Source organism: Pectobacterium sp. PL64 (genome assembly GCF_022477975.1).
Lineage (GTDB): Bacteria > Pseudomonadota > Gammaproteobacteria > Enterobacterales > Enterobacteriaceae > Pectobacterium > Pectobacterium jejuense.
In genome coordinates this window covers 3,224,488-3,282,158 of the sequence record NZ_CP092070.1, presented here as the reverse complement: position 1 = coordinate 3,282,158, position 57,671 = coordinate 3,224,488, and the positions used below count along the sequence as shown (strand labels likewise).

General features: G+C 50.0%; 47 protein-coding genes, 6 tRNA genes, 3 rRNA genes, 3 pseudogenes and 1 other annotated feature (1 of these 60 running past the window's edge). Of the genes and pseudogenes, 44 read left to right on the top strand and 15 right to left on the bottom strand.

All coding sequences use genetic code 11. The features are described from left to right. The 6 genes and pseudogenes from HP572_RS14775 to HP572_RS14750 all read left to right on the top strand — a co-directional run. Window positions 1-677 carry the 3' portion of a DUF4123 domain-containing protein gene (locus HP572_RS14775; protein ID WP_240583607.1) on the top strand. 280 nt of this gene lie to the left of the window's left edge, so 677 of the gene's 957 nt are visible here — the last part of the coding sequence; its start codon lies off the left edge, out of view; it ends in the stop codon at window positions 675-677. Beyond that, on the top strand, window positions 674-1,591 hold the full coding sequence (locus HP572_RS14770; protein WP_240583606.1) for a DUF4123 domain-containing protein: 918 nt from the start codon (window positions 674-676) through the stop codon (window positions 1,589-1,591). Before HP572_RS14775 ends, HP572_RS14770 begins: the two co-directional genes overlap by 4 nt. 20 nt (window positions 1,592-1,611) lie before the next feature. Then, window positions 1,612-6,858 carry an RHS repeat-associated core domain-containing protein gene (locus HP572_RS14765; protein WP_240583605.1) on the top strand — a complete coding sequence of 1,749 codons (5,247 nt, stop codon included), beginning with the start codon at window positions 1,612-1,614 and terminating at the stop codon, window positions 6,856-6,858. 13 nt (window positions 6,859-6,871) lie between these two features. Next, window positions 6,872-7,345, top strand: coding sequence for a hypothetical protein (locus HP572_RS14760; protein WP_240583604.1), 474 nt, complete (start codon window positions 6,872-6,874; stop codon window positions 7,343-7,345). After that, window positions 7,341-8,268 (top strand): annotated as a pseudogene (locus tag HP572_RS14755) (RHS repeat-associated core domain-containing protein); the annotation flags it as partial. The gene HP572_RS14760 and the pseudogene HP572_RS14755, both read left to right, overlap by 5 nt. A gap of 8 nt (window positions 8,269-8,276) precedes the next feature. Beyond that, a complete protein-coding gene (locus HP572_RS14750; RefSeq protein WP_240583603.1) occupies window positions 8,277-8,648 on the top strand; it encodes a hypothetical protein in 372 nt (123 codons plus the stop codon). A 59-nt stretch (window positions 8,649-8,707) separates the two neighbouring features. On the opposite strand, the pseudogene HP572_RS23010 reads toward HP572_RS14750, so the two are convergent. Further along, window positions 8,708-8,863, bottom strand: a pseudogene (locus HP572_RS23010) (SymE family type I addiction module toxin). 26 nt (window positions 8,864-8,889) lie between these two features. On the opposite strand from HP572_RS23010, the pseudogene HP572_RS14740 reads away from it, so the two are divergent. The 4 genes and pseudogenes from HP572_RS14740 to HP572_RS14725 all read left to right on the top strand — a co-directional run. Continuing rightward, window positions 8,890-9,696: pseudogene (locus tag HP572_RS14740) on the top strand (hypothetical protein); the annotation flags it as partial. 511 nt (window positions 9,697-10,207) lie between these two features. Then, window positions 10,208-11,167, top strand: coding sequence for an L-tyrosine isonitrile synthase (pvcA, locus tag HP572_RS14735; RefSeq protein ID WP_371745278.1), 960 nt, complete (start codon window positions 10,208-10,210; stop codon window positions 11,165-11,167). A 67-nt stretch (window positions 11,168-11,234) separates the two neighbouring features. After that, on the top strand, window positions 11,235-11,411 hold the full coding sequence (locus HP572_RS14730) for a hypothetical protein (protein WP_240583601.1): 177 nt from the start codon (window positions 11,235-11,237) through the stop codon (window positions 11,409-11,411). A 351-nt stretch (window positions 11,412-11,762) separates the two neighbouring features. Continuing rightward, on the top strand, window positions 11,763-12,185 hold the full coding sequence (locus HP572_RS14725; RefSeq protein ID WP_240583600.1) for a bacteriocin immunity protein: 423 nt from the start codon (window positions 11,763-11,765) through the stop codon (window positions 12,183-12,185). 98 nt (window positions 12,186-12,283) lie between these two features. Here the strand turns inward: HP572_RS14725 and grxB are convergent, their stop codons facing one another. Further along, window positions 12,284-12,919, bottom strand: a complete 636-nt coding sequence (gene grxB, locus HP572_RS14720; RefSeq protein WP_240583599.1) for a glutaredoxin 2 — start codon at window positions 12,917-12,919, stop codon at window positions 12,284-12,286. 215 nt (window positions 12,920-13,134) lie between these two features. Between grxB and HP572_RS14715 the strand changes: the two genes are divergently transcribed. Both HP572_RS14715 and HP572_RS14710 read left to right on the top strand, forming a co-directional pair. After that, on the top strand, window positions 13,135-14,016 hold the full coding sequence (locus tag HP572_RS14715) for a LysR family transcriptional regulator (RefSeq protein ID WP_174869621.1): 882 nt from the start codon (window positions 13,135-13,137) through the stop codon (window positions 14,014-14,016). 121 nt (window positions 14,017-14,137) lie between these two features. Continuing rightward, window positions 14,138-15,352: an MFS transporter gene (locus HP572_RS14710; protein WP_240583598.1), complete on the top strand. Its 1,215-nt coding sequence runs from the start codon at window positions 14,138-14,140 to the stop codon at window positions 15,350-15,352. 245 nt (window positions 15,353-15,597) lie between these two features. Here the strand turns inward: HP572_RS14710 and HP572_RS14705 are convergent, their stop codons facing one another. The 3 genes from HP572_RS14705 to HP572_RS14695 all read right to left on the bottom strand — a co-directional run bounded on the left by HP572_RS14705 (window position 15,598) and on the right by HP572_RS14695 (window position 18,609). Continuing rightward, window positions 15,598-17,196: a sensor domain-containing diguanylate cyclase gene (locus HP572_RS14705; RefSeq protein ID WP_240583597.1), complete on the bottom strand. Its 1,599-nt coding sequence runs from the start codon at window positions 17,194-17,196 to the stop codon at window positions 15,598-15,600. A 168-nt stretch (window positions 17,197-17,364) separates the two neighbouring features. Then, complete coding sequence (locus HP572_RS14700; RefSeq protein ID WP_240583596.1) at window positions 17,365-18,039, bottom strand: MarC family NAAT transporter; 675 nt, start codon at window positions 18,037-18,039, stop codon at window positions 17,365-17,367. A gap of 81 nt (window positions 18,040-18,120) precedes the next feature. Continuing rightward, a complete protein-coding gene (locus HP572_RS14695; RefSeq protein ID WP_240583595.1) occupies window positions 18,121-18,609 on the bottom strand; it encodes an SRPBCC family protein in 489 nt (162 codons plus the stop codon). Between the two features lie 479 nt (window positions 18,610-19,088). On the opposite strand from HP572_RS14695, the gene HP572_RS14690 reads away from it, so the two are divergent. The 14 genes from HP572_RS14690 to luxS all read left to right on the top strand — a co-directional run bounded on the left by HP572_RS14690 (window position 19,089) and on the right by luxS (window position 29,582). After that, window positions 19,089-19,424 carry a hypothetical protein gene (locus tag HP572_RS14690; protein ID WP_039536292.1) on the top strand — a complete coding sequence of 112 codons (336 nt, stop codon included), beginning with the start codon at window positions 19,089-19,091 and terminating at the stop codon, window positions 19,422-19,424. Between the two features lie 234 nt (window positions 19,425-19,658). Further along, window positions 19,659-20,153: a nicotinamide-nucleotide amidase gene (gene pncC / locus HP572_RS14685; protein WP_240583594.1), complete on the top strand. Its 495-nt coding sequence runs from the start codon at window positions 19,659-19,661 to the stop codon at window positions 20,151-20,153. Between the two features lie 107 nt (window positions 20,154-20,260). Then, window positions 20,261-21,334 (top strand): recombinase RecA, encoded by a 1,074-nt coding sequence (gene recA, locus HP572_RS14680; protein WP_240583593.1) that lies wholly within the window; start codon window positions 20,261-20,263, stop codon window positions 21,332-21,334. 45 nt (window positions 21,335-21,379) lie between these two features. Beyond that, window positions 21,380-21,874 (top strand): recombination regulator RecX, encoded by a 495-nt coding sequence (recX, locus tag HP572_RS14675; protein ID WP_205554827.1) that lies wholly within the window; start codon window positions 21,380-21,382, stop codon window positions 21,872-21,874. A 138-nt stretch (window positions 21,875-22,012) separates the two neighbouring features. Next, window positions 22,013-24,640, top strand: coding sequence for an alanine--tRNA ligase (gene alaS / locus HP572_RS14670; RefSeq protein WP_240583592.1), 2,628 nt, complete (start codon window positions 22,013-22,015; stop codon window positions 24,638-24,640). A gap of 323 nt (window positions 24,641-24,963) precedes the next feature. Beyond that, a complete protein-coding gene (gene csrA, locus HP572_RS14665) occupies window positions 24,964-25,149 on the top strand; it encodes a carbon storage regulator CsrA (protein ID WP_005972168.1) in 186 nt (61 codons plus the stop codon). A 294-nt stretch (window positions 25,150-25,443) separates the two neighbouring features. Beyond that, window positions 25,444-25,536, top strand: a tRNA-Ser gene (locus tag HP572_RS14660). Window positions 25,537-25,544: 8 nt separating this feature from the next. Further along, window positions 25,545-25,621: transfer RNA gene (locus HP572_RS14655), tRNA-Arg, on the top strand. Between the two features lie 69 nt (window positions 25,622-25,690). Then, window positions 25,691-25,767: transfer RNA gene (locus HP572_RS14650), tRNA-Arg, on the top strand. Between the two features lie 52 nt (window positions 25,768-25,819). Next, window positions 25,820-25,896, top strand: a tRNA-Arg gene (locus tag HP572_RS14645). Window positions 25,897-26,285: 389 nt separating this feature from the next. After that, window positions 26,286-26,852: a fructose-1-phosphate/6-phosphogluconate phosphatase gene (gene yqaB, locus HP572_RS14640; RefSeq protein ID WP_205554831.1), complete on the top strand. Its 567-nt coding sequence runs from the start codon at window positions 26,286-26,288 to the stop codon at window positions 26,850-26,852. Beyond that, window positions 26,849-27,277, top strand: a complete 429-nt coding sequence (locus HP572_RS14635; protein ID WP_039288358.1) for a YqaA family protein — start codon at window positions 26,849-26,851, stop codon at window positions 27,275-27,277. The genes yqaB and HP572_RS14635 overlap by 4 nt, the downstream gene beginning before the upstream one ends. Window positions 27,278-27,359: 82 nt before the next feature. Next, window positions 27,360-28,913, top strand: coding sequence for a glutamate--cysteine ligase (gshA, locus tag HP572_RS14630; RefSeq protein WP_240583591.1), 1,554 nt, complete (start codon window positions 27,360-27,362; stop codon window positions 28,911-28,913). A gap of 153 nt (window positions 28,914-29,066) precedes the next feature. Further along, the gene (gene luxS / locus HP572_RS14625) at window positions 29,067-29,582 is read left to right on the top strand and encodes an S-ribosylhomocysteine lyase (protein WP_014916315.1); all 516 of its coding nucleotides are present in this window, start codon (window positions 29,067-29,069) and stop codon (window positions 29,580-29,582) included. 70 nt (window positions 29,583-29,652) lie between these two features. On the opposite strand, the gene HP572_RS14620 is transcribed toward luxS, so the two are convergent. Continuing rightward, a complete protein-coding gene (locus HP572_RS14620; RefSeq protein WP_010286006.1) occupies window positions 29,653-30,447 on the bottom strand; it encodes an inner membrane protein YpjD in 795 nt (264 codons plus the stop codon). A 170-nt stretch (window positions 30,448-30,617) separates the two neighbouring features. Between HP572_RS14620 and ffh the strand changes: the two genes are divergently transcribed. From ffh to rplS, 5 genes are all read left to right on the top strand, one after another. Then, window positions 30,618-31,979 (top strand): signal recognition particle protein, encoded by a 1,362-nt coding sequence (gene ffh, locus HP572_RS14615; RefSeq protein WP_095700327.1) that lies wholly within the window; start codon window positions 30,618-30,620, stop codon window positions 31,977-31,979. 157 nt (window positions 31,980-32,136) lie between these two features. Then, window positions 32,137-32,385 (top strand): 30S ribosomal protein S16, encoded by a 249-nt coding sequence (gene rpsP, locus HP572_RS14610; RefSeq protein ID WP_010285998.1) that lies wholly within the window; start codon window positions 32,137-32,139, stop codon window positions 32,383-32,385. An 18-nt stretch (window positions 32,386-32,403) separates the two neighbouring features. Then, window positions 32,404-32,952 carry a ribosome maturation factor RimM gene (gene rimM, locus HP572_RS14605; protein ID WP_010285997.1) on the top strand — a complete coding sequence of 183 codons (549 nt, stop codon included), beginning with the start codon at window positions 32,404-32,406 and terminating at the stop codon, window positions 32,950-32,952. A 38-nt stretch (window positions 32,953-32,990) separates the two neighbouring features. Then, window positions 32,991-33,746, top strand: coding sequence for a tRNA (guanosine(37)-N1)-methyltransferase TrmD (trmD, locus tag HP572_RS14600; RefSeq protein WP_010285995.1), 756 nt, complete (start codon window positions 32,991-32,993; stop codon window positions 33,744-33,746). 62 nt (window positions 33,747-33,808) lie between these two features. Further along, complete coding sequence (gene rplS / locus HP572_RS14595) at window positions 33,809-34,156, top strand: 50S ribosomal protein L19 (protein WP_010285987.1); 348 nt, start codon at window positions 33,809-33,811, stop codon at window positions 34,154-34,156. 261 nt (window positions 34,157-34,417) lie between these two features. Here the strand turns inward: rplS and HP572_RS14590 are convergent, their stop codons facing one another. The 3 genes from HP572_RS14590 to btsR all read right to left on the bottom strand — a co-directional run bounded on the left by HP572_RS14590 (window position 34,418) and on the right by btsR (window position 36,729). Continuing rightward, window positions 34,418-35,356 carry a cyclopropane-fatty-acyl-phospholipid synthase family protein gene (locus HP572_RS14590; RefSeq protein ID WP_240583590.1) on the bottom strand — a complete coding sequence of 313 codons (939 nt, stop codon included), beginning with the start codon at window positions 35,354-35,356 and terminating at the stop codon, window positions 34,418-34,420. 262 nt (window positions 35,357-35,618) lie between these two features. After that, entirely contained in the window at window positions 35,619-35,930 is a 312-nt protein-coding gene (locus tag HP572_RS14585; RefSeq protein ID WP_371745277.1) for a DUF2799 domain-containing protein, read from the bottom strand. Between the two features lie 82 nt (window positions 35,931-36,012). Next, window positions 36,013-36,729 carry a two-component system response regulator BtsR gene (gene btsR, locus HP572_RS14580; protein ID WP_010285977.1) on the bottom strand — a complete coding sequence of 239 codons (717 nt, stop codon included), beginning with the start codon at window positions 36,727-36,729 and terminating at the stop codon, window positions 36,013-36,015. Between the two features lie 249 nt (window positions 36,730-36,978). On the opposite strand from btsR, the gene HP572_RS14575 reads away from it, so the two are divergent. After that, window positions 36,979-38,052 (top strand): 3-deoxy-7-phosphoheptulonate synthase, encoded by a 1,074-nt coding sequence (locus HP572_RS14575; protein ID WP_240583589.1) that lies wholly within the window; start codon window positions 36,979-36,981, stop codon window positions 38,050-38,052. A gap of 6 nt (window positions 38,053-38,058) precedes the next feature. Further along, entirely contained in the window at window positions 38,059-39,180 is a 1,122-nt protein-coding gene (gene tyrA / locus HP572_RS14570; protein ID WP_010285975.1) for a bifunctional chorismate mutase/prephenate dehydrogenase, read from the top strand. Window positions 39,181-39,261: 81 nt separating this feature from the next. Here the strand turns inward: tyrA and pheA are convergent, their stop codons facing one another. The 3 genes from pheA to bamD all read right to left on the bottom strand — a co-directional run bounded on the left by pheA (window position 39,262) and on the right by bamD (window position 42,166). Further along, entirely contained in the window at window positions 39,262-40,422 is a 1,161-nt protein-coding gene (pheA, locus tag HP572_RS14565) for a bifunctional chorismate mutase/prephenate dehydratase (protein ID WP_014916307.1), read from the bottom strand. A gap of 28 nt (window positions 40,423-40,450) precedes the next feature. Next, window positions 40,451-40,576, bottom strand: a sequence feature (Phe leader region). 194 nt (window positions 40,577-40,770) lie between these two features. Next, window positions 40,771-41,109, bottom strand: coding sequence for a ribosome-associated translation inhibitor RaiA (gene raiA, locus HP572_RS14560; RefSeq protein ID WP_240583588.1), 339 nt, complete (start codon window positions 41,107-41,109; stop codon window positions 40,771-40,773). 322 nt (window positions 41,110-41,431) lie between these two features. Continuing rightward, window positions 41,432-42,166 (bottom strand): outer membrane protein assembly factor BamD, encoded by a 735-nt coding sequence (gene bamD, locus HP572_RS14555; RefSeq protein ID WP_240583587.1) that lies wholly within the window; start codon window positions 42,164-42,166, stop codon window positions 41,432-41,434. A gap of 134 nt (window positions 42,167-42,300) precedes the next feature. On the opposite strand from bamD, the gene rluD reads away from it, so the two are divergent. The 9 genes from rluD to HP572_RS14510 all read left to right on the top strand — a co-directional run bounded on the left by rluD (window position 42,301) and on the right by HP572_RS14510 (window position 53,311). Next, the gene (rluD, locus tag HP572_RS14550; protein WP_240583586.1) at window positions 42,301-43,278 is read left to right on the top strand and encodes a 23S rRNA pseudouridine(1911/1915/1917) synthase RluD; all 978 of its coding nucleotides are present in this window, start codon (window positions 42,301-42,303) and stop codon (window positions 43,276-43,278) included. Between the two features lie 43 nt (window positions 43,279-43,321). Continuing rightward, on the top strand, window positions 43,322-44,047 hold the full coding sequence (gene yfiH, locus HP572_RS14545) for a purine nucleoside phosphorylase YfiH (protein WP_240583585.1): 726 nt from the start codon (window positions 43,322-43,324) through the stop codon (window positions 44,045-44,047). A gap of 133 nt (window positions 44,048-44,180) precedes the next feature. Further along, complete coding sequence (clpB, locus tag HP572_RS14540) at window positions 44,181-46,772, top strand: ATP-dependent chaperone ClpB (RefSeq protein ID WP_240583584.1); 2,592 nt, start codon at window positions 44,181-44,183, stop codon at window positions 46,770-46,772. Window positions 46,773-47,060: 288 nt separating this feature from the next. Next, a 16S ribosomal RNA gene (locus HP572_RS14535) occupies window positions 47,061-48,600 on the top strand. Between the two features lie 140 nt (window positions 48,601-48,740). Beyond that, window positions 48,741-48,816: transfer RNA gene (locus HP572_RS14530), tRNA-Glu, on the top strand. Between the two features lie 233 nt (window positions 48,817-49,049). Continuing rightward, a 23S ribosomal RNA gene (locus HP572_RS14525) occupies window positions 49,050-51,955 on the top strand. 122 nt (window positions 51,956-52,077) lie between these two features. Continuing rightward, window positions 52,078-52,193 (top strand): 5S ribosomal RNA (rrf, locus tag HP572_RS14520). Together the 16S, 23S and 5S rRNA genes with 2 tRNA genes alongside form the textbook arrangement of a ribosomal RNA operon. 52 nt (window positions 52,194-52,245) lie before the next feature. Beyond that, a tRNA-Asp gene (locus HP572_RS14515) sits at window positions 52,246-52,322 on the top strand. A gap of 200 nt (window positions 52,323-52,522) precedes the next feature. After that, on the top strand, window positions 52,523-53,311 hold the full coding sequence (locus HP572_RS14510) for an endonuclease/exonuclease/phosphatase family protein (protein WP_240583583.1): 789 nt from the start codon (window positions 52,523-52,525) through the stop codon (window positions 53,309-53,311). Between the two features lie 70 nt (window positions 53,312-53,381). Here HP572_RS14510 and mltD read toward each other — a convergent pair whose 3' ends face one another. Beyond that, window positions 53,382-54,755 carry a murein transglycosylase D gene (gene mltD, locus HP572_RS14505; RefSeq protein ID WP_039281742.1) on the bottom strand — a complete coding sequence of 458 codons (1,374 nt, stop codon included), beginning with the start codon at window positions 54,753-54,755 and terminating at the stop codon, window positions 53,382-53,384. A 70-nt stretch (window positions 54,756-54,825) separates the two neighbouring features. Continuing rightward, window positions 54,826-55,581, bottom strand: coding sequence for a hydroxyacylglutathione hydrolase (gene gloB, locus HP572_RS14500; protein WP_240583582.1), 756 nt, complete (start codon window positions 55,579-55,581; stop codon window positions 54,826-54,828). 43 nt (window positions 55,582-55,624) lie between these two features. Here gloB and HP572_RS14495 point away from each other — a divergent pair, with 43 nt between their 5' ends. Next, entirely contained in the window at window positions 55,625-56,335 is a 711-nt protein-coding gene (locus tag HP572_RS14495; protein ID WP_039551498.1) for a class I SAM-dependent methyltransferase, read from the top strand. Between the two features lie 19 nt (window positions 56,336-56,354). Here HP572_RS14495 and rnhA read toward each other — a convergent pair whose 3' ends face one another. Then, window positions 56,355-56,921, bottom strand: coding sequence for a ribonuclease HI (gene rnhA / locus HP572_RS14490; protein ID WP_240583581.1), 567 nt, complete (start codon window positions 56,919-56,921; stop codon window positions 56,355-56,357). Here rnhA and dnaQ point away from each other — a divergent pair. Then, window positions 56,875-57,612, top strand: a complete 738-nt coding sequence (gene dnaQ, locus HP572_RS14485) for a DNA polymerase III subunit epsilon (RefSeq protein ID WP_240583580.1) — start codon at window positions 56,875-56,877, stop codon at window positions 57,610-57,612. The genes rnhA and dnaQ overlap by 47 nt on opposite strands. The last annotated feature ends 59 nt before the right edge of the window (window positions 57,613-57,671 follow it).

Genomic DNA, 57,671 nt, shown 5'->3' with positions numbered 1-57,671 from the left:
TGCATGGTGAACTGACATTGCGGCAGGTGGCTGATTTTTGGCAGCAGCGCATTTCCTGTCTCTGGCCTGATGGCACTAGAGCGCTATTTCGTAGCTATGCACCAGACGTTTTATTGGCCTGGTGGTCCACTCTGGATCTTGCTGCGCAAACGGATTTTCTCGGCCCGCTGAATAATCTGTATTTGCCCATCGTGAATAGCGAACGTGGGGAATATCAGCTATTAGCACAGCGGGATGCTAATAAAGAAAACAAGAGCGACATTAATCAAACGTACCACATTATTTTAACGCACTATCAATATTACCTTCTCGCTAATGACAACCGCTTACACCGATTAGCGAATGAACTGTTTCTTTTTGTCAGCGCTCAGTGTGTTTTTCCATTGGATATCGAAATAGTAAAAACACGCTTTATTAGCAGTATTGCGTTAGCAGGGAAATATTATCCCAAAGCCAGCGAAGCGGAGTGTGAAGCCTGGTCCGCTCATCGCTGGGTGCTCGGCAGCGAATTCTATTTACACCCGATCTTTATTCATCTGACTGAACGTTATTCGATTGCCGACAGTATTCGGATTTTTAAATCTGAGCCTGAACGTATTGAGAGTGTACAGCTTAATTACCATCGCCCCGGTTGGATGCGGGGAGAGTTACCTGACATACCGGAGGTCACGCTGTGAGTGTATCGCAACCTTTCCTTGAACTGCTGCCGGAAGATGACGCCGTCTGGCAAACGCGTATTGCTCAGGGCGGCTGTTTTGTTATCGCCGAAGCGTCGATGAACGATGCCGTGCCGTGGCTGGCCGAACGCTGGGGGGGCAGCCTGGAACAGACGCGTTTGTACTGGGGAGAAGCGGGGCGCGTTCATGCCTCGGTATCGCCCTATTGCATCCCGCTTAATGTCGCCAACTGGTCGCAGGTGAAAGAACACATCATCACTCAACCGGGCTGGGGAATGGGGCTACAGCTGGAATGGTTTATGCAGGCGTATTCGCCGCTCGATCAATTGCTTGAGGTGACGAAACATCTGCGACAGTGGAGCCTGGTGACTTCACCTTCCGGGGAGAATGCCATCCTGCGCGTAGGCGACTGGCAGGTGGTGAATCAGCTGTTATCCGCCAGTTCCGCACAAGAAGCCTGTGCACTCTATGGCCCAATAGCCAGCTTCTGCGACATTTCCCCTGATGGCGCGGTACGTGCCTTAAATCTCACCGCCCGTGAACCGCACTCCATTCCAGACATCCTGCCGCGCCAGCTGAGTGATGAGCAATGGCAAGCCATCATGGTGCCTTACGGACATCACAATCTGGCGCGCTATATGGAACATCTGCGTGCTTACCATGCTGACTGGCAAAACGCGCCTGCTGATGAACTACAGGCGTTTACCCATCAGCAGGCGGAACAGGCGAGGAACAGCGGCTTTAACAACGATCGGGATATCGTGCGCTGGCTAGCACTGGCGACAGAACTCTCGCCGGAATTCATGCATCAGCCCTGGGCAAAAAACATTCTGGTACAGCCTGAATACATTGGCACGCAAAGCCGTATGGATCGCCTGTATCAGGCAGCGATTGACCACCTGGACGAAGCATAAAATAAAAAGGACGTCATTTCATGAGTCAGGATAAAAGCAGCGCGTTAGCTGCCAGCGGGGATGCCGCAAAGCGTAATTTCACCACGGATAATAAAATTTCAGGGGGATGTACAACCTGTGGCTGTGAAATACTTGTTTATTACCATTACGATTCTGGCGACCCAATACCGAACGCTCCTTTTCAATTAACCGATAGCCGAGACCACAAGATAGAAGGCAAAACCGACGATAACGGAATGTTTTTTATCCATGATATGGGGTGTGGCACGTTTGAGCTGTTGATGGGGGAAGGCAGTGATACGTTCGATCCTAAAAAAACGGTACAAAATAACCCTGTTTTAATGTCTAACCCAGCCTACGCGAGTTTTGCTGGAGAATACTTTGCCCTGTTCGTCATCCTGAGAGAGCAAGGGCTGGTGGAATATGGGTCTGTCCAGCAGTCAGTGAGAATGCCGCTGAGCACGATACCGGATCAATATAAACCGGCGTTGAAACGCTTTTGGGAATTGGAAAGGCAACTCTATAGAAGTGATGGCGAGCTCCAAAGAGAAATCCGCCGGATTCAGCATCAACAGGCGGCGGAGGTAGGTAGTAAGGCATCCAGTATTGATAACGCCGTTTTGCTGTTCTGTGAGGTGATTCTGGGCTGTATTCCCGTGGTCGGGCAGGCAATGGACGTGTATTTCCTCGGAAAGTGGTGCTGGGATAGCTATGAAGCCCCTGAATTGCTGGGTGACACGATGCACCAAATTGATGGGGTGCTGTGTGTAATCGGTTTTGTTCCCGGTGTTGGGGATGCACTGAAAATCAGTGGTAATGCTATTACAAAAGCCATGCGGCAGTTGAAAAGCGGCAAAGGCAACAAAGAGCAGAATATTAAGGAAGCCACGCAGATTATTCGGGGGTTGGGGAACGGTAATATTGTCAATTGGCTCAATAGCATACGTTCTGATATCAGGCAGTATGCTGCTGAGGGGAAAGCGCTGCTGGAAACGATGAAAAAGGCGCTGGATCTGCTGGTGAAGGGCGTTTCTGGTGAGCGTAGCTGGATCGTTACGCTGATGGCTGACAGTTTCCGCGCAATGGTAGATGTCCTTGATAAGTTAATCACTTTGTTTACCAGCGTGACGATATTGATTGAATCAGAGATTGCTGAGTTTATTCCCCAAATCATGACACAAATTATTGCGAGTTCACGGCCAAAAGGGAGTACTGGACTGTCGGCAATGGATGTGCAAAAGGGGGAGTCAGGTGATTATCGCTCGGATGATGAAGTTGCTAAAGATAAGGCACTCTCAGGGGAATCTGGCGTATCGAGCGGTATTGCGGCAACGGTGCTGGCATCAATGGCGGTTCTTGCCGGACGTGGTGGCGGGCATAACAAAGGCAAACTCGGTGTCTCTGAGACAGGGAAAGGCGCTGGTGGGAAAAGCAATTCTACCGGAGCGACACACGCTTCTCAGACTTCCCATACATCCTCTGAACAACCTCATTCCACGTCATCGGAAACATCGCCGAGCCCTCAACCTCGTCCACAAAGTGAATCCAGCAGCAATAAACAACCACAACAAAAACCAGATGAAGTAAAAAGTAAAGACACGCAGCAGGATAAGGAAACGGTTCAACTACCTGAAGGAACGCAGCCTATAACGCCCGGTGCCAGGCATGAACATAAATCGGATACTGCTGCCCAGGAAAAAGCAAAGACAGAAAACGGGGAGACGAAAACTGACCCGAAGAAAGGTGAGCAAAACGGCGATCCGGTCGATATGGCAACCGGTGCGGTGGTGGAGCAGCGCACCGATCTTCAGGTAAGTAGCCCACTACCCCTGTCACTGCAACGCTACTATCGCTCCACGGGAAAACGTCACCCCGGTTTGCTGGGGACACTGTGGCGCACTAACTGGGATATCAGCCTGACGCTTAACAACGGGGTGGCTACGCTAACGGATGGCGAATTCAATCAGGCATTCTTCGCCCTGCCCAATGAGGGGGAGATCAGTCGCTCATCGTCAAACCCACAATGGAGGTTGACCCGGCAGCAGGGTGAACTGGTGCTCCAGCATGTCGGTGGCCTGCGCTATCGGTTTGAATATGCGCTAGGTCTCCAGCTTTGTTTGACGTCGATTGACGATGCTGCGGGCCATCGAGTGACTTTCGAGTGGGTGTTGGGTGAACTGCGTTGGGTGGCGCTGGCGGACGGGCGTTTGATTCACATCACATCGGAACACCAAAGGATCACGACACTCACGCTATGTACCCCGCAGCGTCAGCCATTAAAAACGCTGGCCAGCTATACCTATGACGACCGTGGGCATTTATTGAGCGTGCGGGCGGATGAGGGGCGCAATTTTGATTACCTCTACTCGCCGGAAGGTTGGCTGCTGCGCTGGTCGGATTTAGGTTCGACCTGGGTTGAGCACGACTACGATAAAAAAGGCCGCGCCATCCGGGATAGAACCTCGGAAGGCTACTGGCCGGGTCACTTTGAATACGATGATGAGACCCTGACCAGCCATTACCACAGCGGGTTTGGCGGGGTATTCAGCTACGTGCGCGATGAGCGTAATAATATTCTGTCAAAACGTACGCCTGATGGCGGTGAGACCCAGCTCGAGTGGGTGGATAACCAACTGGTGGCGGAGACTGACCCGCTAGGTGGTCGAACGGCATATCAGCGCAATGACTGGGGGCAGGTAACCGAGGTTACCCTGCCTGACGGCGCGACGCATCAATACGCGTACGACGATAACGGGCAGTTGCTGGCTTATATCGATCCGCTGGGCAGCGAATGGCATTACCAGCGTAATGCTGCCGGACAGGTTGTTGAAGTGAATGACCCGGAAGGGCGCGAGTGGCTGTACCGTTACGGTGAAATGGGGCAGCTGTCGACGGTGATAGGCCCGGACGGCGTGCTGCAGCGTTATCAGTATAACCGCCGTGGTTTGCTGAGCAGCCTTGAGCGGGATAATGCACCGTCGGTGATGTTCCGGTATGACGACCTTGACCGCCTGACGGAGCGACATATCGGGCATGAGGCTGGCGTGCAGGTGCGGCGCTGGGAGTATGACGGCGTGCGCGAGTCACCGTCGAAAGTGGTGTATGAAGACGGCAGCGAGACGCGGTTTGGTTACGACGTGGAGGGTAACCTGACGGCGGTGACGGATGCGCTGGGTCAGCGCTACCAGTTCCGCTACGGGGCGTTCGATAACCTGCTGGAGGCGACGGACCCGCTGGGGGCGACGGTGCGCTACCACTACAATGCGGAAGCGGAGTTCGCCGGGGTGACGAACAGTCAGGGGCGGGACTGGACGTACGGCTTTGACGCCAGCGGGCGGCTGAGTGAGGAGCGGCATTACGACGGGCGGGTATACCGCTATCAGTACGATGTGGCAGACCGTCTGGTGCAGCGCACCGCGCCGGACGGCAGTGCACTGCATTACGAGCACGATGCGGCAGGGCGGATAACGCGCATCACCGCACAGAAAGCGGACGGGGAAACCGACGGCATTACCGAACTGACGTATGACGTGGCCGGCCGGCTGACCAAAGCCGCCAGCCCGGATGCTGTGGTGGAATACGCCTATAACCGGGTGGGGCAGGTCACATCGGAAACGGTGAACGGCGAGGCGGTGCAGAGCGGTTACGACGCGGGCGGTCAGCGTGCGGTGGTTGAAGGGATTCTGGCCCCGCTGCAACTGGCGTGGCAGTCGGGTCGGCTGTCATCGCTGGGTATCGGTTCACACCAGCCTCTGCAGTTCAGCCACACGGCGGCGGGCGAAGAGCAGCGGCGCACTAACGGCAGCGGGTTTGCATTACGCCACGAGTGGAGTCCGACGGGGCTGCTGCAGCGTCAGGCGCTGGAAGGGGCGGATGGCCGGGTGAATGACGTGCTGGAGCGACGCTATCAGTACGATGTGCTGGACCGTCTGACGGGTATCAGCGACAGCCACTGGGGTGAACAGGCGTTCCGGCTGAACGGGGCAGGCCAGGTGACGGCAGAGCGCCGTGATGAGGGACGGCGGCGTCAGGCACGGCTGTTTGGTTACGACAGCGAACAGAACCTGTGCGAGGTGTCGCAGATAGCGCCGGGTCTGGGTGAGACGCTGAAGGTGCAGGACGCGGTGGTGCAGGCGTCGGCGCGCTACGATGCAGCGGGTCGGGTCATCGAGCGGGGGCATACGCAGTACCGGTATGACGACTGCGGGCGTCTGGCGATGAAGCGGGAAACGCGGCCGGGATTCAGGCCAAAGGAAACGTATTTCGACTGGGACGTGCAGGACCGGTTGGTACGAGTGAGTCTGCCGGATGGGGCGCGCTGGCGCTATCGTTACGATACGTTTGGTCGCAGAGTCAGTAAGGTGCGTGAGGGACAACTCCCCTCAGCGCAGGCGGTAGCGCGGGTAGCCTACCGATGGGACGGTGACCAGCTTATCGGTCAGCAGCAGTACCGGGCAGACGGTTCAGCGGCGCGGGAAGTGCAGTGGGTGTACGAGCCGGGAAGCTTCCGGCCGCTGGCGCAGGTGGAGGCGCAGGGCGACAGCACGCAGCTGCACTACATCGTGACTGACCTGACGGGAACGGCCAGAGAGCTGTGCAGCGAGGAAGGAGAAGTCCGCTGGCGCGGGGAACAGGGGCTGTGGGATGCCCACCGCGAAGAGCGACGGCCTATCCCGCTGCGGCGCTACCTGGGGGATGCGGCAAACGAGGAAGTGTACTGCGAGCTGCGCTATCAGGGGCAGCTGTACGATGCGGAAACGGGGCTTTACTACAACCGGCATCGTTACTATGATGCGGAGAGCGGGCAGTATCTGTCGCCGGACCCGATAGGGCTGGGTGGGGGAATAAGGCCGCAAGCCTACGTTCATAATCCGCTGGAGTGGGTAGATCCTCTGGGGTTGGAAAAGAAAGATAAGTTATATATCCCTCGGGATAAAGATGGAAATTTAATTCCCCTTGATAAACAAAAGGTTAATGGCCAAGATATTCCTCTGCCTCACCCTCAGGCAGAAGGCCGGGCTCACACTGTATTAGGCGGAACTGTTAGCTCTATATCTGGGGAGGAATATAGGCAGTCAGCTACTTTCCCAGCACAAACATGGCCACTAGCTGATGGACAACCAGTTCCTTTGAGTGAGGTTCATTGGTCTGATCATGGTCAACCGCACCATCATACAAACCCTCATCAGCATATATTTAATTATGAGGGAAAAGACGGATGGAAGAGGGGAAATCAATCATTTTTTGATCCCACTAAGGGAAATTGATATAGGTGATTTTATGGATGTTTCATTTGAAATTTTTTTGCCAAAGAATATAGACCTTAAAGTGTTAGGTTGGAAGGAAGTTTATATTGAATGGGGAGGTCAGGAGTACTCCCATGACCCTAAATTATATAAATGGAATGATTTAATCTCATTTGAGTTTAATAAGGGGATTCAATGTTATGAAAGATTGCTAGGTAAACATATCTGCCTGGATGATTATTTTTCATATACTTTAAAAGGGAGTTTAATTTCTGAATTGGAATGGTGTGTCAACAAAAACACAGATGAAAAAAACAATCTAATGAGTTTGTTTGTTAATGATTTTTTGAATGAAATAAAATATTGGACAGTGCTAACATTAGTTGATGGCGATCAATTTGATGAGGTATATGAAATTGATAGTAATACAGACGCATTCTCGATTATAAAAAAAAGCTTAGATTGGAATGACCCAAAAGGAATCGCATTGATAAAAAAAGATAGATAACCGAATTCGGCTGAACGGGGCGGGTCAGGTGACGGCAGAGCGTCGTGATGAAGGACGGCGGCGTCAGGCATGGCTGTTTGGCTACGACAGCGAACAGAACCTGTTTGAGGTGTCGCAGATAGCACCGGGTCTGGGTGAGACTCTGAAAGTGCAGGATGCGGTGGTGCAGGCATCGGCGCGATACGATGCGGCAGGCAGGTGGTGGAGCGGGGCCATACGCAATACCGGTATGACGACTGCGGGCGTCTGGCGAGGAAGGGGAAGTCCACTGGCGCGGGGAACAGGGGTTGTGGGGCGCCCACCGTGAAGAGCGACGACCTATCCCGCTACGACGCTACCTGGGGGATGCGGCAAACGAGGAAGTGTACTGCGAGCTGCGCTACCAGGGACAACTGTACGATGCGGAAACGGGGCTTTACTACAACCGACATCGTTACTATGATGCGGAGAGCGGGCAGTACCTATCGCCGGACCCGATAGGGCTGGGTGGGGGGATAAGGCCACAGGGGTATGTGCATAACCCACTGGAGTGGATCGATCCGCTGGGGTTGACGGAAAAAGAGGGCGGGGAGGATTATGAGTATTCTTTTGGCTCCCTTCGGCATTCTTTAAGAAGGCATTCTCCCCATGTTGGTCCTCCTCGGCAGGAACCTTATGCCTCAATGAAGCCAAAAAGACAGAAAGGGTCTTTGTTCCCATCAGAATGGGGAAATAGGGATATTGCAAGCGCAGCTAAAGAAGTTGCGAATAATCCTTTGAATAAAATAGCCTCTAATAGAGAAGGTTTTTTTGGAAACGTATTTGAAGGTACGGCAACGAGAAATGGTGTGACTCAAAAAATACGGGTTATTACTGATCATGCTGATCCTCATATCGGTGGAACAGGATCGGGAATTATTACTTCCAGTATTCCAATAAAATAGGATTCAGCATGAAATATATTACATGTCAGAATTGTTATTCTAGTTACGAATCAGAAGAAACACGTTGCCCAGACTGTAATACGTCACAGGGAAAAAAAGATGATGGGGTGATTTTTTTCACAGATGATGTTCGGAGTGAGATATCTCGGCTTGGTGGTATTGTTTATGACATCATTCCACTTTTATTTGAAAGATATATAATTCCATGTGAATGGGGAGTGATATTTTTTGATAATAAAAATCAGTTATCGTGGAATTATCTTTGCGGGATAATTGACTCTGTAGAAGTGAATGAATATGTTGAAGTTATTCATGGTAATGATAAAGACTATCTATCTGTTGACAAAGGTAATCTAATTAAAAGAGAGACATTAAAATAAATAAAATCCGGAAGCGATCTCCCGATCCTTCCGGCTTTTTTTTATGATCTGGTCAGTCGCTACAAATTAATCTGCGTCTCAATAATAATCCTCCTCCGCTCTACCGTGACGGTGACGGGCATCCCGGTGATAAAGCCCGACTCTTCCAGTCAGCGGCCTTTAAGGTTGATGGCGGAGGGCGGGTTGGGCTTGCCGTTATGCGAAGCGTATCCCACGGTGTAGTAACGTTCTGTTCTGGTAGGTTTATTCTCAGGACGGTAGCGAGACGCGGTTTGATTACGACGTAGAAGGTAACCTGACGGCGGTGACGGATGCGCTGGGGCAGCGCTACCAGTTCCGCTACGGGGCGTTCGATAACCTGCTGGAGGCGACGGACCCACTGGGGGCGACGGTACGCTACCACTACAATGCTGAGGCGGAGTTCGCCGGGGTGACGAACAGTCAGGGGCGGGACTGGACGTACGGCTTTGACGCCAGCGGTCGGCTGAGCGAGGAGCGGCATTACGACGGGCGGGTGTACCGCTATCAGTACGATGTGGCAGACCGTCTGGTGCAGCGCTCCGCACCGGACGGTAGCGCACTGCATTACGAGCATGATGCGGCAGGGCGGATAACGCGCATCACCGCACAGAAAGCGGACGGGGAAACCGACGGCATTACCGAACTGGCGTATGACGTGGCCGGCCGGCTGACTAAAGCGGCCAGCCCGGATGCAGTGGTGGAATACGTCTATAACCGGGCGGGTCAGGTCACATCGGAAACGGTGAACGGCGAGGCGGTGCAGAGCGGTTACGATGCGGGCGGTCAGCGTGCGGTGGTGGAAGGGATTCTGGCGCCGCTGCAGCTGGCGTGGCAGTCGGGTCGGCTGTCATCGCTGGGTATCGGTTCACACCAGCCGCTGCAGTTCAGCCACACGGCGGCGGGCGAAGAGCAGCGGCGCAGTAACGGCAGCGGGTTTGCATTACGCCATGAGTGGAGTCCGGCGGGGCTGCTGCAGCATCAGGCGCTGGAGGGCGCGGATGGCCGGGTGAATGACGTGCTGGAACGTCTAATTTAGTTATGTAAATAGCTAGCAGCGATTAAGTGAATTGAAAGGTGAATAATATGAAAATAATAGTGATTGATGGTGATAAGTAAAAATATCCCCCAAACCACTCAACCCATCACAAGACCATTACGCCAACATCCCCTCGTTTTACCTAAGCCGTCCTCCCATCAGGTAATGCCTTAATCGCCAGCAACAGACTCGTTTTCCCGTTCTGTTCTGCCTGCGCCCTTCAGAATCTACTATCTATCCACTTATCCTATCGGTACTGCTGCCGTTGTTAGCAGCATCTCCATCGTCACTTATCCTCGTCTTCAATAATTACTTTCTTAATTCTTATTATGTTTATTTATGATTTGAGTTAATTATTAGCGGCGTAAATAAAAAAACTGAATATGTCATTCAGTTTTTTTATTGTATTAGCGTAATGATTTTATTCTATTGTTTCTACTCCACTGCTAGGCAGTTTATTCCATTTTTTAAATTAATGTAAAGTAATGAGGTTGTTTTGTATATGATGAATAACGAATTAGTTTCATCGCTAATATTAAGTGAGTTAATTCAATACCGGCGTAGATTTACCCAGTTGACGAAATCAATTAGTGAAGAAGAGTCTCAGGTGACTCAGGTTCAATTACCCAGAATTCGTGCTTTTGTTGAAGAGGAACGTCGAATTGAACTCATTCTGCCTGCGTTTCCGTTTAAATCTCCTAGCCCTTATAAGGTGTTGGGAAGAACGCCAGATATGGCGGAGCGGTTGTCCTTGACCTTCCTGAATTCGTTATGTCAGCGTATTCAGCTTTATTATCCACCCGGTGCGCATATCCGTATTTGTTCTGATGGGCATGTATTTGGCGATCTGATTGGGACCAGCGACGAAACGATTAATATTTATCAGGATGAGATTGAAAATTTACTGCATGAACTCGGTGCCGTTCATCTCAGTGTTTTTAATCTTAAAGATGTAGAAAATATGGCGGCGCTCACCGCTGACTATGATCGCCTTCGCCAGCAGCTGGTTGAGAATTACGCTGACTCAGAAGAGGAAGTGAAAGCGCAGCTCATACAGAGCGAAGAAGGTTTGCAGCTTTACCGCTCAATGACCCGTTTCCTCTATGAAGATAGCCTGAGGCCTGACTATACCGGCTCTAATGCGGCATTACAGAAAGATGCCAAAAAACGCGCGTGTAGCGTTATTCAACGCAGTTGGGCATGGGGCAACCTGCTTGCTGAACAATTCCCAGACGCCATTCGGTTGTCTATTCACCCGCAGCCTTCGGACAGTCTGAAGCTGGGTATTCATATGATGCCCACCAAGGACGATTGGTTGACGCCCTGGCATGGAGTTGCCGCCAATGTTAATGGGCAGTTTGTGTTAATGAAGAATATAGATGCACAGCAACTGGACGGTGAAATCGTGGAAATCCGCGGTATGCCTAGCCATTATTTAGTTAAACAGCCGGATCTGGCATAAGCGTACTGTTCTCGCCTTATCGTTCACCGAGGCATCAATATTGTCATCTTATAAAGGAATATACACGATGGAAAATAGCATGGACCGTTGCATTAAACCGCCTTCCACTTTTGATGCGTTGCTGACGGCTGTTGAAACAGAGCAGGGCATCGCCACACTGCCTAACGACACGCTACGTGGGCTAGCCCGAGAGCATCATCTTCTGGTATTGCGTGGGGTTTCTTCCGGTTTTTCTGAGCAATGAAGCATTGACCAGGTATGTCGGTCATCGGGGAAATCATGCGTGATAACAAGCTACCGACCGAATAAGTGCGTTTCTTTAACCAGCCTGTACTGGAACACCATAATGTTAGGCCGGAAACGCAAAGCGTATGAGTAAGAGAACGATCACTTTGTTTAACGGCGCATTGCCAGTAAGATGTTGTTAAGTTTATATTTTTTTCCACTAGAATGATTTGATGTGGCCGTTTCATACGTAATAACGTGCTGAAATCCGCCACGCGTTATGGGGTAAAGCGTGCCCCATAACGCTATTGCGAATTGTGTTTTTAAAATAGAATACGTGCACGGATGTTCTATCGCAGGGTTGCAGTAAATGAAACTATTTTTGGCCGTGATTTTTTCAGTATCGATGATTCCCCAGACCGGTTTTTCGGCAACAAAAACGGATGCGCTGACGGTGCTGAAGCATTTGGATGTGACTACTTTCCTCAGTTCTTTTGGACCGAAACATTTCCCTAAGGGGACGCTGCTGAAAGATACCGGTGATTATGTGTTTAGCCAGGAAAAAGACTGGGCAGGAGCAACAGACACAGATGGCAGTTGGACGTATTCACTGCGTATTATCTCGGAAAATGAAAAGGAGATAATTGCCTGTTTCGTGGATGATGCACAGATTGGGAGTTACTTTTCGACAAGTCCTTTCCTGATAAAGAAAACGAAAAATACTCAGGCGTATTCAGTGATCGAGCTTGAACACGACGTAGAAGGATGTGAACTTTATCCCAAGGATCAATAATCCTGATTGATATCGATAAACGGACGACGTTATCCGAACGTTGCTAAAAATAAGGAGCCGCTATAAGCCGCTCCTTTGTTGTTTCTATTCTTACTGTTTTACAGCGCCTTATCGGTCAACAAGTCGACCTTGCTGGCTGTTGAGACACGCTCAAGGTACGCGCGAACGTTAGGGCCAAACTGTACGCCTTTCACGATCGTGAGCGACAGTAAGATTGGGAACAGAATAAAGTCGGTGGTGGAAATGGTGCTGACATTTGCCAGACGCGGCTCCAACTCCTTGAGTTTCTGCTCCACTTCCGCAATCAGTTCTGGCGTTTTTGCGATCAGAGCATCCAGATCGCCGAAGGCTTTTTCTTCGCGCAGGATATAGGCGTGACGCGCCTCTGGCGTGGAAAGCTCTTTGAAATCGGCTTTCGTAAAACGCGGAATCGCAAGGTTAAACACCGCGCTGGAAACGGACTTACACCAGGCTTCAATCTCAGCATCAACTGGTTTGTCGGCGATTAACGGCGCTTGCTTGCTGTCGACATAGTGGACGATGTCCATGCTTTCCGGCATGAAGCTGCCATCTTCTTTCTGCAGGATCGGCACCACTTTGCGACCCACCATGCGCGTTGGTGTGTCGATGTCGCCTTCCATGATGACGGATTGCTCAACAGGCAGATTTTTCAGGCCAAAAATCATTCTGGCTCTGACACAGAATGGGCAGTGTTCGTAAATGAAAAGTTTCATGCATCGCCTCGTAAGATTTTGAAAAAGGCAGCAAAAATTTGCCAGCCTTGTCATGACAAGTCATGCCATCAGAGTAATACCTGATGCGGTTGGCGGTAAAGCGAATGTGCCTGAAGATGGCGATGGCAGCGAAAAGAAGGGCGCGGTTTGGATCCGCCTTATCCTCGCAGGATTCCTGTATGATGCAGTGAAACCCCTTTTGCGGAAGAGAAATCATGGATCGCCTGAGCGCATTGGAAACATTTATCTGTGTTTTTGAAACGGGGTCGTTTTCCGCCGCGTCTCGCAGGCTCGGTATTGGGCAGCCTGCGGTGTCCAAAGCGATTATGCAGCTTGAAAATCAGCTGGCAACGCCGTTGCTGCTCCGCTCTACCCGAGGCCTGACGCCGACAGAAGCCGGGCAGAACTTTTATGAGCAAATCGCCCCCGCGTTAAAGGTACTGGGGGATGCTCAAGAGCATGTGGTTAGCGGGAGCGCGGCGCTGTCTGGGCGGCTACGCATCGGTGCACCCGTGACTTTCGCCAGACAGCTCATCATACCGCGGCTCCATGAATTCATGGCCGAGCATCCCCAGCTCAATATCGATGTCATTCTGGACGATCGCCCGATCGATCTGATTGCTGAAGGCATTGATGTGGCACTGCGTTTGGGCGACATGAAGGATTCAAGCCTGATTGCCCAGCGGTTGGCATCGTGTTCTATGCGCCTGCTGGCGACTCCTGACTATTTTGTACGTCATGGTGTGCCCGCTTCTCCTGACGTTCTGGCTGCGTATCCTGCCGTCATCTATTTGCAGGGAGAGAGAACCGATCGCTGGATTTTCTCTCAGGGTGGAACACAGACCACGGTATTCCCCAATGGGCGTATCCGAGTTTCTGCGGCGGAAGGCGTGCGTGCAGCGGTGCTATCCGGTGTAGGACTGATTGTGGCGTCGGAATGGATGTTTGCGCCAGAGCTTGAAAGCGGGCAGGTCGTCACCGCGCTGGATTCATGGTCTCTGGGTAAAATGGATCTGTGGGCTGTCTACCCCGGAGGCCGCATGACATCAGCCCGCGCCAGAATTTTTACCGATTTCGTCCAGCATCTTTTCTCCTGAAATATTCCTATTCGGAATAGCTGATATCCATTTTACCTCTCTACTGGGAATGAATAGGGCGCTTTATGCTCTGCTCATCACCTGCCGACTTCCGGCAGGAAACACACAGACAGGTATGATGATGAGTACATTATCCAGCGAAGCCGATATCCGAACGCAGCAGGCTCCCGGCAAAGTATTGATTTTCTCAATGGCAGCAGCCAGTGGTATTTCTGTTGCCAATATCTATTACAACCAACCGATGCTGGGCGTGATCGGCGAAAGCTTTACGTCGAGCGTGGCAACTTCGCTGATTCCAACCGTGACGCAGTTAGGCTATGCCTTGGGGCTGCTACTGCTGGTTCCACTCGGCGATAAGTTTGACCGCCGCCGGTTGATCGTATGGCAATTTTTGATGCTGGCGTTGGCTTCTGCGTTTGCGGCCTTGTCGACATCGGCTGTCGCGTTATTAGGTGCTTCGCTGCTCATCGGTTTTGGGGCGACCGCCGCACAGCAGATTGTTCCGGCTGCGGCGGCACTTTCCAATGCGAAACAGCGTGGTGCGATTGTCGGAACGGTGATGAGCGGACTATTAAGCGGCATTCTGCTTAGCCGTACGATTGCGGGACTGGTGGCGGAAAGCGCAGGCTGGCGGGCGATGTTCTGGCTGAGCGTGCCGCTGGCGCTGGCGGGCGCGTGGGCAATGGGAAGAATGTTACCGGCTTCACCATCGAATCAAACCGTTCGTTACCGTGAGCTGATGCGTTCGCTGGTGACGTTGTGGCAGGGTGAACGCGCATTGCGTAAAGCCACGCTGATTCAGGCGCTGCTGTTTGCATCGTTCAGCGCGTTCTGGAGCGTGCTTGCGCTGTATCTGGAAAGTGGACGTTTCCAAATGGGCGCTGCCGCTGCGGGCCTGTTCGGCGTGATTGGCGTCGCGGGAATTTTTGCGGCTCCGCTGGCGGGAAGGCTGGCCGATAGCGTCGGCAGCCGCCCGGTGGTGATTGCCGGCGTGCTGCTGACGCTGCTCTCATGGGCAATATTCATCGGTTTCGATTCTGTTATTGGCTTGATTATCGGTGTTGTCCTGCTCGATCTCGGCGTACAAAGTGCGTTAATTGCCAATCAACATGTGATTTACGGGCTCGGTGAAGCGGTCAGAGGCCGGATCAATACCGTATTCATGGGCGGTATGTTTATGGGGGGCGCGGCTGGCTCCACGGTTGCTATGGCTGCATGGCATCAGGGAGGATGGCTGATGGTCGGAGCGCTCGCCAGCGTTCTGGCAATGATGGCGCTGCTGGTTGCGCTGATGAAAACCCAAAAGCGCCATTGCAACCGGGGGAAAGCAGGCTGAAATAGCCAGACAGGGTGGCTGGGAAGTCTCACCAATGTTGTTTTACAACCGGTAGATTAACCTTACTTGCTGATGACAATACTATACATTTGGCTTGCTATAGTCCTTCCATCCCTTGTCAGTACCTCACATCCCTGTGAGTGTTGTGTTAGTTAACCATCCCTGTCATTAGAATGACCTTAGCCCGCCTTGTGCGGGTTTTTTTTTGCCTGCTTTCCCGCTCGCGGGATTCGTGTTGAGCGTGTCTATTCCGTGTCATGATTAACTGAATGATCGGAAGCGACTTTGATAACGACTCGGTTTCTGCCTTCATGCTTGGCCTGATAGAGGGCATCATCCGCGATTTTCAAGACGCTATCGATCTGCTCCATTCCCGGAATAAAACAGGTGACGCCGAGTGAAATCGTGATGTTTTCAGGAATCGGCAGCGGCATTTTTTCCACTTTTTTACGCAGCCGTTCAGCAATATCAGCGGCCTGCGTCATGTCCGTATCGGGCAGAAGTGCGAGGAACTCCTCTCCGCCTGTGCGGCAAATCAGATCGGATTCGCGTGAACCCTGCTTTATGCTTTTCGCCAACAGCCTGATGACGTCATCGCCGATATTGTGTCCGTAGGTATCATTCACGCGTTTGAAGTGGTCGATATCAATCACGATGGCGGCAACCTGATTGCTCTTTGAGAGAATGAGTTCAATGTTTTCATAGATGCCACGGCGATTGAGTAATCCGGTGAGTGGATCGGTATGGGCCTGCAAACTCAGTTTGCCGATTCGCTTGTGCAACAGCAGAGTACCGAAAAGAATGACGCGTTTTAGCTGCTCAACCTCAAAATACCAGGAGGGGACTTTCTTGATTTTTTCAATCACACCGGACTCCTCCATTTTACTGGCAGAAACCGCCAGCAGGCGCAGAGGATTGGCGATATAGAAGGCCAGTAGGGTGAGTGCGATAAGCGTTAATGTCATCACCGGTGCGCCTTCATATAAAACGGAACGCATCACGCTGCTGAGCAAATCGATAACGGTTTGAGAAGGGTGCAAAGTAATGATGATCCAGCCGGATGAATTGACCGTATCGAAACCCGCCAAAGACGGCGTACCTTGCATATCGGGCATGGCAGCGGTGCCACTCTTCTTGTTGTGAAGCGCGTTTTTAATTCTCTCGTCGCTGACGGGCTTGCCTACCCACTGCTTATCCTGGTGATAGAGAACAATCCCGCTTTTATCGATTACGTAAACGCTAGAGTAATCATTATAAAAATGGGTGTTCATGAATTCGTTTAAGACGCTTTGATTTTTTAAATAAATGGTTCCGCCGATGTAACCGAGATAATTTCCCTGTTTGTCTTTTATCGGGGAGGAAACCAGCACGATCAGATTGCCCGTAACCGAAATATAAGGCTGGCTGATTAACGGTTTTTGTTCCACGAGCGCGAGCTTGCTGGCATCAGAGGTCAGCGTGCTGCCTTTCAGGTTCAGCGAGGTTGGGTAAACCGCATGTATCTTATTCTGGGTATCCGCAACGAAAATAGAGTTAAAACTCTGGCTCATGCGGTATGTCTGCTCACTTTTTTCCAGTAGCGTCGCATCGTCATTAAAACTGTCTGCTATCGATATCGCGCTGTAAGCCAGCTCCTGCTGTGCTGAAGATAAAAAACTTTCTGTGGTCGCCGCTAACTTGGAAGAATAGTTAAGGTTTGAACTCAGTATCTGATCGGTAATGAGCTTTTTTTGTACATTATAAACAGCAACATAGGCATTGGTCAGCGTGATGATCATGCTGATAATGGCGAGGGATAAAATGAGTGAACGCAAATTGATTGGGAATCGTTTTTTTATTTTCATTGTTGGCCGCACCTATTTTCCGCTAGGTAAGCAAAATAATGCTTTCTTTTTGTTATGTAGCACGGGCGGGGGCATCGCTTGCGACCAATGAATAAACCCGCCATTCAAAGTTATAGACGCTAATTGGGCTATCTGGCAACGTATTGATATCTCTCCAGCATCTTCAACTTAATGCAGGGAATGTACGATCTCCAGTGTACCGTTAATGATGAACTGTACGCCCATGCAAACCAGCAGAAATCCCATCAGCCGTGAAATGGCCTCAATGCCGCTTTTCCCGATCAGACGCATAATCAGGCCAGAGCTTTTCAGACTGAGCCAGACGATCAGGCTGATCAACATAAACGTGAGTATGGGGGCAACGGTAATCACCCATGGCGTGATATCGACACCGCTCTTGATCTGTGAGGCAGAACTAATGATGAGGGCAATGGTTCCTGGCCCCGCGGTGCTGGGCATCGCCAATGGAACGAAGGCGATATTGACCTCATTGGCGGAGAAACTGTCGTTGATTTCTTCTTTTTTGCTTTTGACTTCAGGCGCATGTTCTGGCTTCTGCTGAGGAAAAAGCATGCGAAAACCGATAAAGGCGACGATGAGCCCGCCAGCAATGCGCAACCCAGGAATGGAAATTCCGAAGGTATTCATTACGACCTGACCCGCGTAGTACGCGACGGTCATAATGATGAAGACGTAGAGCGAGGCCTGAAAGATCTGACGATTTCGTTCCCCTTGGCTCATGTTGCCGGACATCGCTAAAAATACCGCTACCGTTGTCAGTGGGTTCGCGAGTGGCAGGATTAACACCAGACCAAGACCAATGGTTTGAATCAATTCCAGCATTCTACGTTCCTTTTATTGGGGCGTTTCGTCAGTTCAGGAAAACGGTCACTGATGACCTGTTGCTATGATGTCTGGCGCGGCTTAGGCCAGTTCATCCTCCGCTAATTTTTTGAAACGATAGAGTGTTTTCGTCAGCATATCGCGAGAAAACATATCAAACATTTGGCCGATCTTCTTCCCGATCAAGCCCCCCGGTGGGTTGTAGCGAATCGTCAGCGTTACGGTTGTACCCGCTTCCGATGTGGCCGGCTGAAAAGAAAGGCGGCCTTCATTCGGGACCCGTGCCCCTTCTAGCGAACGCCAGTGGATATACTCCCCCGGTTTTTCATCAATAATACGAGCCCGCCATTCAATGAGCGCGCCAATCGGTGTGTTAATCCGCCAGTTAGAGTCGGTATAGTTCAGTATCTCGATACTGGCGAAATGGCCCATCAGGATCGGCAACGTTTCCGGTTTGCGCCAGAGATCAAACAAGCGTTCTGCCGGGCGATTGATCGTAATGCTGCTGCTGATTTCATTGGCATAACTGCCGTTTTTCGCTGCGGTTCTTCTTAAGAAAGAGGGAAACACCCGTCATACTCCCTAATGGATTATTACCCCTTTATGGGCATATTTAGGCCATTCTGACCGATCTCGACCAACGAAGCAAAGTGGAGACGGTGGCGATAGTGTTGGTGCAGGCTATCACAGCAATAGTCAGAATTTTTACACAGCTAATGTTGCGTTAATGTTGGTTCGGTACTGTAAGAGTCAGACAGAAGCCGAATGAAGTGCCGCAAAACACCAGGGTTTTTACATAACGATAATAGCAGTACCCCGCCCACTATTTTTAGTGGGCTTTTTTTATTTGTACTTCCCTGTTTAGATATTTTATTGCTATGTAAATTGATATTTATCAATTTATTGTTAATGGCTTTGTACCTATTAAGATGTAATGAATGTGTATCCCTATATTCTGTTATTAAATGGCGCGCTGGTTGTGTGGTAATTTACTTTATAGACATGTCGTGATACGTTTATAACCAGCTTTTATGCTGGTAGGAATAAATATGAGTAACCCATTTGTTGCTAGGTGGAGTCGTAATGGCAACCTGCTTTGCCACGGCCACTGGTTAATATCTTATAAAGAAAATGATTTCACGTTACCGGAGAAATATAAAGAAAATCATATGGGAACGATGGGGATCTACTCTATCATCGATCCTGATGATGAAATGTACCGGGACGGACTCGATGAAGATGATTGGATTCTGGAAAATATCGACTGGCTGGCCGATAGCTTTGAAGAAAATAATGTCCCTATCGAAGAATGTTATTTCAGATATTTCTTTCAGGCGATAAATAAGCAGGACTGGCGATGCACCAGTTGTGCAGGTTGTATGTAAATCGCTCCATCATTATTAATTACTCTTATTTCCTCTGTATTCCTGTCAGCCGACGATCTAGTAGAGTCGTGCTATTTTCTCCCTGGTTAATCGGTAGCGTTTTATTCGATCTCCCTCGTTTTTCATCTCTTTTCATCTTCTTTGCTATGCGCTTCGCATACCGTGCAGCGGAGCGTCTTTTTCAGGGAAAAGTGTTACCCTGACCCAACAATCCTTGATTAAGATGAGGCGGCAATGACGGAAGCTGACATTCTGCGGTTAAGTGCTTTGGTGGGCGAGAAACTGAAGGCGCGTGGTGCCACGCTGACGTGTGCAGAGTCCTGCACCGGAGGCTGGCTGGCTAAGTCTATTACGGATATCGCGGGTAGTTCTGGCTGGTTTGACTACGGCTTTGTGACATACAGCAATCTGGCCAAGCAGCGTCTGGTGAATGTGAGCGCAGAGACACTGGAACAGCATGGTGCGGTGAGTGAAGCCGTCGTCAATGAGATGGCCGCAGGGGCTTTGCAGGCTGCCGATGCAGATTTTGCCATATCGGTAAGCGGCGTCGCCGGGCCAGACGGGGGAACCGAAGAGAAGCCCGTCGGCACGGTATGGTTTGGCTTCACAGACAAACAGGGTGGGGCATTCGCCCAGACAATGCGGTTCAGCGGAGACAGAAACGCGGTGCGTCTGCAATCGGTCCATTTTGCGCTGCAAACGTTGCTCGACACGTTTCTGAAAAAATAACCTTGATGCTGTATGCGTATACAGTATAATGTCAGTAATTATTCGGCAATTCATGATTAAGCAGCCGCGTAGAGACAGCAGCTTTACGCCGCATGACAGGAGCAGAAATGGCTATTGATGAGAACAAACAAAAAGCACTTGCGGCAGCACTGGGTCAAATCGAAAAGCAATTCGGTAAAGGTTCTATCATGCGGTTGGGCGAGGATCGCTCAATGGATGTTGAAACCATTTCTACGGGCTCTTTGTCCCTGGATATCGCTTTGGGTGCCGGTGGTTTACCGATGGGGCGTATCGTTGAGATTTATGGCCCAGAATCTTCCGGTAAAACAACGCTGACCTTACAGGTTATTGCTGCCGCTCAGCGCGAAGGCAAAACGTGTGCGTTTATCGATGCTGAGCATGCGCTGGATCCGATTTATGCGAAAAAGCTGGGTGTAGATATCGATAACCTGCTGTGTTCTCAGCCGGATACTGGCGAGCAAGCGTTGGAGATCTGTGATGCACTAACGCGCTCTGGCGCTGTTGACGTTATCATCGTCGACTCCGTTGCGGCACTGACGCCGAAAGCAGAAATTGAAGGTGAAATCGGCGACTCCCACATGGGGTTGGCTGCACGTATGATGAGCCAGGCTATGCGTAAACTGGCGGGTAACCTGAAGCAAGCCAATACGCTGCTGATCTTCATTAACCAGATTCGTATGAAAATCGGTGTGATGTTCGGTAACCCTGAAACCACGACCGGTGGTAACGCACTGAAGTTTTACGCCTCTGTTCGTCTGGATATTCGTCGTACTGGCGCAATCAAGGAAGGCGAAGAAGTTGTCGGCAGCGAAACCCGCGTGAAAGTCGTGAAGAATAAAGTGGCAGCACCGTTCAAACAGGCTGAATTCCAAATTCTGTACGGCGAAGGCATCAATATCCACGGTGAGCTGGTCGATCTGGGTGTGAAACACAAACTGATCGAAAAAGCCGGTGCCTGGTATAGCTATAACGGCGACAAGATTGGTCAGGGTAAAGCGAATGCCTGTAATTACCTGAAAGAGAACCCGGCGATTGCTGCGGAACTGGATAAGAAATTGCGTGAAATGCTGCTGCACAAAGGCAATGAGCTGACGCCAGCCGCTGCTGGAAATAGCCATGACGAAGATGAATTCGCCGGTGAAGGCAACGAAGAGTTTTAATCGTGGCTGAATGGATTGTGACAGGGCACTTCAGCGGATAGATGGATGAATAAACCATTACGCTATGCGATGAATGTGCTTTCTGTTCGCGATTATAGTGAAACTGAAATACGCCGCAAATGTGCGGCGTATTTATATAAGTCAGAAAGCGCAAACGCAGAAGATGAAGCTGATGAAGCCACAGCCCAAGCTGCGGCGGAAGATGTGGAAGCGGCTATTGCGTACTGCAAGGAACACGGTTGGCTGGATGACGAGCGCTATGCTCGCCGCTATATCAGCAGCCGGAGCCGCAAAGGCTATGGTGCCCAGCGGATCAAAATGGAGCTAAGCCAGAAAGGAATTGATAAGACAACGTTAGCCACAGCATTAAACGAGAGTGATATCGATTGGTGTGCGTTGGCGAAATCAGTTGTGGAACGAAAATTCGGGCATCCTCTGTCCGATGAATGGAAAGACAAAGTTAAACATCAGCGATATCTGCTCTATCGTGGCTTCTTTCATGAAGAAATCCAGTCAATTTATACGAATTTTTCAGATTGAACGCACACGGGATTTTACTTCCCATCGAAGAAAATTTATCTTATTCCCACTTTTTTGTTCGTGAGTTGCTCGGTAACGTCAGCATGCTGGACTAACCTTGCCCGCGATCTGTTCTTCTAGCTTGATTCCAGGACAATTATGAGCAAGAGCACCGCTGAGATCCGTCAAGCGTTTCTCGATTTTTTCCACAGTAAGGGACACCAGGTTGTTGATAGCAGCTCTCTGGTGCCGAACAACGATCCGACATTGTTATTCACCAATGCGGGTATGAACCAGTTCAAAGATGTGTTCCTCGGTCTGGATAAACGTAGCTATGTCCGAGCGACGACCTCGCAGCGCTGCGTACGTGCCGGTGGTAAACATAATGACCTGGAAAACGTAGGTTATACCGCACGCCACCACACCTTCTTTGAAATGCTGGGTAACTTCAGCTTCGGTGACTATTTCAAGCATGATGCGATTCGCTATGCGTGGGAGTTGCTGACGTCTCCTCAGTGGTTCAATCTGCCGAAAGAAAAACTGTGGGTAACGGTATACGCAACAGATGATGAAGCCTATGACATTTGGGCTGATGAAGTTGGCGTGCCGCGCGAAAGAATTATTCGTATTGGTGATAACAAAGGCGGGCCTTACGCCTCTGATAATTTCTGGCAGATGGGCGAAACGGGGCCATGTGGTCCGTGTACCGAGATTTTCTACGATCACGGTGAGCACATCGCAGGTGGCCCACCGGGAAGCCCTGATGAAGACGGCGATCGCTATATCGAAATCTGGAACCTGGTGTTCATGCAGTTCAACCGTCAGGTTGACGGCACAATGCTGCCACTGCCAAAACCGTCCGTCGATACCGGCATGGGGTTAGAACGCGTTTCTGCCGTTTTGCAGCACGTCAATTCAAACTATGACATTGATTTGTTCAAAACGCTGATTGAGGCGGTAGCGAAAGCCGTCGGGACGACGGATTTAACCAATAAGTCGCTGCGTGTTATTGCCGACCATATCCGCTCTTGTGCGTTCCTGATTGCTGATGGCGTGATGCCATCTAATGAAAACCGTGGTTATGTTCTGCGCCGTATCATCCGTCGCGCTGCGCGCCACGGTAATATGCTGGGCGCTACGGACGCCTTCTTCTACAAACTGGTTGCGCCGCTGATTCACGTCATGGGGCCAGCGGCTGAAGAATTGAAAAAACAGCAGTCTGTAGTTGAGCAAGCGCTGAAGACAGAAGAAGAGCAGTTTGCCCGCACGCTGGAACGCGGCTTGTCTCTGCTGGACGAAGAAATTAAAAACCTGAAAGGGGATACGCTGGATGGTGAAACTGCCTTCCGTCTGTATGACACCTATGGTTTCCCTGTCGACCTTACTGCAGATGTGTGCCGCGAGCGCGGCCTGAAAGTCGATGAAGAAGGCTTTGAAGCTGCGATGACGGCACAGCGTCAGCGTGCGCGTGAAGCTAGCGGATTTGGCGTAGATTACAACAGCCTCATCCGTGTGGATGAAAACACGCCATTCTGCGGCTATGAAAAAACGCAGCAGCAAGCGAAGGTTATTGCGATTTATCACAATGGAAACGCAGTTGATCAGATTGCGGCAGGTGATGAAGCAGTTGTGATTCTGAACGAAACGCCATTCTATGGTGAATCCGGTGGTCAGGTTGGCGACCAGGGTGAACTGAAAAATGCGGGCATCAGCTTTGCCGTTCAGGATACTCAGAAATACGGTCAGGCAATTGGCCACGTCGGTAAACTGACTCAGGGTACGCTGCGTGTTAACGACAGTGTCGATGCAAACGTTGATAGCCAACGCCGCGATCGCATTCGTCTGAACCACTCTGCTACGCACCTGCTGCATGCTGCGCTGCGTCAGGTTCTGGGCGATCACGTCGCGCAGAAAGGCTCTCTGGTTAACGATAGCTATCTGCGTTTTGACTTCTCACATACGGAAGCGATGCAACCTGAGCAGATTCGTCAGGTTGAAGATATCGTCAACGCGCAAATCCGCCGTAACCTTACCGTGCAGACGGATGTCATGGCGCTGGACGATGCGAGAGCGAAGGGCGCGATGGCGCTGTTCGGCGAGAAGTACGACGACCATGTCCGTGTTCTGACAATGGGGGATTTCTCCATTGAGCTTTGTGGGGGCACGCACGCAAGCCGTACGGGCGATATCGGCCTGTTCCAGATCATTTCTGAGTCAGGTACTGCTGCCGGCGTGCGTCGTATTGAAGCGACCACAGGTGAGAATGCGTTGTCTGCGCTGCATCGCCAGAGCGACGTTTTGCAAGACATTGCGCAACTGCTGAAAGGGGATAGTCACAACCTGACGGATAAGGTACGCTCTGTTCTGGATCGTGCCCGCGCGTTGGAGAAAGAGCTTCAGCAGTTGAAGGCTCAACAAGCGGCGCAGGAAAGCTCGTCGCTGTCTGGCAAAGCAAAAGAGGTTAACGGTGTGAAGTTGCTGGTTACGCAACTGGACAACGTAGATCCTAAGCTGCTGCGCACGATGGTTGATGACCTGAAGAATCAGCTTGGATCTGCGGTTATCGTTCTTGGAACGGCGGCAGAAGGCCGGGTTAGCCTGATTTCTGGTGTAACGAAAGATCTGACTGACCGTGTAAAAGCCGGTGAACTGATTGGGTTTGTTGCCCAGCAGGTTGGCGGTAAAGGCGGTGGTCGCCCAGATATGGCTCAGGCGGGTGGCTCAGACGTCTCTGCACTGCCTGCTGCGCTGGCAAGCGTTGAATCTTGGGTTGCTGCTAAGCTGTAAAACGACAGATAACGTTTGATTCGCGTTATCCGACAAAACGCCATAACTTTCTGGTTGTGGCGTTTTTGTCTGCGAAAAAGGATCCGGCAAGCAGGATAGAAAGTGTGTTACCTTCAGATATTCTGATGCTTTACATGCTCAGTCCTGTTGTTGTGATAACAAAGCACAAGCTACTGATATCGACTAAACTAACAAGTAGTGACAAACCGGAGTGTGATGGTGTGGTTATACCATCGTCTAGGTTTACGTTTTCACGGCACATGATGGATAATGGCGGGGAGACAGAGAGACCCGACTCTTTATAATCTTTCAAGGAGCAAAGAATGCTTATTTTGACTCGTCGAGTTGGCGAAACCCTCATGATCGGCGATGAGGTAACGGTTACCGTATTAGGAGTGAAAGGCAACCAGGTGCGTATTGGTGTTAATGCACCGAAAGAGGTTTCTGTCCACCGTGAAGAGATCTATCAGCGTATTCAGGCCGAAAAATCTCAACCAACGTCATATTGATTGACAATGCGTCTCGTGTTCGCGGGACGCAATTGTTATTTCCTGCTTTTCCCCCACTCATTTATCGATATATCCATTTTTACTGTGCGTTGCCTTTGGCAAGGTAACCGCCTGTTTTTCTGTCGATAAAATAGACTTTTTGTTGTGAAAGTGCGCGTCTTGGATGCGAATTGTTCAAACGAACACAAGGTGGGAAAAATTGTTTGACTTATAAGTCTGGGAAAGTAATATGTGCGCCACGCAGTACCGGTGAGCACTAACAAGAAGTTCTTAGTAGCGAATCAGGTAATGTAAGGTGAGGTGGCCGAGAGGCTGAAGGCGCTCCCCTGCTAAGGGAGTATGCGGTCAAAAGCTGCATCGAGGGTTCGAATCCCTCCCTCACCGCCATTTAATATGCATCCGTAGCTCAGCTGGATAGAGTACTCGGCTACGAACCGAGCGGTCGGAGGTTCGAATCCTCCCGGATGCACCATTAAATACTGCCTTTGCAAGGCAAGTAGTAAGTGAAAGCAAGTTTTGTCGCAGATGAAGAATTATCAATGCATCCGTAGCTCAGCTGGATAGAGTACTCGGCTACGAACCGAGCGGTCGGAGGTTCGAATCCTCCCGGATGCACCATTCTTAAGTATCTCGTTTAATTGCTCACCCCATTATTTCTGCACCACACTCTGCATCCGTAGCTCAGCTGGATAGAGTACTCGGCTACGAACCGAGCGGTCGGAGGTTCGAATCCTCCCGGATGCACCATATTTCGATATAGATAAAATTCTTGCCTTAGCACGAACCGATAAGCGTAAGAATAACCTTGCTTTAGCAACGACTCAAAGTACTAAGCAAGACAGATAGTTTTCTCCGATACGCCATTTCTGTTTTACCCATCGCTCTCTACCCTATTTTCGCTCTCAGCGTCACAGCCTTCTGTTCTGCTGATATCAGAATGATATTTTTCTCATTACTCCCGTGTATTAATTCTTACCTCTCCCTTGCCTGTATATTGATATTGAGCCGACGAGTAAATGAAGACTGCCTTACTACTATGGGGGTAATAACCTGTTTTTTATAAGGTTATTGAGTAAGCGACAACGTTTTCACTTTACGATAAAGTAAGCTCTCTTTTCAGTGATCATGGAGTCATGATGTACGATCGCTATCAAGGGCTGATCTTTGATATGGATGGCACCCTGCTTGATACCGAACCAACGCACCATAAAGCGTGGGATCAGGTTCTTGCCCGATATGGTATGAGATATGATGCCAGTGCCATGACAGCATTGAACGGCTCGCCCACCTGGCATATTGCACAGCGTATTATCGACAGCCATCAGGCTGATATTGATGCTCACCAACTCGCGGCGGAAAAAACGGCTGTGGTTGAGGAAATGCTGCTGGATACGGTAAAACCACTGCCGCTGATTGATGTTGTTAAGCACTATCGCGGACGGCGTCCTATGGCAGTTGGCACGGGTAGCACGCATGGCATGGCTGATAGATTGCTAACGCATTTGGGGCTGCATGATTATTTTGATGCAATCGTTGGGGCTGATGATGTTATGCAGCATAAGCCTTTCCCCGATACCTTTCTGCGTTGCGCTGAGTTGATTTCTGTCGCACCGGAACACTGTATCGTGTTTGAAGATGCAGACTACGGCATTGAAGCCGCTAAACGCGCTAACATGGCTGTGGTTGACGTCCGTACATTGTGAGTGAGTTCTGGGCCGTTTTTTCTCTTTTCTGGAGTAGCCTGCTCAGTGCAACACTGCTGCCTGGCAGTTCGGAAGTGCTGCTGGTAACGTTATTGCTTGCTGACAGCGCAAAGCCCTACCTGTTGATTGCTGTGGCAACGGTAGGAAATACGCTGGGTGGGTTAACAAATATTTTTATAGGGCGCCTACTCCCTCAGCCAAAACAACAAGCTGGGTATTCGGTGGCCATGCGCTGGTTACAGCGCTATGGCTGCGCTGCGTTGTTATTTAGCTGGGTGCCGGTAGTAGGCGATTTATTGTGCGTGTTAGCGGGTTGGCTACGCATGCCCTGGGTGCAATCGGCGGTTTTCATCGGTATTGGAAAAGCGCTGCGGTATATCGTATTGACGGGTATAACGTTGCAGGGGATGGCGTGGTGGTCTTAACCAGATTGCAATGCAAACTGGTGAGTGCTGCTGAGTTTCAATTATGCTTACAACCATTACATTTTAACAACGGGAGGTCGATTTGATCCCGGACATTTCAGAAGCACTTTCTTGGCTGGAAAAACACCCACTGGCAGTGAAGGGTATTCAGCGTGGAATTGAACGCGAAACATTGCGCGTAACAGCAAACGGACATCTTGCTACGACTGGGCATCCCGAGATATTGGGTTCGGCGTTGGCACACCCGTGGATTACGACAGACTTTGCAGAAGCGCTGTTGGAGTTTATTACGCCTGTCGATAAAGATGTCGATCACCTGCTGACGTTTCTGCGCGATATTCATCGTCACGTTTCCCGCAATCTGGGCGATGAGCGGATGTGGCCATTGAGCATGCCGTGCTTTATCGACAGCGAGCAAAATATAGAGCTGGCGCAGTATGGCTCATCAAATATCGGGCGCTTCAAAACGCTTTATCGTGAAGGGCTGAAAAACCGCTATGGCGCGTTGATGCAGACTATTTCCGGCGTGCATTATAACTTCTCTCTTCCACTGTCATTCTGGCAGGCGCGAGAAGGGGTTACTGATGCAGAAAGCGGGAAAAAAGCGATATCTGCGGGATACTTCAGACTGATCCGTAACTATTACCGCTTTGGCTGGGTGATCCCTTATCTGTTCGGTGCTTCTCCGGCGATCTGTTCTTCCTTCCTGAAAGGTCGGGAAACCGCGCTGCCGTTTGAGCGTACGGAAAAAGGCATGCTTTATCTGCCTTATGCGACCTCTCTACGGCTCAGTGATTTAGGCTATACCAATAAGTCACAGAGCAATCTGGGGATTACGTTTAACGACTTGGATACCTATGTCGCTGCGTTAAAACGCGCGATAAAAACGCCGTCTGAGGAATATGCTCGAGTTGGGATGAAGAAGGATGGTCGTTATCTACAATTGAATACGAACGTCTTGCAGATTGAGAACGAGCTTTATGCGCCGATTCGTCCGAAGCGTGTGACGCGTGCGGGTGAAACGCCATCTGATGCCTTGTTACGTGGCGGAATCGAATATATCGAAGTGCGTTCACTGGATATTAATCCTTTCTCTCCGACCGGGGTAAGTGAAAGCCAGGTTCGTTTCCTGGATTTATTCCTGATCTGGTGTGCGCTGGCAGATGCGCCTGAAATGAGCGCGGATGAGCTACTGTGTACGCGTAAAAACTGGAACCGAGTGATCCTGGAAGGGCGTAAACCTGGGCAAACGGTGGGTATGCGGTGTGAAACCATCCAGCAGCCAATTGCTGAAGTGGGGAAATCTCTGTTTGCGGATTTACGTCGCGTTGCGGAAGTACTGGACGCGGAAAACAATCAACCGCACTATCAACAGGTATGCGATGAGCTACTTGTTGGTTTTGACGATCCAGAAACGACGTTCTCTGGGCGACTATTAACGTTGATGAAGCAAGAAGGCAATGGTAGCGTGGGGCTGAATTTAGCGGAAGAATACCGCAAAATGCTCAGCAGTGAGCCGTTGCAGGTGTTGACGGAAGAACAATTGGCTGCGGCGAGTGAGAAATCCTGGCAGCGCCAACGTCAGATTGAGTCTGAAGATACGATGAGTTTTGACGACTATTTGGCGACGCATTAAAAAGAAAAGGCCACAGAAACTGTGGCCAAATAAACATCTCTAATAGGGATGATGATAATAAATGCGCGTCTTTCAGTAAGTCAGACTCGCATAAAAAGGAAAAGTTCTCGGAAACGAGAAAAAATGAATTTTTTTCTTGGAGGAGGTGAAATTATGCCATTACTAGACAGCTTTACCGTTGACCATACTCGTATGGCTGCACCCGCAGTTCGGGTCGCTAAAACCATGAAAACCCCTCATGGCGACAATATCACGGTATTTGACCTGCGCTTCTGTCGCCCGAACATCGAAGTCATGCCAGAGCGTGGCATCCATACGCTAGAGCATCTGTTTGCTGGCTTTATGCGCGATCATTTAAACGGTGATGGTGTTGAGATTATCGACATTTCTCCGATGGGATGCCGTACGGGCTTCTACATGAGCCTGATTGGCACGCCGGATGAGCAACGTGTTGCTGATTCCTGGAAAGCGGCGATGGCGGACGTTCTGAAAGTGACTGATCAGCGTAAAATTCCTGAGTTGAACGAATTCCAGTGTGGCACCTATGAGATGCACTCACTGAAAGAAGCGCAGGACATTGCTCAACACATCGTGGATCACGATATTGGTATCAACCAAAATGACGATCTGGCGCTGCCGAAAGATAAATTGGCCGAGCTACATATCTAGTTTCTTGGATAGGCACAGATAAAAAAAGAGAACCGAAGTGGGTTCTCTTTTTTTTATGCTCGTGAACGCGTCAGACTGCGAGGAAGTGCTGTATAACCCGGCTGCCGAAGTAGGACAGCGTCAGCATAAGGGCTCCGATCAGGCTGAACCAGACGACGCGCCGTCCCCGCCATCCTTCATGGTAATGTCCCCAGAGCAACAGAATATAGATGAACCAGGCAAACAGGGAGAACACGGCCTTGTGCAGGTTCTCTTTGTTATCGATCAGGTCATCCATATAAAACAAACCAGTACAGAGCGTCAGCGTGAGCAAAATGACGCCAATCTGTGTGATGTGAAACATCTTGCGCTCAATACCCATCAGCGGCGGCATGTCAGCGGCAAATCCCAGCTTTTTATTCTTGAGCAGATAATCAAGCCAGGCGAGTTGAAGCGCATAAAGGGCAGCAATTAACAGCGTTGCATAAGAGAAAAGGGCCAGTCCGATATGGATCATCAAGCCCGGCGACGCTTCCAGATGCGTAATAAACTCACTCGGCATGAAGCTGGCGAAGGCCAGATTGATCAGCGCAAAGGTGTAGACGATAGGAAGAATAAACCAACCGCGATCGCGCGTGGCGACAAACGTCATCACCGTACAGATGATGAGGCTGACCAGAGAACCGATATTCAGCAAGCTAAGGTTTTGGCCGACCTGAACATCGAAAATGCGTTGATAGAGCGCCACCGCATGACAAATTAGCGCAGCGCTGGCCGAGAGTATTGCCAGCCGACGATATGCACTGTTCTTGCGCAGCAGACTGGGGATAATCAGTCCGAGGCTGAGTGTGTAGGCGACAAGCGCCACAATAGCGAAAACAGACATACAAATTAGGTTATTAAATATCAACTAGGTAAAATGAAGAATCAGTATAGCGTTAGTCGCCGCGGGCACCAACAGTTCTCCGTCAGCAGCGCTGAGATCGTTCCCGCTTTTGTGTATAATCTCTTCCATTCGTGTCGCGCTGGCGGCCTGTCTTACGTTGAGCATGAGATATGTTTGAAAATTTAACCGATCGACTCTCGCGCACATTGCGCAATATCAGCGGCCGCGGGCGGTTGACTGAAGACAACATAAAAGAAACGCTGCGTGAAGTGCGTATGGCATTGCTGGAAGCCGACGTTGCGTTACCTGTGGTGCGTGATTTTATCAATCGCGTGAAAGAGCGCGCTGTCGGACATGAAGTCAATAAAAGTCTGACGCCGGGCCAAGAGTTCGTCAAGATTGTTAAAAATGAACTTGTCAGCGCAATGGGTGAAATCAACGCCGAGCTGAATCTTGCTGCGCAACCGCCTGCGGTTGTTTTGATGGCGGGTCTGCAAGGTGCGGGTAAAACGACCAGCGTGGGCAAGCTGGGTAAATTCCTGCGCGAAAAGCATAAGAAAAAAGTGCTGGTGGTTTCAGCTGACGTTTATCGCCCTGCGGCGATTAAACAGTTGGAAACATTGGCAGAGCAGGTGGGTGTCGACTTCTTCCCATCAGACGTGCAGGAAAAGCCGCTTGCTATCGTAGAACGTGCGTTACAGCACGCTAAGCTGAAGTTCTACGATGTCCTGTTAGTCGATACCGCGGGTCGTCTCCACGTTGACGACGCGATGATGGACGAAATCAAGCAGGTTCACGCTGCGATTAAGCCGGTTGAAACGCTGTTTGTGGTTGATGCCATGACGGGGCAGGATGCGGCGAATACGGCGAAAGCCTTTAATGAAGCGCTGCCTCTGACCGGTGTGATCCTCACCAAAATTGATGGTGACGCCCGCGGCGGTGCGGCGTTGTCTATCCGCCATATTACTGGCAAGCCAATTAAATTCCTCGGCGTCGGCGAAAAAACCGAAGCGCTGGAGCCGTTCTACCCTGAGCGCGTTGCCTCGCGAATTCTCGGTATGGGCGATGTGCTTTCACTGATTGAAGATATTGAAAGCAAGGTCGATCGTACACAGGCAGAAAAGCTTGCCAACAAGCTGAAGAAGGGCGATGGGTTCGATTTGACCGATTTCCTGGATCAGCTCAAGCAGATGCGCAACATGGGCGGCATGGCGAGCATGATGAGCAAAATGCCGGGCATGGGCCAACTGCCTGATAATGTTAAGTCACAAATGGATGACAAGGTGCTGGTGCGTATGGAGGCGATCATTAATTCGATGACGCGTCAAGAGCGTGCCAAACCTGAGATTATTAAAGGATCGCGTAAACGTCGTATCGCGCAGGGTTCCGGCATGCAGGTACAGGACGTGAACCGTCTTCTGAAACAGTTCGATGATATGCAACGAATGATGAAGAAGATGAAAAACGGCGGTCTGGCGAAAATGATGCGCGGTATGAAAGGGATGATGCCACCTGGATTCCCGGGGCGTTAATCACCGAAATCGATGGTGCAGAGAAACTCTTGGCGTGATTATACGCTTTAGATTGCTTTTTGCGCCAAAATGAGTAAAATTTTCGGGCTTTTTATATGACATACTGGGCTCCGTTCCTCGATGGGGCCCAGTTGTTTTATTCACTAAAGAGGATGTTATGGTAACAATTCGTTTGGCACGTGGCGGCGCGAAAAAACGCCCCTTCTATCAAGTAGTCGTGACCGATAGCCGCAATGCGCGTGATGGTCGTTTCATCGAGCGCGTAGGTTTCTTCAACCCAATCGCATCTGGTCAAGCAGAAGCCCTGCGTCTGGATCTGGACCGTATCGAGCATTGGCTTGGTCTGGGTGCAACTGTGTCTGATCGCGTATCTTCGCTGATCAAAGACGCTAAAAAAGCAGCATAACCTGTTGCGGTGGTGATAATGAGCAATCAACTCAGCCCAAAACCTCCTGTTAACCCGATTGTTATGGGGAAGATAGGATCGGCATATGGCATCCGAGGTTGGCTCAGAGTGTTTTCATCCACCGAAGATGCCGAGAGCATTTTTGATTATCAACCTTGGTTCATCCAGAGTAAAAGCGGTTGGCAGCTTGTCGAGATTGAAGGCTGGAAGTATCACAATCAGGATCTGATCATTAAAGTGAAAGGTGCTGATGACCGTGATGCGGCTAATTTACTGACTAATTGCGAAATTGTCGTAGATTCGTCACAACTGCCCGATCTGGGCGAAGGTGATTATTACTGGAAGGATCTTATTGGCTGTCAGGTCGTGACCGTAACCGGTTATGAGTTAGGTAAAATCATCGACATGATGGAAACTGGCTCGAACGATGTGATGGTAATAAAGGCCAACCTGAAAGATGCCTTCGGAGTCAAGGAACGGCTGGTTCCGTTCCTCACCGAACAGGTTGTTAAGCGCGTCGACCTTTCTGCTCAAACTGTTGAAGTAGATTGGGATCCTGGTTTTTGAACTCTGAATCGACCAGTAGTACCCAGCGGAACGAGACTATGTGGATTGGGGTGATTAGCCTGTTTCCAGAGATGTTCCGGGCAATTACTGATTACGGAGTCACTGGCCGGGCAGTTAAAAATGGCCTGCTGAACGTACAGTATTGGAGTCCTCGCGATTTCACTTACGATCGGCATCGCACCGTGGACGATCGGCCTTATGGCGGCGGCCCCGGAATGCTGATGATGGTGCAACCTTTACGGGATGCGATCCACGCAGCAAAAGCAGCGGCAGGCGAAGGCGCGAAAGTGATTTATTTATCACCTCAGGGCCGTAAATTAGATCAGCAAGGCGTACATCAACTCGCTACGAATCAGAAGATGATTCTGGTCTGTGGACGGTACGAAGGGATTGATGAGCGCGTAATTAAAACCGAAATCGATGAAGAATGGTCGATCGGCGATTACGTACTCAGCGGTGGGGAACTGCCAGCGATGACCCTGATTGACTCCGTTGCCCGCTTTATACCGGGCGTTCTGGGGCATCAGGCTTCAGCAGAAGAAGATTCTTTTGCCGATGGATTGCTGGACTGTCCTCATTTCACTCGCCCTGAAATACTGGAAGGCATGGAAGTTCCGGCTGTGCTACTGTCCGGTAACCATGCGGAGATACGCCGCTGGCGATTGAAGCAGTCGCTGGGCCGAACCTGGCTTAGAAGACCTGAACTTCTGAAAAGCCTAGCTCTGACTGACGAGCAAACAAGGTTGCTGGCTGAATTCCAACGTGAATATCAGTCTGAGCAACAAGAGTATTAGGTGGTTACGCCGGTTTACCGTGCGAACCCAACTATCAGTTTACCTAGGGTAAGAGACATATTATGAGCAACATCATTAAGCAAATCGAAGACGAACAAATGAAGCAGGACGTACCTGCATTTCGTCCGGGTGATACCGTAGAAGTGAAGGTATGGGTTGTTGAAGGTAGCAAAAAACGTCTGCAGGCATTCGAGGGCGTGGTTATCGCTATTCGTAACCGCGGTCTGCATTCTGCATTCACTGTTCGCAAAATTTCTAACGGCGAAGGCGTGGAGCGTGTATTCCAGACTCACTCTCCAGTAGTTGACAGCATCGCTGTTAAACGTCGTGGTGCCGTGCGTAAAGCCAAACTGTACTACCTGCGTGAGCGTACTGGTAAGTCTGCTCGTATCAAAGAGCGTCTTAACTAAGATAGCGCTTTCGCAACATCCGAAAGTTGTTATTTATAAGGGGTTTAGCCAAAGGCTAAACCCTTTTTTTATGCCTGATGTCAGTAAAAAGCCCACCATGTTGGTGGGCTTCGCTTTCCCTGGTGCCATCTTTATTGTTTGAATTTCAGTACCATGATGACATTAGACATGGTTATTTTATAAACGTTTATACAGATCAATTTTCCAATATTGATCGGTTCAGGCGATCAAAATACCGCGTTAATACCGTTTTTATCCTGTTCAGAATGGCTTATTAGCGATGACAGTTGGGTACATGTGCATATGATCGTTAATGAACTGAATATCGGTGAATCCAGCCTGCTCTAACTGCGACTGTGTTTGTTTATGGGTACGAAACGCTGTCCACGTTGCCCCAATAATCCGTGAGAAAAGGACATATTGAAGGGCTAGCAATTTCGGGTCGGTGTTTATCCATGGGGAATCTTGCGACAGCGTAGGTGGAGGCGTCATAAAGCTGGTTATCAACGTACCTCCAGGTTTCAGCCCAGAATAGAACACGCGGTAAAGCTCAGTAACTTTGTCATCATCGTGTTCATAGACGTTGAGTCCGTTGCTGGTAATCACATCTGCTTGTGCTGCCAAATCAATTGTCCAGGCATCAGCAAGTACCAACGATATCTTATTTTCCAGCCCTTGCTGACTGGCAAGTTTATAAGCTTCTTCCAGTGCCTGTTTATCCAGGTCGATCCCGATTAATTTCACATCTCGATGCCGCGTATAGTCCAACAGCAATAAGTCGGCCATGACACCGCAGGGGACAGATACCATGATAGCGTCGGGGCGCAAGAGTTCTTGAAGCAGGCGTTGGAAAATACCAAATCGTTCACGTGTTGCCAAAACGCTGGGTAACTGTGTGTAGATGATTTCTTCGAGGGAGTTAACATAGTGAGCTGGCTGATGTGCTATCACATTATGCGTCCAGTACGCATTTAACCCGTGATGTTTAAGTAAAAACTGGCCTAGCTCAAGGTGGGAGAAAGCGTCCAGAAGCGCGAGTTGCTCCTCTATGGAAATGCCGGGATGGTCGCCGGACTCGATAATTTTGTTCTTTACCGCAGCGACTCGTTCATCATGGCTTTCCTGTGATGGGGCTGCGTGTGATAAGAGTCTTGAACTGCTATTTAGAGACGGGTTATGAGGCTTGCTTGTACCGGACATATGAGCACTCCATAATATCAATCGCTATCAGGAATAATGGATGTAACTAACAGTGAGATATGAATTTTCGGTATCTCTGCATCAGGTTGTTAATCACCTAATGTGATTATTTAATGTGAGCGATAATAGAGGGGAGGTATGTCTGACGTATGTCTGTGCGAGTACAAAAGTGAGTGGAATTGTTACCAGATGCGATGAGCCATAGCGTTTTGCCAGCTAAATTGCTGATGAGTATGGGCCATCGTTTATCTTTAGAAGGGTGTTAAGGCAGACTCTGTTGCCAGCTAGCTCGAAGTATCTCCGCATTCTCTACGCCATCGCAGCTGGCGGGAAAGTTTTTCCCTGCTTTTCCCCATTCTTCCATGTTATCTGTGCCGCAAAAAGCCGACTGTCCGGCCTGATAGCCACGTAGGTAGGTTTCACGATCAACTTGAGGATTACCAAACCATTCCTGCAAAGTGCTATCGTCCTTTACGACCATGCCAGAGATTGCATCCTGATAACCTGTTTCGTACCAGAAGCCCGACTCACTTTTAGCGGGTAGCGACGGGACGTTGCTTTGGCATGCTGTCATTAAAAGAACTACAGCCAAGACATAACTGTATCTCATCATCAAACCTTCAATGTTGCGGCCATTGGCCTGAAGAAGCACCGCATCAGGCGATGCCTAATTTTTCTTTCAGTAATTTGAGATAGCGGCGGCTGACGGGGATGTGTTTTCCCGTATGCGTCAAGACTTCTGCTGCGCCGTTTTCCATTAACTGGATTTCTTTCAGCTGTTCCGTATTAACCATATATTGACGATGGCAACGGACGAAGGGCGTTTTCTCTTCCAGCGTTTTCAATGAAAGTTGGGTATAGCCGGACTGGCTGACGCCCACGACGTGTACGCCGCTGAGTTCTGAACAAAGATACTCGACTTCCTCAATCTTGAGCAAAAAAATACGATTGTGTCCGTTACAGGGAATATGGCGGAGTAAGGGCTCTGAAATTATCTGTACGTTTTTATTTACACTAACGCCGCGGCGTAAGCGATTTAGCGTTTTACTTAGCCGCTGTGCATCCAGCGGTTTAAGCAAATAGTCAAAAGCATGTTCTTCAAATGCCCTCACCGCGTACTCATCATAGGCTGTCACGAAGACGACGTAAGGCATATTTTCTGGATCTAACATGGCGACCAGCTCTAATCCGCTGATCTTTGGCATCTGTATATCCAGAAAAATCACATCGGGTTGCAGCCGATGGATAGCCGGTATCGCCTCCAGCGCATTGCTGCACTGTGCAATGATAGTGATATCAGACTCGTTTTCCAGCAGCAGGCTGAGCTCTTCACGCGCCAGCTGTTCGTCATCGATGATTATGGCTTTCAGCATCCTTCCCCCTTGTTGGCGTGATTCTATCACTATTCAGGCCTGGGATTAGCATTGTTGCGTTGTGAAGTGATAGGGCAAGCAGATATCGTTTTTCTGGCAATATTTAGGGTGGTAATTTTTTATTTACACTAAGTGGATTGAAATCTTTACGGTTCGTGTTATGGTGTAAACATGACGCGTAGGCAGGTTGTACAGACAGTAGTCTTTACAGACGATCGCGAATATACCGAACTTTTCAGGAATGGGATCATGCAAAAAGATTCACTTAACAATATTAATATCAGTGCAGAGCAGGTTTTAATTACTCCCGATGAATTGAAAGCCAAGTTTCCGCTTAACGACGCAGAACAGCGCGATATTGCGCAAGCGAGAGCAACCATTGCGGATATCATTCATGGTCGTGACGATCGGTTGCTGATTGTCTGCGGGCCTTGCTCGATTCATGACACGGATGCTGCGTTGGAATACGCGCGCCGTCTGCAGTCACTTGCTGCTGAATTAAACGATAGTCTCTACATTGTGATGCGTGTTTATTTTGAAAAACCGCGTACCACGGTGGGCTGGAAAGGGCTCATCAACGATCCGTTCATGGATGGTTCATTTGATGTGGAAGCAGGGCTGCACATTGCGCGTGAGCTGCTGCTGGAATTGGTGAATATGGGACTGCCGCTGGCGACTGAAGCGCTTGATCCGAACAGCCCACAGTACCTGGGCGATTTATTCAGCTGGTCGGCTATTGGTGCACGTACAACAGAATCACAAACGCACCGTGAGATGGCTTCCGGCCTGTCGATGCCTGTTGGGTTCAAAAACGGCACGGATGGCAGTCTGGGAACGGCGATCAACGCGATGAGAGCCGCTGCAATGCCGCATCGCTTTGTGGGTATCAATCAAACGGGTCAGGTCTGTCTGCTGCAAACGCAGGGGAATATTGATGGGCATGTGATTCTGCGCGGCGGTAAAAAACCAAACTACAGTGCGCAGGATGTCGCCGAATGTGAAAAACAGATGCAGGAAGCGGGACTGAGACCTGCTCTGATGATAGATTGTAGTCACGGTAATTCGAATAAAGACTACCGCCGTCAGCCACTTGTTGTTGAATCTGCGATTGAACAAATCAAGGCGGGAAATCGTTCCATTATAGGTTTGATGCTGGAAAGCCACCTTAACGAGGGGAGCCAGTCTTCAGAACAGCCGCGTTCAGATATGCGTTACGGTGTATCGGTCACGGATGCCTGTATCAGTTGGGAAAGTACAGAGACGTTGCTGCGTTCTGTTCATCAAGAACTGAGCGTTGCACGGGCGAAACATTCAGGAGAGTAACAAAAGATGGTAGCTGAACTGACCGTATTGCGTGATCAGATAGATGAGGTAGATAAGGAGCTTGTCGCGCTGTTATCACGTCGGTTGCGTTTAGTGGCGGAAGTGGGTGAAGTGAAAAGCCGCCATGGTTTGCCCATCTATGCGCCCGATCGTGAAGCGGCCATGCTCAGCTCACGTCGTAAAGAAGCTGAGTCGATGGGCGTTCCGCCGGATCTCATTGAGGATATCCTGCGGCGTACCATGCGCGAATCCTACACCAGTGAAAACGACAAAGGCTTTAAAACGCTGTGCCCGCAGTTGCGTCCAGTTGTCATCATCGGTGGCCGAGGGCAAATGGGTAATCTGTTTGAGAAAATGCTGACGCTGTCAGGTTATCAGGTGAGGATTCTGGAGCAAGATGACTGGCCGCGTGCGGATGAACTGCTGTCTGATGCTGGCATGGTGATTGTTAGCGTGCCGATTCACGTGACTGAACAGGTGATTGCCCGTCTGCCTGCTTTGCCGGATGACTGTATCTTGGTTGATTTGGCATCGGTAAAGAATGGTCCGCTTCAGGCGATGCTGGCGGCGCATAGTGGTCCGGTACTTGGTCTGCATCCTATGTTCGGGCCAGACAGCGGCAGCCTTGCCAAGCAGGTTGTCGTCTATTGTGACGGTCGGCAGCCGGAAGCCTACCAGTGGTTACTGGAGCAGATTCAGGTGTGGGGCGCGCGTCTGCATCGTATCAGCGCGGTCGAGCACGATCAGAACATGATGTTCATTCAGGCGCTGCGTCACTTCGCGACATTTGCCTATGGCCTGCATTTAGCGGAAGAGAATGTACAGCTTGAACAGCTATTAGCGCTGTCATCGCCAATTTATCGTCTGGAATTGATCATGGTTGGACGGCTGTTTGCGCAGGATCCGCAGCTGTATGCCGACATCATTATGTCTTCAGAGGATAATCTGGCGTTGATTAAGCGTTACTACAAACGTTTTGGCGAGGCGATTGAGCTACTGGAGCAGACGGATAAGGCAGAATTTATCAACAGCTTCAAGAAGGTCGAACACTGGTTTGGTGACTACGCCAAACGCTTTCAGGCGGAAAGCCGGGTACTTCTGCGTCAGGCAAACGATATTCGTCAATAAGCTCGTTTACTATCTTGGTTGTGTTTAAGAAGCCATCCCGGGGATACCAGGATGGCTTTTTCAATTATTCGTTCACATCGACTATTCGTTCACATCCACGGGTACGACGTTTTCACTCGGGTAGCAGCCCAACACTTTTAACGAGCGGGTAATGGGGGCTAATCCTTTTAGCGCTTTCTGCATGGCATCGCTGCGCAGGTTGGCCTGTACGTCCAGATAGAACATCTCTTCCCACGGGTTACCGTTGATCGGTCTGGATTCCAGCTTGGTCATCACAATGCCGTTATCACGCAATACCAACAGCGCTTCTACCAGCGCACCTGACTGTTGGCCGGTTGCCATAATTAGCGTGGTTTTTGCCGGCACTTGTTCCGTCACATCAATCGGCTTGCGTGCTAATACAATGAAGCGGGTGATGTTTTGCGACTGATTTGCCAGATCGTGTTCCAGCATTTGTAGCTGATAAAGCTGGCCACCGGCTTCGCTGCCGAGTGCTGCTGCTTTTGGTGAGTTGAGTGCAGCCACTTTTTCCATCGCCGCGGCCGTGCTCTCACAATACTCAATCTTCCAGTGTGGAAAACGGTTAATGAAATGGCTGCACTGCTGGAACGGCTGTGGATGGCTGTAAACTGTTTCGATCTGTTCTAATGACGTATCGGTAGCAACTAAAACGCAGTGATTTATCGGATTGGTTAATTCGCCGACGATGGATAAAGCTGTGTGTTGCAACAGGTCGTAGACGTCGTTGATCGAGCCAGAGCTGGTGTTTTCAATCGGCAGAACGGCATAGTCCGCTTGCCCTGTTTCCACCATATTGAAGATGTCCTGAAATTTCTGGCAACCACACTCAACAAATTGCTCGAAGTGTCGCGCGGCATATTGGCGCGCGGCAAGATGGGAATAAGAGCCTTTCGGACCGAGAAACGCAATACGGGCAGAGTGTGACGTTGTTTGGTTGAGGTGATGCTGCAAGAGTGCCTGCTGCGTCAGTACCGAATCTTCAATGATGAGCTGAAATAAGCGGGTAATGTAGTGACCATCAAGATGATGCTTCTTCCCAGCGGCTGTCAGCTTGTCCAGCAAATCACGCTCACGCTCTTTGTCGCGGATTGGGCGATGCGAATGCAATTTGCTACGGGCAACGTCCAGCGCCAGTTCTCGTCTTTGTGCCAACAATTCAATTAATTGGAGATCCAATGCGCTGATGCGTTCTCGCAGTGCCAGTAATGGGTTGTCTGTCATGATGCTGTTACCTGTCTTATGTTCTTATATAAAAAAAGCCTCCTGGTCAGGAGGCTTTTTTGTTCGTCTTCGTATTCTTGCTCTTACGACGAATCGCCTCCCAAATCAGGGGAAGGTGAAAAAGAATACGAAGAAGAACAGTTTATTTGTCATGTTTACTCGGTTAGTCAGGAAGATATCCAGATTCTGAGTAGGTAAGGTAACTGTTGGCTTTTCATCCTGTCAATACAAAATCGCCGAGCGCAATGTTAAACGAGGTATCGCGTTGGCGCTTTAGGATGTGGATTACGACGCCTGAAATGCAAAAACGCGCCCTCGGGCGCGTTGTATTGAGGTAAAGAGAATAAATTACTCTTCTTGCGTCGGCTGGAGATTCGCTTCTTTTACGCTAGCTACCGCACGTCTGGCTTCACCTTTATGCTGGAGTTTGTCCAACTGGCGTTCGAGCTTGGTAATTAGCTCATTGATGGCGGTATACATATCGTCATGCTTGGCACTGGCAACCAGCGGGCCATTTGGCGTACTGATAGTGGCATCGGCGACAAAACCCTGAGGCTCTTTTGACAGAATAATATGCGGGTTAATCAGCTGGGTTTGCCACTTATCCAGCTTAGAAAGACGGTCTTCGACATGTTGACGAATTGCGGGGGTGATATCCATTTGCTTACTGGTAATATTAATAGTCATATAAACTTACCTCTCTGCCTATGTCCGTCTTGGATAATTTCAGCATACAGTGAGTTGTGACAAAAAGCGTGATGTTGATCGCTTTTTTTCGTCACTTTTTGTCAAGAAAACGCGATTTGTGAAGCATCATCGGGAATAGGAGGGAAGTGCTTGAGGGGGCATCTGGCCTGTGCCATTATTGATAGGATGTATTGACGTTACCGCGCTGTTGTTGACTCCCGCCAACCTGTTTTTTCTGCATCATTAATGCATAGCCCACCGATCGATCCATAAAAAAACGGCAACCGAAGCTGCCGTCTTATTACTGTGTGTCACGTGTCGTTTATGCTGGGTTCGCAGTGATGATTTTTGCGACTTTGTCCGCCTGAGCGGCCAGTTGCAGTTCGCGATAGGCATTTTCCATCAACGGCAGGGCAGTTTTTGTTGCCTGGGTATCAGGGTAATCACGCAGCATTTGCTCAACGCGATTAACTACTGCCACATAAGCGCCGCGTTTCGTGTAGTATTGCGCGACAGAAAGTTCATACTTGGCCAGACGCTCTTTGAGGTAAACCAAACGCTTGTTTGCGTCGGTGGCGTATTGGCTGTTCGGGTATCCCTGAATGAGCTTGCTGAAATCCCGAAATGCGGTGCGGGCATACTGCGGATCGCGATCGGAACGATCAACGCCGAAGAAGCCTTGTAACGCACTATCATCCAGCGCCATGTCGGTCAGGCCGCGCATGTACAGGACATAATCCACGTTTGGATGGGTCGGATTGAGTCGCAGGAAGCGGTCAATTGAAGCTTGGGCCAATGGCAGCTCTGCGGATTTGTAATAGGCGTAGATCAAATCCAACTGTACTTGCTGCGAGTAGGGGCCAAAGGGATACCGGTTATCCAGTGCTTCCAACTGCGTGATGGCTGCTTTAAAGTTGCCGTCCTGCAGTTTTTGTTGAGCATTGGCATAGATTTCAGATGGCGGACTATCAGGAACCGCATCTTTGGAATTGCTGGAGCAACCAGCCAGCGCCAGGCTCAACGTGGCGGCAGCCACCAGATATTTCATACGCGTCATGACGTTTTGATTATCCTCAGAATGTTATTCCGGGAGGCTGTCCGTTAAGCTCCCGATTTAGACCAGCTACAATAGTACATTATTTTAAACGGCGTCGCCGTCAAAACCCAACGTTAACGAAGAAGCTGCATAATATGGCACAACAAGTACAACTCACCGCAACGGTGGCCGAATCTCAACTCGGACAACGTTTAGATCAGGCTTTGGCCGAATTGTTCCCTGATTATTCACGATCCCGCATAAAAGAGTGGATTCTTGAGAATCGAGTACAGATTAACGGCAATGTCATCAATAAGCCAAAAGAGAAAGTACTTGGCGGCGAATCGGTAGCGATTGATGCATTGATTGAAGAAGAAGCACGCTGGGAAGCACAGGATATCAAGCTGGATATCGTGTACGAAGATGAGGATATTCTGGTCATCAATAAACCCAGAGATCTGGTGGTTCACCCCGGTGCGGGTAACCCAGATGGCACAGTATTAAATGCCTTGTTACATCATTATCCTGAGATTGTCGACGTGCCCCGTGCCGGGATTGTGCACCGACTTGATAAAGATACGACAGGGCTTATGGTGGTCGCGAAAACCGTACCAGCACAGACGCGTTTAGTTGAAGCACTACAGGCGCGTGAAATTACTCGTGAATATGAAGCCGTTGCGATTGGCTCGATGACCGCGGGGGGTATGGTCGAGCAGCCTATCGCTCGCCACTCAACCAAGCGTACTCACATGGCCGTGCACCCAATGGGTAAGCCTGCCGTGACACATTATCGCATCATGGAACATTTCCGTGCGCATACCCGTTTGCGGTTGCGTCTGGAAACGGGGCGCACCCATCAGATTCGCGTGCATATGGCGCACATTAATCATCCTCTGGTTGGCGATCAGCTATACGGTGGTCGTCCTCGCCCGCCAAAAGGCGCTTCGGAGGATTTCATTGAGATGCTGCGTGGGTTCGATCGTCAGGCGCTGCATGCCACCATGTTGCGTTTCTACCATCCTATTACTGGCATTCACATGGAATGGCATGCGGAATTGCCACAGGATATGGTCGATCTGATTAATGCGCTGAAAGCCGATACTGAAGCATTTAAGGATCAGCTCGACTGGTAATGTGTTCAATACGATAAGTGCCGATTTATAGAGGTGACGGACTATGCTGATATACCCCGACTGGCCTTTGCCAGAAAGTGTGAAATCTTGTAGTACGACGCGTGTTGGCGGGTGTAGTGGTGTACCTTATGATTCGCTGAATTTAGGGAATCATGTGGGCGATGAGCCTGCGCACGTTACCGCAAATCGGCAAGCGCTGGTGGAGATGGCCGGCCTTTCCGCTATGCCGCATTGGTTGGAACAGGTTCATGGCACCGATGTGATTCGTATTGGCGAGACATCCCCAACGTCTGTTTGTGGTGATGCCGCTTATACGGATAAGAAAGGGAAGGTCTGTGCGGTGATGACGGCTGACTGCTTGCCCGTGCTTTTTTGTGCAATCAACGGAGACGAAGTCGCTGCCGCCCATGCCGGCTGGCGGGGATTGCACGCGGGGGTATTGGAAGAAACGTTAGCCTGTTTCCGTGCGCAACCCGCACAAATTATGGCGTGGTTAGGGCCTGCTATCGGGCCTGATGCCTTTGAGGTCGGCCCTGAAGTCAGGGACGCATTTATTCAGCATGATATGGCTGCGGCCTCAGCATTTCGGCCTGAAGGAAATAAATTTTTTGCCGATATCTACCAACTGGCAAGTTTGCACTTACGTGCCGCAGGGGTAACACAAATTTTTGGTGGAAATGCCTGTACTGTGAGTGAACCTCACAAATTTTTCTCTTATCGCCGTGATGGTGTGACTGGCCGTATGGCAAGTTTAATCTGGCTGATATAACCTATTGAATTAAGACGATCCAAGACAAGTAACGTTTAAATCCTGTCACGACTGGCAAAATAACCTTGAAATTTTTGAGGGATGACCTCATTTAATCTCCAGTAGCAATTTTGACCAGTGTATGGGAGGTGTTATGCGTCTGGATCGTCTTACCAACAAATTCCAACTTGCTCTTGCTGATGCCCAGTCTCTCGCCCTTGGGCGCGATCACCAGTTTATTGAACCACTTCACTTGATGAGCGCCTTGCTTCATCAGGATGGTGGAACTGTTGGTCCACTTCTGACTGTTGCCGGAGCCAATCTTAATCACCTGAAAACCGAAATCGACCAGGCAATCACGCGTTTGCCGCAGGTTGAAGGTACTGATGGTGATGTTCAACCTTCGAGCGAGTTAGTCCGCGTATTGAATATGTGCGACAAGCTGGCGCAAAAACGTGGCGATACCTTTATTTCTTCGGAGCTTTTCGCGCTTGCGGCGCTGGAGTCTCGCGGCACGTTGGGGGATATATTGAAAAAGGCGGGGGTTACGCAGCAAGGTGTAACAAACGCGATTGAACGAGTGAGAGGAGGGGAGCAAGTGAACGATCAGGGGGCTGAAGATCAGCGCCAGGCATTGAAAAAATTCACGATTGACCTCACGGAGCGTGCGGAACAAGGCAAACTCGATCCTGTTATCGGGCGTGATGAGGAAATTCGCCGCACTATTCAGGTTCTGCAACGTCGAACCAAAAATAACCCTGTATTAATCGGTGAACCCGGCGTGGGTAAAACCGCGATAGTAGAAGGGTTAGCCCAGCGTATCGTTAATGGTGAAGTGCCTGAAGGCTTGAAAAACAAGCGCGTACTTTCACTGGATATGGGCGCGCTGGTGGCGGGTGCGAAATACCGTGGTGAGTTTGAAGAGCGTTTGAAAGGCGTGCTCAACGACCTGTCTAAACAGGAAGGCAACGTCATTCTGTTTATTGATGAACTTCATACGATGGTGGGGGCAGGCAAAGCCGATGGCGCGATGGATGCCGGTAATATGCTAAAACCTGCGCTGGCTCGTGGTGAGTTGCATTGCGTCGGGGCGACAACGCTCGATGAATATCGGCAATATATTGAAAAAGACGCGGCCCTTGAGCGTCGTTTCCAGAAAGTGTTTGTCGCTGAACCTACTGTCGAAGACACGATTGCGATTCTGCGCGGGCTGAAAGAGCGTTATGAATTGCACCATCATGTACAAATTACTGACCCAGCGATTGTTGCGGCAGCCATGCTATCTAACCGCTATATCGCGGATCGCCAACTGCCGGATAAAGCGATTGACCTGATTGATGAGGCAGCATCCAGTATTCGTATTCAGATCGATTCGAAACCAGAGCCCCTTGATCGGCTTGAGCGTCGAATCATCCAGTTAAAGCTGGAACAGCAGGCGCTGAAAAAAGAATCTGATGAAGCCAGCCAAAAGCGGCTTGAATTGCTGAGTGCGGAACTTGATCAAAAAGAGCGTGAATATTCCCAGCAAGAGGAAGAGTGGAAAGCAGAAAAAGCGTCACTCACGGGAACGCAGAATATTAAAGCGTCTTTAGAGCAGGCGAAAATTGCGCTGGAACAGGCTCGCCGTCAGGGCGATCTGGGAAGAATGTCTGAGCTGCAATACGGCAAAATCCCTGAGCTAGAGAAACAGTTGGCAGCAGCAACGCAGCAGGAAGGGAAAACGATGCATTTGCTGCGTAATCGAGTAACGGATGTTGAAATCGCAGATGTGCTGGCGCGTTGGACTGGGATTCCTGTTTCTCGCATGTTGGAAAGTGAGAAAGAAAAATTATTACGCATGGAAGATGAACTGCATCAGCGTGTAATCGGGCAGAACGAAGCCGTTGAAGCGGTAGCGAATTCTATCCGTCGTAGTCGCGCAGGGCTATCTGACCCGAATCGCCCTATTGGCTCGTTCCTGTTCCTTGGGCCAACAGGCGTTGGGAAAACGGAACTTTGCAAAACGCTGGCGACTTTCCTCTTCGACAGTGATGACGCTATGGTGCGTATCGATATGTCTGAATTTATGGAGAAACATTCGGTTTCACGTTTGGTCGGTGCGCCTCCAGGATATGTCGGTTACGAGGAAGGAGGATATTTGACGGAAGCGGTACGTCGTCGTCCTTATTCGGTCATTTTGTTAGATGAGATCGAAAAGGCGCACCCTGATGTGTTTAATATCCTGCTTCAGGTATTAGATGATGGGCGTCTTACTGATGGTCAGGGCAGAACGGTGGACTTCCGTAATACTGTGGTCATCATGACGTCCAATCTGGGATCTGACCTTATTCAGGAACGTTTTGGTGAGCGCAGCTATACCGAAATGAGAGATATGGTGCTTGAAGTCGTTAGCCACAGCTTCCGCCCCGAGTTTATTAACCGTATCGATGAGGTCGTGGTATTCCACCCATTGGGAAGGGCACATATTACGTCGATCGCACAAATTCAGCTTCAGAGACTGTACAAGCGTCTTGAAGAGCGTGGATATAGTGTCACGATCACGGATGCAGCTTTAGATATGCTTGGGGAAGTCGGGTTTGATCCTGTCTATGGTGCGCGTCCGCTTAAAAGAGCGATACAGCAACTGATAGAGAACCCGCTCGCTCAGCAGATACTGGGGGGGAAATTGATACCCGGTAAAGCGATCACACTAGATGTTGACGCACTTGTCAGTGGCCGAGAAGTCCCTATAATGCGCATCCACTGACACGGCAACAGCGACACGCGGTTGGGGTGACAGGAAAAAAGATTCAACGAAGGCGGTCAGTAATGACTTGACTTCACAGCGGAAAAGCATAGTATATGCAGCCCGCGCCACCGATGAAGTGGCACTGCTCTTTAACAATTTAATCAGACAATCTGTGTGGGCACTCACAAGACCGTATCTTAACGATATAAAAAGTCTTGAAGAGTGAACAACAGTAAATTCATTACGAATAAACAGTTACTAATTCTTTGAGCATCGCTGACGAGTTCAGCAAATCAAACAAATCTTAAATTGAAGAGTTTGATCATGGCTCAGATTGAACGCTGGCGGCAGGCCTAACACATGCAAGTCGAGCGGTAGCACAGGGAGCTTGCTCCTTGCCGGCGAGCGGCGGACGGGTGAGTAATGTCTGGGAAACTGCCTGATGGAGGGGGATAACTACTGGAAACGGTAGCTAATACCGCATAACCTCGCAAGAGCAAAGAGGGGGACCTTCGGGCCTCTCGCCATCAGATGTGCCCAGATGGGATTAGCTAGTAGGTGAGGTAATGGCTCACCTAGGCGACGATCCCTAGCTGGTCTGAGAGGATGACCAGCCACACTGGAACTGAGACACGGTCCAGACTCCTACGGGAGGCAGCAGTGGGGAATATTGCACAATGGGCGCAAGCCTGATGCAGCCATGCCGCGTGTGTGAAGAAGGCCTTCGGGTTGTAAAGCACTTTCAGCGGGGAGGAAGGCGGTAAGGTTAATAACCTTATCGATTGACGTTACCCGCAGAAGAAGCACCGGCTAACTCCGTGCCAGCAGCCGCGGTAATACGGAGGGTGCAAGCGTTAATCGGAATGACTGGGCGTAAAGCGCACGCAGGCGGTCTGTTAAGTTGGATGTGAAATCCCCGGGCTTAACCTGGGAACTGCATTCAAAACTGACAGGCTAGAGTCTTGTAGAGGGGGGTAGAATTCCAGGTGTAGCGGTGAAATGCGTAGAGATCTGGAGGAATACCGGTGGCGAAGGCGGCCCCCTGGACAAAGACTGACGCTCAGGTGCGAAAGCGTGGGGAGCAAACAGGATTAGATACCCTGGTAGTCCACGCTGTAAACGATGTCGATTTGGAGGTTGTGCCCTTGAGGCGTGGCTTCCGGAGCTAACGCGTTAAATCGACCGCCTGGGGAGTACGGCCGCAAGGTTAAAACTCAAATGAATTGACGGGGGCCCGCACAAGCGGTGGAGCATGTGGTTTAATTCGATGCAACGCGAAGAACCTTACCTACTCTTGACATCCAGAGAATTTGCTAGAGATAGCTTAGTGCCTTCGGGAACTCTGAGACAGGTGCTGCATGGCTGTCGTCAGCTCGTGTTGTGAAATGTTGGGTTAAGTCCCGCAACGAGCGCAACCCTTATCCTTTGTTGCCAGCGATTCGGTCGGGAACTCAAAGGAGACTGCCGGTGATAAACCGGAGGAAGGTGGGGATGACGTCAAGTCATCATGGCCCTTACGAGTAGGGCTACACACGTGCTACAATGGCGTATACAAAGAGAAGCGACCTCGCGAGAGCAAGCGGACCTCATAAAGTACGTCGTAGTCCGGATTGGAGTCTGCAACTCGACTCCATGAAGTCGGAATCGCTAGTAATCGTAGATCAGAATGCTACGGTGAATACGTTCCCGGGCCTTGTACACACCGCCCGTCACACCATGGGAGTGGGTTGCAAAAGAAGTAGGTAGCTTAACCTTCGGGAGGGCGCTTACCACTTTGTGATTCATGACTGGGGTGAAGTCGTAACAAGGTAACCGTAGGGGAACCTGCGGTTGGATCACCTCCTTACCAAAAAGATGTGTGTTGCGTGAAGTGCTCACACAGATTGTCTGATGAAAATACTGAGCAAGCGCACCTGTTGATGTCATGAGTGTAGACTCATGCTGACGCGAGCGTGCCGGGTTTATGACCTGGTGCGGATTTTTCGTGTCCCCATCGTCTAGAGGCCTAGGACACTGCCCTTTCACGGCTGTAACAGGGGTTCGAATCCCCTTGGGGACGCCAATCCGATAATGAGTGAAAGACATTATCACGAATATCTTAAAGATGATTCTTCGGAGTCATGTTTACGATATTGCTCTTTAACAATCTGGAACAAGCTGAAAATTGAAACATGACAGCTGAACATGCATTGATGCCTGCGGGTATGAATGGCGTGTCAGTATGTTAATGAGTCTCTCAAATAATCGCAGCGCGAACAGTGACTTTGAGTTATCAAAGACACCTTCGGGTTGTGAGGTTAAGCGACTAAGCGTACACGGTGGATGCCTAGGCAGTCAGAGGCGATGAAGGGCGTGCTAATCTGCGATAAGCGTCGGTAAGCTGATATGAAGCGTTATACCCGACGATACCCGAATGGGGAAACCCAGTGTGTTTCGACACACTATCATGACATGAATACATAGTGTCATGAGGCGAACCGGGGGAACTGAAACATCTCAGTACCCCGAGGAAAAGAAATCAACCGAGATTCCCTAGTAGCGGCGAGCGAACGGGGAGGAGCCCAGAACCTGAATCAGTTTGTGTGTTAGTGGAAGCGTCTGGAAAGTCGCACAGTAAAGGGTGATAGTCCCGTACACAAAAATGCACAAGCTGTGAGTTCGATGAGTAGGGCGGGACACGTGACATCCTGTCTGAATATGGGGGGACCATCCTCCAAGGCTAAATACTCCTGACTGACCGATAGTGAACCAGTACCGTGAGGGAAAGGCGAAAAGAACCCCGGCGAGGGGAGTGAAATAGAACCTGAAACCGTGTACGTACAAGCAGTGGGAGCCTACTTGTTAGGTGACTGCGTACCTTTTGTATAATGGGTCAGCGACTTATATTCTGTAGCAAGGTTAACCGTATAGGGGAGCCGCAGGGAAACCGAGTCTTAACTGGGCGTTAAGTTGCAGGGTATAGACCCGAAACCCGGTGATCTAGCCATGGGCAGGTTGAAGGTTGGGTAACACTAACTGGAGGACCGAACCGACTAATGTTGAAAAATTAGCGGATGACTTGTGGCTGGGGGTGAAAGGCCAATCAAACCGGGAGATAGCTGGTTCTCCCCGAAAGCTATTTAGGTAGCGCCTCGTGAACTCATCTTCGGGGGTAGAGCACTGTTTCGGCTAGGGGGTCATCCCGACTTACCAACCCGATGCAAACTACGAATACCGAAGAATGTTATCACGGGAGACACACGGCGGGTGCTAACGTTCGTCGTGAAGAGGGAAACAACCCAGACCGCCAGCTAAGGTCCCAAAGTCATGGTTAAGTGGGAAACGATGTGGGAAGGCATAGACAGCCAGGATGTTGGCTTAGAAGCAGCCATCATTTAAAGAAAGCGTAATAGCTCACTGGTCGAGTCGGCCTGCGCGGAAGATGTAACGGGGCTAAACCATGCACCGAAGCTGCGGCAGCGACACTTAGGTGTTGTTGGGTAGGGGAGCGTTCTGTAAGCCGTCGAAGGTGGCCTGTGAGGGCTGCTGGAGGTATCAGAAGTGCGAATGCTGACATAAGTAACGATAATGCGGGTGAAAAACCCGCACGCCGGAAGACCAAGGGTTCCTGTCCAACGTTAATCGGGGCAGGGTGAGTCGACCCCTAAGGCGAGGCTGAAAAGCGTAGTCGATGGGAAACAGGTTAATATTCCTGTACTCGGTGTTACTGCGAAGGGGGGACGGAGAAAGCTAGGTTATCCGGGCGACGGTTGTCCCGGTTTAAGCGTGAAGGTGGATGACTTTGGTAAATCCGGGTCATTGTTAACACTGAGGCGTGATGACGAGTCACTACGGTGATGAAGTAACCGATGCTACGCTTCCAGGAAAAGCCTCTAAGCTCCAGGTAACATCAAATCGTACCCCAAACCGACACAGGTGGTCAGGTAGAGAATACTCAGGCGCTTGAGAGAACTCGGGTGAAGGAACTAGGCAAAATGGTGCCGTAACTTCGGGAGAAGGCACGCTGATGGTAGGTGAAGTGACTTGCTCATGGAGCTGAAATCAGTCGAAGATACCAGCTGGCTGCAACTGTTTAATAAAAACACAGCACTGTGCAAACACGAAAGTGGACGTATACGGTGTGACGCCTGCCCGGTGCCGGAAGGTTAATTGATGGGGTCAGCCGCAAGGCGAAGCTCTTGATCGAAGCCCCGGTAAACGGCGGCCGTAACTATAACGGTCCTAAGGTAGCGAAATTCCTTGTCGGGTAAGTTCCGACCTGCACGAATGGCGTAATGATGGCCAGGCTGTCTCCACCCGAGACTCAGTGAAATTGAACTCGCTGTGAAGATGCAGTGTACCCGCGGCAAGACGGAAAGACCCCGTGAACCTTTACTATAGCTTGACACTGAACCTTGAGCCTTGATGTGTAGGATAGGTGGGAGGCTTTGAAGCGTGGACGCCAGTCTGCGTGGAGCCAACCTTGAAATACCACCCTTTAATGTTTGATGTTCTAACGTGGACCCGTGATCCGGGTTGCGGACAGTGTCTGGTGGGTAGTTTGACTGGGGCGGTCTCCTCCCAAAGCGTAACGGAGGAGCACGAAGGTTAGCTAATCCTGGTCGGACATCAGGAGGTTAGTGCAAAGGCATAAGCTAGCTTGACTGCGAGAGTGACAGCTCGAGCAGGTGCGAAAGCAGGTCTTAGTGATCCGGTGGTTCTGAATGGAAGGGCCATCGCTCAACGGATAAAAGGTACTCCGGGGATAACAGGCTGATACCGCCCAAGAGTTCATATCGACGGCGGTGTTTGGCACCTCGATGTCGGCTCATCACATCCTGGGGCTGAAGTAGGTCCCAAGGGTATGGCTGTTCGCCATTTAAAGTGGTACGCGAGCTGGGTTTAGAACGTCGTGAGACAGTTCGGTCCCTATCTGCCGTGGGCGTTGGAAGATTGAGAGGGGTTGCTCCTAGTACGAGAGGACCGGAGTGAACGCACCACTGGTGTACGGGTTGTGATGCCAATTGCATTGCCCGGTAGCTAAGTGCGGAAGAGATAACCGCTGAAAGCATCTAAGCGGGAAACTTGCCTCGAGATGAGTCTTCCCTGGGCACTAGATGCCCCTGAAGGGCCGTTGAAGACGACGACGTAGATAGGCTGGGTGTGTAAGCGTAGCGATACGTTGAGCTAACCAGTACTAATGACCCGAGAGGCTTAACCTTACAACACCGAAGGTGTTTTGTGGGCGACTCAGAGATTTTGATTTTAGCTTGTTCAGAGATTGGTTCTGATGGTTGTGTGACACAAAAAGTGGAACATAACGGTTGGAATGAAACAGAATTTGCCTGGCGGCGATAGCGCGGTGGTCCCACCTGACCCCATGCCGAACTCAGAAGTGAAACGCCGTAGCGCCGATGGTAGTGTGGGGCTTCCCCATGTGAGAGTAGGGAACTGCCAGGCATCAATTTAAGCAGTAAGCCGGAGTAATCCGGTGGTTGTAGAGAAATTCGGTGGAGCGGTAGTTCAGTTGGTTAGAATACCTGCCTGTCACGCAGGGGGTCGCGGGTTCGAGCCCCGTCCGTTCCGCCACTTATTATGCAAAAAGCCCTAAGTTAACGCTTAGGGCTTTTTGCATATTTGAATATTAGAATTTTTTAGATGAATCCTCATTTCATTTTTCCTACCCTATCGCCGAGCGTACATTGCAAGTCTGCGATAAAATTCTATAACAGAAGAGTGCTCTTTTTTGATAGGGTATTTAGGGTATTGAAACTGATAGTGGATTAGGCGTGCGGAAAAGAACCTATGCAATGAGGTATGTTGCCGGCCAACCAGCTGAACGTATCTTCCCTCCCGGGGAAATGCATTATCCGGGACAAGTGCCACCGACAGGCTCATTGTTGCTGGAGGGGGATGTTTTACGCGTAATGGTGTGGAACATTTTTAAGCAACAACGAATGAACTGGCTTTCCGTATTGCAGAATTTCGGTAAAGGTACCCAGTTAGTCCTGTTGCAGGAAGCGCAAAGCACGCCAGAACTCATCCGTTTTGCAACCACTAACTACCTTTCTGCCGATCAGGTTCCTGCCATTATTCTCCCGCAGCATCCATCTGGTGTGATGACGCTATCAGCAGCTCAGCCAGTATATTGCTGTCCTTTACGTGAAAGGGAACCCCTGTTGCGTTTGGCTAAGTCCTCTTTGGTGACGGTCTACGCGCTTCAGAATGGCCAAAGACTGATGGTTATCAATATCCATGCGGTTAACTTTAGCTTTGGTGTTGAAGTTTATACTAAGCAGTTGGCTGCGATTGGGGAACAGCTCTTACATCATCAGGGGCCAGCTATTATGGCTGGGGACTTTAATGCATGGAGTCAGCAGCGTATTAACGCACTTAATCGGTTTGCGATAAGGATGGGGTTGCAGGAGGTACATTTCGTTGATGACCAGCGGCGCAAGGCGTTTGGTCGCCCGCTCGATTTCGTCTTTTACCGTGAGCTGACCGTTAACCAGTCTTCTGTATTGGTGACTCAGGCCTCAGATCATAACCCACTGCTCGTTGAATTTAGTCTGAGTTAATCGCTATAAAAAAACAGCCCATCTACAGAGATGTAGAGGGCTGCTTATCGTTACTGATTCTGATATGACATTAAGAATCAGGTTTTATATTGCTGCTAACATAAAGCGTCAGACGATCGCCTGGCTGGATGTTGGCATTCTTGTTGATAACCGTATTCCAGCGCATCACATCAGCGATATTTACGCCGTGCCGTTTAGCAATGCTTGCCAGTGAATCACCCTTTCTAACCTGGTAGGTGATAGAACTGCTATTGCCTGAAGCTTTGGCAACTTGCAACGTCTGGCCAACCTTGAGCGCACCAGCGCTACGCAGATTGTTCCAGCTCTGCAAATCTTTCGTGCTGACATTAAGCCGTGCCGCAATGGCTGATAAGGTATCACCCGAGCGTACCTTATACTGCTGTGATGCTGGTGTTGGCTGCGTTTGCGCTAAGCGTGTTGGTTGAATCGCTGCGATGTCACCATCAGCCAGTGAATCTTTCAACTGCTCAACGTGAGCTTTAGGAACCATAATGTAATGTGGCCCATTTGGCGCGGTAACATTACGTTTATAGCCCGAGTTATAGCTCTTCAGCTTATTCAACGACAAACCAGCCATCTCAGCAGCTTGCGTCAACTCTATCTGCTGCCCCAGCTCAACCTTTGCTAATGCGCGGCTTTCATTGGGTTGCGGCAGACTCACGCCATACTTCTTGCTGTTTTTAAGAATATCGCTCAAAGCCAGCATCTTAGGCACATAGATTGACGTTTCCCGAGGTAACGCCAGCGCCCAGAAACTGGTTGATTTTCCTTTCGCTTTATTCGCTTTCATCGCCTGCATGACGCGGCCTTCACCACTGTTGTATGCAGCAACGGTCAATAACCAGTCGCCATCAAACATCGTGTTGAGTCGTTGCATCATATCCAGCGCAGCCGTCGTAGACGCAATCACATCGCGACGTCCGTCGTACCACTGGTTTTGTTTCAAACCATAATTGCGTCCTGTGCCAGGGATAATCTGCCATAGCCCAGCGGCATTGGCAGATGATGTGGCACTTGGATCAAAAGCGCTCTCCACTATGGGTAGCAGTACCAGTTCCATCGGCATTTTACGTTGCTTAATCTGCTCGACTATCCAGTACATGTACGGCTCTGCCCGTAATGTTACATCGTGGAGATAGCTCTTATTTTTCAAATAACGCATTTTTTGCTCGCGGATCCGGGCGTTTTCCGGAACCTCCATCTTCAGCTCGTCGCCAATGAAGTTCCACAGATCTCGTTGCGCGAGGCTATCGTCATCTAGCCATCGCGCTGAGGCCTCTCGACCACCTGTGTACTTTCCTGCTTCACTTTGACTTGCCGAAGACAAACTCTGTGCATGCTGCTTGGGTTGTGAGGTGTCATGTGGTGAGACCTGACAACCCGCCAGCAAGACTGAGGCGATGAGTATCGCTTTAGCCTTCATATGTTGGTCAATAGTTGCTTAAAAGACGAGCAAGGATACTTTGATTAGATGAATAGCACAACCTAAACCTTCAGAAGCAGTCTTTCTTGCTACGTAGCATCTCAAAAACTTGCCAATTCTCTATATTTTCAGGTTCCTTTGATAATTTCCTTTTTAAATCAACTTCATGACAGCGGAGGAATAGGTTGATTCTTCTCTCCAGCCCTAATGTCGTTGGTAAACTAGACTGCGATTTTTCTCGTATCTGACTGATTTCATGGAGATAAGCTTCAATAATGGGATCTTCTGGCAATATCGCATTAGAAAATCTTAAGTTTGATAGCGTGTATTCATGAGCGCAGCACACTATCGTATCATCAGGGAGAACTGCTATTTTTTGAATAGATTCATGCATTTGTCTCGGCGTACCTTCAAAAATACGACCGCATCCCGCTGAAAATAGTGTATCGCCACAGAACAGAAATGGCGCACTGTAGTAGGCAATATGACCAGATGTGTGCCCTGGAACCTCAATTACAGAAAATTCCGAATTTAACAAAGAGACGGTATTTCCTTCTTCCACCAGGTAGGTCGCGCCGCATTTAGCGGTTTCTTTTGGGCCAAAAACAGGCAGATTAGGGTAATGCTTGAGGAGCTCGCTGACGCCTCCTACATGGTCGTTATGATGGTGAGTGAGCAAGATTGCTTCGGGGAAAAGTGAGTGTTGATCGAGTGCATTAAGCACCGGGGAAGCCTCACCAGGATCGACGATCACACAGCGATTTTCTTTATTGCTCAATAGCCAAATGTAGTTGTCCTGAAGTGCGGGGATACTGATAAGATTCATTCATCACCTCTATTTTCTAGCAGCCTGAGGACGAGAACAGAAGATGAAATTGGCACGAACCCCTCAGACCATTGTTGCACCTGATTCATGGGATAATATCACCTGTGGGCAATTTTATCGCGAGTCGATTGAACTGGCTTTGTTGCCATGGTGGCCAAAACTCTTTGGTTTTCATCTTATCAAGGTAGGAGCGCTAAGCGCGGAAATCCATGTAACAGAGTGTGCTATTGCGCATCAGGTTAATGTTGCTCCACACGGCGATAATCTTCAGGTTATCGCAGATGCTCATCAATTACCGTTCTCTGAAAAGTCGATCGATGCCTGCCTGCTTGCTCAAACGCTGTCATATTCATCGGACCCGCATCGTATTCTGCGGGAGGTTGATCGTGTCTTGATCGATGATGGTTGGTTAATCCTGAGCACGTTTAATCCGATCAGCCTGGTTGGCTTGGGTAAACTGATCCCCAGACTCAATAAAAAACATCCTTATTGCAGCCGCATGTTTACTCAAATGCGTATTACGGACTGGCTGGGGCTATTGAACTATGAGGTTATCGAACAGACCCATTTTCATGTTACGCCATGGCGAAGAAACAAAGGGAAGTTGAATAAACATATTCCGATGTTGGGGTGTCTGACGCTGATTATTGCCCGGAAGCGCACAATTCCGCTGACGTTTACGCCGATGAGGGCGAGATTGCGCAAAGCATCAGTGCGCCGCACGGTGGGCGCAACAAAGATATATCGAAGATGAGGCGGACGCCTACGGTGATTTACTCAGCCTGATAACCGGTGTCATCAAGCGTTGGTGCACTGGCGGCGGCGCGAGCAAGTTCATCACAGCGCTCGTTTTCTGGATGCCCAGCGTGTCCTTTTACCCATTCCCAGCGCACGGAATGGCGCTGAATCGCGGTATCCAGTCTTTGCCAGAGATCGACGTTCTTGACCGGTTTTTTATCGGCGGTTTTCCAACCCCGCTTTTTCCAGTTATGAATCCAACTGGTGATTCCCTGACGAACATATTGACTGTCTGTGCTGAGTACGACGTCACAGTCAGTGGTTAGTGTTTCAAGCGCTGCAATTGCGGCCATCAGCTCCATTCTGTTATTCGTCGTAAGACGATAGCCAGCACTCAATGCTTTTTCGTGCTGCTTGTAGCGCAGCAGGGCGCCATAGCCACCAGGGCCGGGATTACCGAGGCAAGATCCGTCGGTGAAAATTTCTACCTGTTTGCGCATCTCTGGTAGACTCTCCCTTATGATAAAAACGGCAAGTCTGACATAAACGAAAACGATGAGCACTGAAATTACGCGACAAATCGTCCTGGATACAGAAACCACCGGTATGAATATGCTGGGGGTTCACTATGAAGGGCATAAAATTATCGAGATCGGTGCGGTTGAAGTGATCAACCGCCGCCTGACGGGCCGTCATTTTCACGTCTATATCAAACCCGATCGTTTAGTGGATCCCGAAGCGTATAACGTACATGGTATTAGCGATGAGTTTCTGGCTGACAAGCCGACGTATGCGGATATCGTGGATGATTTTCTCGATTTTATCCGTGGCGCAGAGCTGGTCATCCATAACGCAACGTTTGATATCGGCTTTATGGATTACGAATTTCGGCTGCTGAACCGAGATCTTCCTAAAACGGAGACGTTCTGTAAGATCACCGATAGCCTGTTAATGGCGCGGAAGATCTTTCCCGGTAAGCGTAATAGTTTGGATGCGCTCTGCGATCGCTACCAGATAGATAACAGCAAGCGTACGCTGCACGGCGCATTACTCGATGCCGAGATTCTGGCAGAAGTTTATCTGGCGATGACCGGTGGTCAGACGTCACTGACTTTTTCGATGGAAGGTGAAACGCAGCAGAAGAGCGAAAATACCGAAACGATCCAGAGAATCGTCCGCCCTCAATCGGCGTTAACGATACTTTACGCTGATGAGTCAGAGCTATTAGCGCATGAACAACGTCTCGATCTGATTGCTAAAAAAGGCGGGAGTTGCCTGTGGCGGGCAGAATAGCATCGCCGTGATATTCGCCCTTGGCGTAGTAAAAAGAATCGGCTGATCGCACTGCGGGT

Bases quoted from the DNA above. Each gene is read 5' to 3' on its own strand.
- HP572_RS14765 (WP_240583605.1), top strand. From the start codon at position 1,612: ATGAGTCAGGATAAAAGCAGCGCGTTAGCTGCCAGCGGGGATGCCGCA.
- HP572_RS14760 (WP_240583604.1), top strand. From the start codon at position 6,872: ATGGATGTTTCATTTGAAATTTTTTTGCCAAAGAATATAGACCTTAAA.
- HP572_RS14750 (WP_240583603.1), top strand. From the start codon at position 8,277: ATGAAATATATTACATGTCAGAATTGTTATTCTAGTTACGAATCAGAA.
- pvcA (WP_371745278.1), top strand. From the start codon at position 10,208: ATGATGAATAACGAATTAGTTTCATCGCTAATATTAAGTGAGTTAATT.
- HP572_RS14730 (WP_240583601.1), top strand. From the start codon at position 11,235: ATGGAAAATAGCATGGACCGTTGCATTAAACCGCCTTCCACTTTTGAT.
- HP572_RS14725 (WP_240583600.1), top strand. From the start codon at position 11,763: ATGAAACTATTTTTGGCCGTGATTTTTTCAGTATCGATGATTCCCCAG.
- grxB (WP_240583599.1), bottom strand. From the start codon at position 12,919: ATGAAACTTTTCATTTACGAACACTGCCCATTCTGTGTCAGAGCCAGA.
- HP572_RS14715 (WP_174869621.1), top strand. From the start codon at position 13,135: ATGGATCGCCTGAGCGCATTGGAAACATTTATCTGTGTTTTTGAAACG.
- HP572_RS14710 (WP_240583598.1), top strand. From the start codon at position 14,138: ATGAGTACATTATCCAGCGAAGCCGATATCCGAACGCAGCAGGCTCCC.
- HP572_RS14705 (WP_240583597.1), bottom strand. From the start codon at position 17,196: ATGAAAATAAAAAAACGATTCCCAATCAATTTGCGTTCACTCATTTTA.
- HP572_RS14700 (WP_240583596.1), bottom strand. From the start codon at position 18,039: ATGCTGGAATTGATTCAAACCATTGGTCTTGGTCTGGTGTTAATCCTG.
- HP572_RS14690 (WP_039536292.1), top strand. From the start codon at position 19,089: ATGAGTAACCCATTTGTTGCTAGGTGGAGTCGTAATGGCAACCTGCTT.
- pncC (WP_240583594.1), top strand. From the start codon at position 19,659: ATGACGGAAGCTGACATTCTGCGGTTAAGTGCTTTGGTGGGCGAGAAA.
- recA (WP_240583593.1), top strand. From the start codon at position 20,261: ATGGCTATTGATGAGAACAAACAAAAAGCACTTGCGGCAGCACTGGGT.
- recX (WP_205554827.1), top strand. From the start codon at position 21,380: ATGAATAAACCATTACGCTATGCGATGAATGTGCTTTCTGTTCGCGAT.
- alaS (WP_240583592.1), top strand. From the start codon at position 22,013: ATGAGCAAGAGCACCGCTGAGATCCGTCAAGCGTTTCTCGATTTTTTC.
- csrA (WP_005972168.1), top strand. From the start codon at position 24,964: ATGCTTATTTTGACTCGTCGAGTTGGCGAAACCCTCATGATCGGCGAT.
- yqaB (WP_205554831.1), top strand. From the start codon at position 26,286: ATGTACGATCGCTATCAAGGGCTGATCTTTGATATGGATGGCACCCTG.
- luxS (WP_014916315.1), top strand. From the start codon at position 29,067: ATGCCATTACTAGACAGCTTTACCGTTGACCATACTCGTATGGCTGCA.
- HP572_RS14620 (WP_010286006.1), bottom strand. From the start codon at position 30,447: ATGTCTGTTTTCGCTATTGTGGCGCTTGTCGCCTACACACTCAGCCTC.
- ffh (WP_095700327.1), top strand. From the start codon at position 30,618: ATGTTTGAAAATTTAACCGATCGACTCTCGCGCACATTGCGCAATATC.
- rpsP (WP_010285998.1), top strand. From the start codon at position 32,137: ATGGTAACAATTCGTTTGGCACGTGGCGGCGCGAAAAAACGCCCCTTC.
- rimM (WP_010285997.1), top strand. From the start codon at position 32,404: ATGAGCAATCAACTCAGCCCAAAACCTCCTGTTAACCCGATTGTTATG.
- trmD (WP_010285995.1), top strand. From the start codon at position 32,991: ATGTGGATTGGGGTGATTAGCCTGTTTCCAGAGATGTTCCGGGCAATT.
- rplS (WP_010285987.1), top strand. From the start codon at position 33,809: ATGAGCAACATCATTAAGCAAATCGAAGACGAACAAATGAAGCAGGAC.
- HP572_RS14590 (WP_240583590.1), bottom strand. From the start codon at position 35,356: ATGTCCGGTACAAGCAAGCCTCATAACCCGTCTCTAAATAGCAGTTCA.
- HP572_RS14585 (WP_371745277.1), bottom strand. From the start codon at position 35,930: ATGACAGCATGCCAAAGCAACGTCCCGTCGCTACCCGCTAAAAGTGAG.
- btsR (WP_010285977.1), bottom strand. From the start codon at position 36,729: ATGCTGAAAGCCATAATCATCGATGACGAACAGCTGGCGCGTGAAGAG.
- HP572_RS14575 (WP_240583589.1), top strand. From the start codon at position 36,979: ATGCAAAAAGATTCACTTAACAATATTAATATCAGTGCAGAGCAGGTT.
- tyrA (WP_010285975.1), top strand. From the start codon at position 38,059: ATGGTAGCTGAACTGACCGTATTGCGTGATCAGATAGATGAGGTAGAT.
- pheA (WP_014916307.1), bottom strand. From the start codon at position 40,422: ATGACAGACAACCCATTACTGGCACTGCGAGAACGCATCAGCGCATTG.
- raiA (WP_240583588.1), bottom strand. From the start codon at position 41,109: ATGACTATTAATATTACCAGTAAGCAAATGGATATCACCCCCGCAATT.
- bamD (WP_240583587.1), bottom strand. From the start codon at position 42,166: ATGACGCGTATGAAATATCTGGTGGCTGCCGCCACGTTGAGCCTGGCG.
- rluD (WP_240583586.1), top strand. From the start codon at position 42,301: ATGGCACAACAAGTACAACTCACCGCAACGGTGGCCGAATCTCAACTC.
- yfiH (WP_240583585.1), top strand. From the start codon at position 43,322: ATGCTGATATACCCCGACTGGCCTTTGCCAGAAAGTGTGAAATCTTGT.
- clpB (WP_240583584.1), top strand. From the start codon at position 44,181: ATGCGTCTGGATCGTCTTACCAACAAATTCCAACTTGCTCTTGCTGAT.
- mltD (WP_039281742.1), bottom strand. From the start codon at position 54,755: ATGAAGGCTAAAGCGATACTCATCGCCTCAGTCTTGCTGGCGGGTTGT.
- gloB (WP_240583582.1), bottom strand. From the start codon at position 55,581: ATGAATCTTATCAGTATCCCCGCACTTCAGGACAACTACATTTGGCTA.
- HP572_RS14495 (WP_039551498.1), top strand. From the start codon at position 55,625: ATGAAATTGGCACGAACCCCTCAGACCATTGTTGCACCTGATTCATGG.
- dnaQ (WP_240583580.1), top strand. From the start codon at position 56,875: ATGAGCACTGAAATTACGCGACAAATCGTCCTGGATACAGAAACCACC.